This window comes from Inquilinus sp. NPDC058860 (assembly GCF_042743185.1).
In the GTDB taxonomy this organism is placed as follows: domain Bacteria; phylum Pseudomonadota; class Alphaproteobacteria; order DSM-16000; family Inquilinaceae; genus Inquilinus.
Genome location: NZ_JBHYMS010000005.1, coordinates 86153 through 141720, shown reverse-complemented (window position 1 = coordinate 141720; position 55568 = coordinate 86153). Strand labels below are relative to the sequence as shown.

54 protein-coding genes (1 of these 54 cut by a window edge) are annotated in these 55568 nt (G+C 69.1%); 18 read left to right on the top strand and 36 right to left on the bottom strand.

The genetic code is table 11. The annotated features are described in order from the left end of the window. From ACFW16_RS05510 to ACFW16_RS05500, 3 genes are all read left to right on the top strand, one after another. Positions 1–24: the 3' end of a YcbK family protein gene (locus ACFW16_RS05510; RefSeq protein WP_380302655.1), read on the top strand. 537 nt of this gene lie to the left of the window's left edge; only the last 24 of its 561 coding nucleotides appear in the window; the start codon falls outside the window, past its left edge; it ends in the stop codon at positions 22–24. Between the two features lie 116 nt (positions 25–140). Beyond that, the gene (locus tag ACFW16_RS05505) at positions 141–755 is read left to right on the top strand and encodes an NAD(P)-dependent oxidoreductase (protein ID WP_380302653.1); all 615 of its coding nucleotides are present in this window, start codon (positions 141–143) and stop codon (positions 753–755) included. Positions 756–936: 181 nt separating this feature from the next. Next, on the top strand, positions 937–1356 hold the full coding sequence (locus ACFW16_RS05500; protein ID WP_380302651.1) for a DoxX family protein: 420 nt from the start codon (positions 937–939) through the stop codon (positions 1354–1356). A gap of 89 nt (positions 1357–1445) precedes the next feature. On the opposite strand, the gene aguA is transcribed toward ACFW16_RS05500, so the two are convergent. The 8 genes from aguA to ACFW16_RS05460 all read right to left on the bottom strand — a co-directional run bounded on the left by aguA (position 1446) and on the right by ACFW16_RS05460 (position 10893). Beyond that, positions 1446–2465, bottom strand: coding sequence for an agmatine deiminase (gene aguA / locus ACFW16_RS05495; protein ID WP_380302649.1), 1020 nt, complete (start codon positions 2463–2465; stop codon positions 1446–1448). 422 nt (positions 2466–2887) lie between these two features. Then, positions 2888–3724, bottom strand: coding sequence for an ABC transporter permease subunit (locus ACFW16_RS05490; RefSeq protein ID WP_380302647.1), 837 nt, complete (start codon positions 3722–3724; stop codon positions 2888–2890). Next, positions 3721–4689 carry an ABC transporter permease subunit gene (locus ACFW16_RS05485; RefSeq protein WP_380302645.1) on the bottom strand — a complete coding sequence of 323 codons (969 nt, stop codon included), beginning with the start codon at positions 4687–4689 and terminating at the stop codon, positions 3721–3723. The genes ACFW16_RS05490 and ACFW16_RS05485 overlap by 4 nt, the downstream gene beginning before the upstream one ends. Further along, complete coding sequence (locus ACFW16_RS05480) at positions 4686–5831, bottom strand: ABC transporter ATP-binding protein (protein WP_380302643.1); 1146 nt, start codon at positions 5829–5831, stop codon at positions 4686–4688. Before ACFW16_RS05480 ends, ACFW16_RS05485 begins: the two co-directional genes overlap by 4 nt. Before the next feature lie 73 nt (positions 5832–5904). After that, positions 5905–7002: a polyamine ABC transporter substrate-binding protein gene (locus tag ACFW16_RS05475; protein ID WP_380302641.1), complete on the bottom strand. Its 1098-nt coding sequence runs from the start codon at positions 7000–7002 to the stop codon at positions 5905–5907. 225 nt (positions 7003–7227) lie between these two features. After that, a complete protein-coding gene (locus ACFW16_RS05470; RefSeq protein ID WP_380302639.1) occupies positions 7228–8613 on the bottom strand; it encodes an aspartate aminotransferase family protein in 1386 nt (461 codons plus the stop codon). Between the two features lie 234 nt (positions 8614–8847). Beyond that, positions 8848–9963, bottom strand: coding sequence for a sel1 repeat family protein (locus tag ACFW16_RS05465; RefSeq protein ID WP_380302637.1), 1116 nt, complete (start codon positions 9961–9963; stop codon positions 8848–8850). A gap of 99 nt (positions 9964–10062) precedes the next feature. Beyond that, the gene (locus ACFW16_RS05460; protein ID WP_380302635.1) at positions 10063–10893 is read right to left on the bottom strand and encodes a phosphodiester glycosidase family protein; all 831 of its coding nucleotides are present in this window, start codon (positions 10891–10893) and stop codon (positions 10063–10065) included. Positions 10894–11007: 114 nt separating this feature from the next. On the opposite strand from ACFW16_RS05460, the gene ACFW16_RS05455 reads away from it, so the two are divergent. From ACFW16_RS05455 to ACFW16_RS05440, 4 genes are all read left to right on the top strand, one after another. After that, entirely contained in the window at positions 11008–11865 is an 858-nt protein-coding gene (locus ACFW16_RS05455; RefSeq protein WP_380302633.1) for a hypothetical protein, read from the top strand. A 175-nt stretch (positions 11866–12040) separates the two neighbouring features. After that, a complete protein-coding gene (locus ACFW16_RS05450) occupies positions 12041–13219 on the top strand; it encodes an efflux RND transporter periplasmic adaptor subunit (protein ID WP_380302631.1) in 1179 nt (392 codons plus the stop codon). Positions 13220–13227: 8 nt separating this feature from the next. After that, positions 13228–16404 (top strand): efflux RND transporter permease subunit, encoded by a 3177-nt coding sequence (locus ACFW16_RS05445; protein WP_380302630.1) that lies wholly within the window; start codon positions 13228–13230, stop codon positions 16402–16404. Beyond that, positions 16401–16973 (top strand): cytochrome b, encoded by a 573-nt coding sequence (locus ACFW16_RS05440; RefSeq protein WP_380302628.1) that lies wholly within the window; start codon positions 16401–16403, stop codon positions 16971–16973. The genes ACFW16_RS05445 and ACFW16_RS05440 overlap by 4 nt, the downstream gene beginning before the upstream one ends. 9 nt (positions 16974–16982) lie before the next feature. Here the strand turns inward: ACFW16_RS05440 and ACFW16_RS05435 are convergent, their stop codons facing one another. Continuing rightward, positions 16983–18236 (bottom strand): Hsp70 family protein, encoded by a 1254-nt coding sequence (locus ACFW16_RS05435; protein ID WP_380302626.1) that lies wholly within the window; start codon positions 18234–18236, stop codon positions 16983–16985. Between the two features lie 208 nt (positions 18237–18444). Between ACFW16_RS05435 and ACFW16_RS05430 the strand changes: the two genes are divergently transcribed. Continuing rightward, entirely contained in the window at positions 18445–19599 is a 1155-nt protein-coding gene (locus ACFW16_RS05430; RefSeq protein WP_380302624.1) for a helix-turn-helix transcriptional regulator, read from the top strand. A gap of 14 nt (positions 19600–19613) precedes the next feature. Here the strand turns inward: ACFW16_RS05430 and ACFW16_RS05425 are convergent, their stop codons facing one another. The 4 genes from ACFW16_RS05425 to ACFW16_RS05410 form a co-directional block, all read right to left on the bottom strand. Beyond that, positions 19614–20627, bottom strand: a complete 1014-nt coding sequence (locus ACFW16_RS05425) for an LLM class flavin-dependent oxidoreductase (protein WP_380302622.1) — start codon at positions 20625–20627, stop codon at positions 19614–19616. Between the two features lie 92 nt (positions 20628–20719). Then, the gene (gene cutA, locus ACFW16_RS05420) at positions 20720–21052 is read right to left on the bottom strand and encodes a divalent-cation tolerance protein CutA (protein WP_380302621.1); all 333 of its coding nucleotides are present in this window, start codon (positions 21050–21052) and stop codon (positions 20720–20722) included. 33 nt (positions 21053–21085) lie between these two features. Continuing rightward, entirely contained in the window at positions 21086–22051 is a 966-nt protein-coding gene (gene speB, locus ACFW16_RS05415; protein WP_380302619.1) for an agmatinase, read from the bottom strand. 27 nt (positions 22052–22078) lie between these two features. After that, on the bottom strand, positions 22079–23419 hold the full coding sequence (locus tag ACFW16_RS05410) for a glutamine synthetase family protein (RefSeq protein WP_380302617.1): 1341 nt from the start codon (positions 23417–23419) through the stop codon (positions 22079–22081). 185 nt (positions 23420–23604) lie between these two features. Here ACFW16_RS05410 and ACFW16_RS05405 point away from each other — a divergent pair, with 185 nt between their 5' ends. Further along, entirely contained in the window at positions 23605–24975 is a 1371-nt protein-coding gene (locus tag ACFW16_RS05405) for a glutamine synthetase family protein (RefSeq protein ID WP_380302615.1), read from the top strand. Between the two features lie 6 nt (positions 24976–24981). Here ACFW16_RS05405 and ACFW16_RS05400 read toward each other — a convergent pair whose 3' ends face one another. Further along, positions 24982–25521, bottom strand: coding sequence for an AP2/ERF family transcription factor (locus tag ACFW16_RS05400; RefSeq protein ID WP_380302614.1), 540 nt, complete (start codon positions 25519–25521; stop codon positions 24982–24984). A gap of 189 nt (positions 25522–25710) precedes the next feature. On the opposite strand from ACFW16_RS05400, the gene ACFW16_RS05395 reads away from it, so the two are divergent. The 3 genes from ACFW16_RS05395 to zigA all read left to right on the top strand — a co-directional run bounded on the left by ACFW16_RS05395 (position 25711) and on the right by zigA (position 27566). Beyond that, complete coding sequence (locus ACFW16_RS05395; protein ID WP_380302612.1) at positions 25711–25965, top strand: DUF1272 domain-containing protein; 255 nt, start codon at positions 25711–25713, stop codon at positions 25963–25965. 99 nt (positions 25966–26064) lie between these two features. Beyond that, positions 26065–26349 (top strand): hypothetical protein, encoded by a 285-nt coding sequence (locus ACFW16_RS05390; protein WP_380302610.1) that lies wholly within the window; start codon positions 26065–26067, stop codon positions 26347–26349. A gap of 2 nt (positions 26350–26351) precedes the next feature. Continuing rightward, complete coding sequence (zigA, locus tag ACFW16_RS05385) at positions 26352–27566, top strand: zinc metallochaperone GTPase ZigA (RefSeq protein WP_380302751.1); 1215 nt, start codon at positions 26352–26354, stop codon at positions 27564–27566. A 23-nt stretch (positions 27567–27589) separates the two neighbouring features. On the opposite strand, the gene ACFW16_RS05380 is transcribed toward zigA, so the two are convergent. Then, entirely contained in the window at positions 27590–29404 is a 1815-nt protein-coding gene (locus ACFW16_RS05380; protein ID WP_380302608.1) for a diguanylate cyclase domain-containing protein, read from the bottom strand. A gap of 176 nt (positions 29405–29580) precedes the next feature. Between ACFW16_RS05380 and ACFW16_RS05375 the strand changes: the two genes are divergently transcribed. After that, complete coding sequence (locus ACFW16_RS05375) at positions 29581–30879, top strand: NAD(P)/FAD-dependent oxidoreductase (RefSeq protein ID WP_380302606.1); 1299 nt, start codon at positions 29581–29583, stop codon at positions 30877–30879. Positions 30880–30882: 3 nt separating this feature from the next. On the opposite strand, the gene dacB is transcribed toward ACFW16_RS05375, so the two are convergent. The 5 genes from dacB to ACFW16_RS05350 form a co-directional block, all read right to left on the bottom strand. Then, positions 30883–32319: a D-alanyl-D-alanine carboxypeptidase/D-alanyl-D-alanine-endopeptidase gene (dacB, locus tag ACFW16_RS05370; RefSeq protein ID WP_380302604.1), complete on the bottom strand. Its 1437-nt coding sequence runs from the start codon at positions 32317–32319 to the stop codon at positions 30883–30885. Between the two features lie 152 nt (positions 32320–32471). Continuing rightward, positions 32472–33152 (bottom strand): sugar transferase, encoded by a 681-nt coding sequence (locus tag ACFW16_RS05365; protein ID WP_380302602.1) that lies wholly within the window; start codon positions 33150–33152, stop codon positions 32472–32474. A 318-nt stretch (positions 33153–33470) separates the two neighbouring features. Beyond that, positions 33471–34655: a choline ABC transporter ATP-binding protein gene (choV, locus tag ACFW16_RS05360; RefSeq protein ID WP_380302600.1), complete on the bottom strand. Its 1185-nt coding sequence runs from the start codon at positions 34653–34655 to the stop codon at positions 33471–33473. Further along, positions 34655–35512, bottom strand: coding sequence for a choline ABC transporter permease subunit (gene choW / locus ACFW16_RS05355; RefSeq protein ID WP_380302598.1), 858 nt, complete (start codon positions 35510–35512; stop codon positions 34655–34657). Before choW ends, choV begins: the two co-directional genes overlap by 1 nt. A gap of 70 nt (positions 35513–35582) precedes the next feature. Continuing rightward, on the bottom strand, positions 35583–36524 hold the full coding sequence (locus ACFW16_RS05350) for a choline ABC transporter substrate-binding protein (protein WP_380302596.1): 942 nt from the start codon (positions 36522–36524) through the stop codon (positions 35583–35585). 213 nt (positions 36525–36737) lie between these two features. Here ACFW16_RS05350 and betA point away from each other — a divergent pair, with 213 nt between their 5' ends. From betA to rodA, 3 genes are all read left to right on the top strand, one after another. Further along, positions 36738–38390 carry a choline dehydrogenase gene (betA, locus tag ACFW16_RS05345; protein ID WP_380302594.1) on the top strand — a complete coding sequence of 551 codons (1653 nt, stop codon included), beginning with the start codon at positions 36738–36740 and terminating at the stop codon, positions 38388–38390. A 14-nt stretch (positions 38391–38404) separates the two neighbouring features. Continuing rightward, positions 38405–39856 (top strand): betaine-aldehyde dehydrogenase, encoded by a 1452-nt coding sequence (gene betB / locus ACFW16_RS05340; RefSeq protein WP_380302592.1) that lies wholly within the window; start codon positions 38405–38407, stop codon positions 39854–39856. 196 nt (positions 39857–40052) lie between these two features. After that, positions 40053–41204: a rod shape-determining protein RodA gene (rodA, locus tag ACFW16_RS05335; protein WP_380302590.1), complete on the top strand. Its 1152-nt coding sequence runs from the start codon at positions 40053–40055 to the stop codon at positions 41202–41204. Between the two features lie 24 nt (positions 41205–41228). On the opposite strand, the gene ACFW16_RS05330 is transcribed toward rodA, so the two are convergent. The 7 genes from ACFW16_RS05330 to ACFW16_RS05300 all read right to left on the bottom strand — a co-directional run bounded on the left by ACFW16_RS05330 (position 41229) and on the right by ACFW16_RS05300 (position 45670). Continuing rightward, positions 41229–41750, bottom strand: a complete 522-nt coding sequence (locus ACFW16_RS05330; RefSeq protein WP_380302588.1) for a MerR family transcriptional regulator — start codon at positions 41748–41750, stop codon at positions 41229–41231. Between the two features lie 3 nt (positions 41751–41753). Continuing rightward, a complete protein-coding gene (locus tag ACFW16_RS05325) occupies positions 41754–42068 on the bottom strand; it encodes an integration host factor subunit alpha (RefSeq protein WP_342235057.1) in 315 nt (104 codons plus the stop codon). A 142-nt stretch (positions 42069–42210) separates the two neighbouring features. After that, positions 42211–43188, bottom strand: a complete 978-nt coding sequence (locus ACFW16_RS05320) for a beta-ketoacyl-ACP synthase III (protein ID WP_380302585.1) — start codon at positions 43186–43188, stop codon at positions 42211–42213. Next, positions 43185–44285 (bottom strand): phosphate acyltransferase PlsX, encoded by a 1101-nt coding sequence (gene plsX / locus ACFW16_RS05315; protein ID WP_380302583.1) that lies wholly within the window; start codon positions 44283–44285, stop codon positions 43185–43187. Before plsX ends, ACFW16_RS05320 begins: the two co-directional genes overlap by 4 nt. A 21-nt stretch (positions 44286–44306) precedes the next feature. Continuing rightward, on the bottom strand, positions 44307–44495 hold the full coding sequence (gene rpmF, locus ACFW16_RS05310) for a 50S ribosomal protein L32 (protein ID WP_034833247.1): 189 nt from the start codon (positions 44493–44495) through the stop codon (positions 44307–44309). A 96-nt stretch (positions 44496–44591) separates the two neighbouring features. Then, positions 44592–45119 (bottom strand): YceD family protein, encoded by a 528-nt coding sequence (locus ACFW16_RS05305; protein WP_380302581.1) that lies wholly within the window; start codon positions 45117–45119, stop codon positions 44592–44594. After that, positions 45119–45670 carry a ubiquinol-cytochrome C chaperone family protein gene (locus ACFW16_RS05300; protein ID WP_380302579.1) on the bottom strand — a complete coding sequence of 184 codons (552 nt, stop codon included), beginning with the start codon at positions 45668–45670 and terminating at the stop codon, positions 45119–45121. The genes ACFW16_RS05305 and ACFW16_RS05300 overlap by 1 nt, the downstream gene beginning before the upstream one ends. 110 nt (positions 45671–45780) lie before the next feature. On the opposite strand from ACFW16_RS05300, the gene ACFW16_RS05295 reads away from it, so the two are divergent. Beyond that, a complete protein-coding gene (locus tag ACFW16_RS05295; protein WP_380302577.1) occupies positions 45781–46305 on the top strand; it encodes an outer membrane protein assembly factor BamE in 525 nt (174 codons plus the stop codon). A gap of 67 nt (positions 46306–46372) precedes the next feature. On the opposite strand, the gene ACFW16_RS05290 is transcribed toward ACFW16_RS05295, so the two are convergent. From ACFW16_RS05290 to rpiB, 9 genes are all read right to left on the bottom strand, one after another. After that, positions 46373–48481, bottom strand: a complete 2109-nt coding sequence (locus ACFW16_RS05290; RefSeq protein WP_380302576.1) for a sodium-translocating pyrophosphatase — start codon at positions 48479–48481, stop codon at positions 46373–46375. Between the two features lie 195 nt (positions 48482–48676). Next, on the bottom strand, positions 48677–49651 hold the full coding sequence (gene thiL, locus ACFW16_RS05285) for a thiamine-phosphate kinase (protein WP_380302574.1): 975 nt from the start codon (positions 49649–49651) through the stop codon (positions 48677–48679). Between the two features lie 8 nt (positions 49652–49659). Further along, a complete protein-coding gene (gene nusB, locus ACFW16_RS05280) occupies positions 49660–50136 on the bottom strand; it encodes a transcription antitermination factor NusB (protein ID WP_380302572.1) in 477 nt (158 codons plus the stop codon). A gap of 3 nt (positions 50137–50139) precedes the next feature. Further along, a complete protein-coding gene (locus ACFW16_RS05275; RefSeq protein ID WP_380302570.1) occupies positions 50140–50622 on the bottom strand; it encodes a 6,7-dimethyl-8-ribityllumazine synthase in 483 nt (160 codons plus the stop codon). A gap of 3 nt (positions 50623–50625) precedes the next feature. Beyond that, the gene (gene ribB, locus ACFW16_RS05270) at positions 50626–51759 is read right to left on the bottom strand and encodes a 3,4-dihydroxy-2-butanone-4-phosphate synthase (RefSeq protein ID WP_380302749.1); all 1134 of its coding nucleotides are present in this window, start codon (positions 51757–51759) and stop codon (positions 50626–50628) included. Further along, positions 51756–52370: a riboflavin synthase gene (locus ACFW16_RS05265; protein WP_380302568.1), complete on the bottom strand. Its 615-nt coding sequence runs from the start codon at positions 52368–52370 to the stop codon at positions 51756–51758. The genes ribB and ACFW16_RS05265 overlap by 4 nt, the downstream gene beginning before the upstream one ends. Positions 52371–52442: 72 nt before the next feature. Beyond that, a complete protein-coding gene (gene nrdR / locus ACFW16_RS05260; protein ID WP_309796245.1) occupies positions 52443–52901 on the bottom strand; it encodes a transcriptional regulator NrdR in 459 nt (152 codons plus the stop codon). Positions 52902–53009: 108 nt separating this feature from the next. Beyond that, entirely contained in the window at positions 53010–54293 is a 1284-nt protein-coding gene (gene glyA, locus ACFW16_RS05255; RefSeq protein WP_380302748.1) for a serine hydroxymethyltransferase, read from the bottom strand. 43 nt (positions 54294–54336) lie between these two features. Continuing rightward, entirely contained in the window at positions 54337–54795 is a 459-nt protein-coding gene (gene rpiB / locus ACFW16_RS05250; protein WP_380302566.1) for a ribose 5-phosphate isomerase B, read from the bottom strand. Between the two features lie 216 nt (positions 54796–55011). Between rpiB and ACFW16_RS05245 the strand changes: the two genes are divergently transcribed. Then, a complete protein-coding gene (locus ACFW16_RS05245) occupies positions 55012–55461 on the top strand; it encodes a MucR family transcriptional regulator (RefSeq protein WP_380302564.1) in 450 nt (149 codons plus the stop codon). The last annotated feature ends 107 nt before the right edge of the window (positions 55462–55568 follow it).

Sequence of the window (55568 nt, the reverse complement as noted above, 5' to 3'; positions counted from 1 at the left end):
CGCGTCTGGTACAAGCGGTTCTAGCGCGCCGCCGGTCATTCCGCAGTCCCTCGGTTACTTTCAACACCCTTCTTGCGCGGTCGGGCGGGAATGCCGAACTTGCCGTCGGTACCTATTCGTAACCAAGTTCGGAGAATTCCATGGCGAAGCTCGCCCTGATCGGCGCCAGCGGCAATGTCGGCTCGAAGATCCTGGCCGAGGCCCTGAGCCGCGGCCACGAGGTCACCGGCATCGTCCGCACCCCGGAGAAGCTGCCGCAGCACCCGAATCTGACCGCGAAGCGTGGCGACGTGTTCGACGCCGATGGCTTGGCGAAGCTGCTGGCCGGGCACGACGCGGTGATCAGCTCTGTGCACTACACCGCCTCCGACCCCGCCCTGCTGCTGCAGGCGGTCAAGGCCTCGGGCGTCAAGCGCTACCTGGTGGTCGGCGGCGCCGGCAGCCTGGAGGTGGCGCCGGGCGTACAGCTGGTCGACACGCCGGAATTCCCGGCGCTGTACAAGGAGGAAGCGTCCAAGGGCCGCGACTACCTCGACCTGCTGCGCGGCGAGGCGGAGCTGGACTGGACCTTCCTGTCGCCTTCCGCGGTGATCGCGCCAGGCGAGCGAACCGGCACATTCCGCCTGGGCGGCGACCAGCTTCTGATCGGCGCGGACGGGCAGAGCCGGATCAGCCAGGAAGACTATGCCGTCGCCCTGATCGACGAGCTGGAGAAGCCGGCGCACAGCCGCAAGCGCTTCACCGTCGGGTACTGAGGCCGCCGGTTCATTGTTGTCCGCGGCGTGACGAATTGTTGTGCGATCGGCGGCTTGACCGCGCACCGCAAAAGCAACTCAATCGCAACGCCACCACCGGGCCCGGGACGGCGCCCCACCGGGCCCGGCGGAGCGGGCGCAAGCCCCGCGGCATCCCTTCCCCTTTGATCCGGAGACGATCATGGCCGACCTGAACGACCAGCTCGACCGCACTTGGGCGCCGCGCGTGCTCAGCATCCTGCGCATCGCCACCGCCCTGTTCTTCCTGCAGCACGGCCTCGCCAAGCTGTTCGGCTTCCCGCACGTCGCCTATTTCGACGGGCTTCAGCTGTTCTCGCTGGTCGGCCTGGCCGGCGTGCTGGAGATCGTCGGCAGCGTGCTGCTGCTGATCGGGCTGTTCACCCGCCCGGTCGCCTTCATCCTGTCGGGCCAGATGGCGGTGGCCTATTTCATGGCCCACGCGCCGCAGGGCTTCTTCCCGATCCTGAACCAGGGCGAGCTCGCGGCGCTGTACAGCTTCGTCTTCCTGTATTTCGCCGCCGCCGGCGGCGGAGCCTGGAGCCTGGACGCGGTGCGCAATCCGCGGCTGGCGACGGCCTGACCGTCACCGAGGTGATTGGGTTCGCGGTCGCGAACCCAACATCGCGCCGGTCGTTCGTCGGGTTCGCCAAGGCGAACCCGACCTACTCGCTACGGAGCGGGTTGCTGCTGGGTGATGCAGTGGATGCCGCCGCCGCCCAGGAAGATGTCGCGGGCGTGGACCTGGACCACGCGGCGGTTCGGGAAGGCGTCGCGGATGATGCGGAAGGCGCGCTCGTCCTCGGCCACGTCGAAGGCCGGCATCACCACGCCGCCATTGGCGATGTAGAAATTGACATAGGACAGGCTCAGCCGCTTGCCGCGATGCTCCTGCCGGGCCGGCTGCGGCACCTCGATCACCTGCAGCGGCCGGCCTTTGGCGTCCTTGGCCGAGCGCAGGATGTCGAGATTGGTCTGCAGCGTGTCGAAATTGCCGTCGCTCTTGTCGTCGGTCGACAGTGCCAGCACCACGCCCGGCCGCACGAAGCAGGCGATCTCGTCGACATGACCGTCGGTCTCGTCGTCCTCGATCCCCTCCGGCAGCCAGATCACGGTGGAGATTCCGAGCCATTCGCGCAGGTTCTGCTCGACCTGGGCCTTGGTCACGTCCGGGTTGCGGTTCGGATTCAAGAGGCACTGCTCGGTGGCCAGCACCGTGCCCTCGCCGTCGACATGGACGGCCCCGCCCTCGAGCACGAAGGGGGCGCGGAAGCGCCGGGCGCCGACATGCTTCAGGATGCGCTTCGCCACCACCGCGTCGCGGCTGTAGGGCTGGTATTTCTGGCCCCAGGCGTTGAAGCGCCAATGCGCGCCGGCGAGATGGCCGCTGCGGTCGAGCAGGAAGGTCGGTCCCGAATCGCGCAGCCAGCTGTCGTCGATCTCCATGGACACCACGTCGATCGGCGTGCCGTTGCCGAGGATCAGCGACGCCTCGGCCACATCCGCCGGGTTGCAGACCATGGTGACCGGCTCGAACTCGGCGATGGCCTGGGCCACATCGGCATAGGCGGTGCGGGCGGCGTCCATCTGCTCGCCCCAGACCTCGTCACGGCAGGGCCAGGCCATCCAGCAGCGGCTGTGGGGCTCCCATTCCGCGGGCATGACGTAGCCGAGGGATGCAGGGACGGTCACAATGGGGTTCCGCAGTGGTTCGGGCTCAAGCGCCAGAGGCTAGCGTCCGCCGCGTCCGGATGAAAGAGCCGGTTTTCGGGCCCCGGATATGGAACGGGCCCAACCGACCGGCCGGGCCCGAGAAACCGATCGTCCCGAAGGACTATGATGACGGCGCGGCAATCAAATGCGGCGCCGGGAGATCGACTTTTCCCCGTTCGCAAAACGGCGGCCGAACGGCGCCAGACGAATGGTTCCAAAGATCGACAGAAACGACATGAGGTACTCATGAATTGTTCTCGACACCACAGATATAGTCGATCGGCCGAGTATTTTGCTCAAGGGGCGACGCCGGGGGTCACCTGCGCGCCGCGCATGACTCAGAGTCCTGCGCGATCGTCAGTCGATCCCGCAAGAAAGCGCCGTTCCGGCCCGCTTCGACCTCATGTTCCTGCGGCAAAGGCCAGTTGCTCGTCCCGCCGGCGCTTCTTCTCGTGCCGTACCAGCAGCCCGCCGGCGATGATCACGCCGGTGGTGACGATGACGACGATGATGGTGGCGAGCGCATTGATCTCCGGCGTCACCCCGAGCTTCACCTTGGAGAAGATGTAGACCGGCAGCGTGGTCGAGCCGGGGCCGGAGACGAAGCTGGTGATCACCAGCGTGTCCAGCGACAGGGTGAAGGACAGGAGCCAGCCGGCGATCACCGCGGGCGAGATGATCGGCAGGGTGATCCAGAAGAACACGGTCAGCGGCCGGGCGCCGAGGTCCATCGCCGCCTCCTCGATCGATTCGTCGAGGCTGACCAGCCGCGACTGCACGATCACCGCGACATAGGCCAGGCAGAAGGTGATGTGGGCGATGGTGATCGTCACCATGCCGCGACCCTGCGGGAAGCCGAACAGCCCCTCCATGGCCACGAACAGCAACAGCATCGACAGGCCGGTGATCACCTCGGGCATCACCAGCGGCGCCGTGACCATGCCGGAGAACAGGGTGCGGCCGCGGAACCGGCCGAAACGGGCCAGCACCATCCCGGCCACGGTGCCGAGCACGCAGGCGACCGTGGCGGCGATCGCGGCGATCTCCAGCGATCGCCGTGCCGCGTCCAGCATCTGCTGGTTCTGCAGCAGCGTGCCGTACCACCTGGTCGAGAAACCGCCCCAGATCGTGACCAGGCGGCTCTCGTTGAAGGAGTAGATCATCAGGAGGATGATCGGCACGTAGAGGAAGGCGTAACCGAACACCAGGCAGGTGAACAGGAACCAGGGCCGCCTCATCGCTCCGCCTCCTGCTGCTTCGCCTGGACGTACTGGAACACCATGATCGGGATCACCAGCACCAGCAGCAGCACGATCGCGACCGCGGAGGCGACCGGCCAGTCGGTGTTCTGGAAGAACTCGTTCGACAGCACCTTGCCGATCATCAGCGTGTCGATGCCGCCCAGCAGCTCCGGGATCACGTATTCGCCGACCGCCGGGATGAACACCAGCAGCGAGCCGGCGACGATGCCGGGCAGCGACAGCGGCAGGGTGATCAGCAGGAACGCCTTCCACGGCCGGCAGCCCAGGTCCTCCGCCGCCTCGAGCAGCGAGACGTCGAGCTTCTCCAGGGTCGCGTAGAGCGGCAGGATCATGAACGGCAGGTAGGAGTAGACGATGCCGATATAGACCGCGATATCGGTGTGCAGGATCTCCAGCGGCTGGTCGATGACGCCGAGCCAGATCAGCAGGTTGTTGAGCAGCCCCTGCTGCTGGAGGATGCCGATCCAGGCGTAGACCCGGATCAGGAACGAGGTCCAGAACGGCAGGATCACCAGCATCAGGAGCGGCACCCGCCACTGCTGGCTCGACCGGGCGATGGCATAGGCCATCGGATAGCCGACCAGGAGGCTGAGCACAGTCGAGATCGCGGCGATCTTCACCGAGCTCAGATAGGCGCTGACGTAGAGCGGGTCGTCGAGCAGGAACTGGAAGTTGCCGATGCTGAGCGAGATCCCGACATGCGCCTCGTCGATCCAGTCCCATAGCGGCGTGTAGGGCGGCTGGCCGATCACCTTGTCGGCGAAGGCGATCTTCAGGACGATGACGAAGGGGATCAGGAAGAACAGGAACAGCCAGACATAGGGCAGCGCGATCACGAGGCTGCGGCCGAGCCGCCCGCCCAGCCGCCGCAGGATCGACGGTCCCGCCGCGACCCTCGGGGCTGTACCGTCCGCCGTGTCGGTCGCCGTCACCGCGGTCATTGCGTCAGCACCACGCCGGCAAAGGGCTGCCAGGACAGCCAGACCTCGTCTTCCCAGGTGATCGGCATCTCGGTCAGGCGCGAGACGTTCGGCGCCGTAACCCGCACCGTCTTCCCGTTCGGCAGCGCGATCAGATAGATCGACAGGTTGCCGAGATAGGCGATCTCCTTGACCACCCCCCGGGTGCTGTTGGTGTCGCCCTCGCCGGGCTGCTTCGAGATCGCGATCTTCTCCGGCCGCACCGCGACCCAGACCTGGGTCCCGACCGGCACCGGCAGGCCATGGCTGATATGGAGCAGGCAGCCGGCCTCCGGGCTGTCGATGATGACATGTTCCGGATGGTCTTCGGCCACCCGGCCCTCGAACAGGTTCACCGAGCCGATGAAGTCGGCGACGAATTTCGACTGCGGATACTCGTAGATCTCGGCCGGGGTGCCGAGCTGCGAGATGTAGCCGGAATTCATCACCGCGATGCGGCTGGACATCGTCATCGCCTCCTCCTGGTCGTGGGTCACGACCACGAAGGTGATGCCGACCTTCTCCTGGATGTTCACCAGCTCGAACTGGGTCTGCTCGCGCAGCTTCTTGTCCAGTGCGCCGAGCGGCTCGTCCAGCAGCAGCAGCTTCGGCCGCTTGACCAGGCTGCGCGACAGGGCGACGCGCTGGCGCTGGCCGCCCGAGAGCTGGTGCGGCTTGCGCTTGGCGAAGCGGCCGAGCTGGACCAGGTCCAGCACCTCGGCGACGCGGGTCTTGATCTCGGCCGCCGGCACCCGGTCCTGGCGCAGGCCGAAGGCCACGTTCTGCTCCACCGTCATATGCGGGAACAGCGCATAGGACTGGAACATCATGTTGACCGGCCGCTCATAGGGCGGCACAGCGGTCATGTCGACGCCGTCGATGAAGATCCTGCCTTCGGTCGGCCGTTCGAACCCCGCCATCATGCGCAGGAGCGTGGTCTTGCCGCAGCCCGACCCGCCCAGGAGGGCGAAGAACTCGCCGCGATAGATCGACAGGCTGACATCGTCGACGGCGGTGAAGTCGCCGAACTTCTTGGTCACCTTCTCGATCCGGACGTAAGGCTTCTCGTCCGGATTGCGCCACGGCTGCGGCACCGTCTGCTGTTTCGGCTTGGCTTGGCCCATCCCCGTCTCCGGACCCTGTCCCCCAATGCGAAGCGGCCGCCGCATCCGGTCTGGGATGCGGCGGCCGTGCTGTCTACTGGCCGGTGCGGAACCGTGTCCAGGTCCGCGTCCGCAGGCGTTCGTAGCTGGACGACGCCTCGGTGATCGCGAACAGCCGCTTCATCACATCCTCGGGCGGGAAGATGCGCGGGTCGTTGGCGATGTCGGGGTTCATCAGCTCCTTCGCGCCGATCACCGCGTTGCCGTAGCCGACAAAGTCGTCGATCCCGGCCATCACCTTCGGCTCGAGCAGGAAGTTGATGTAGGCGTAGGCCTCATCCGGATGCGGCGCATCCTTCGGGATCGCCGCCATGTCGAACCAGATCTGCGCCCCCTCCTTGGGGATGAAATAGTCGATGGTGACGTTGTTCTTCGCCTCGTCGGCCCGGGTCTTGGCGATGTTGACGTCGCCGGACCAGCCGAGCGAGACGCAGACATTGCCGCCCGCCAGGTCGTTGATGTACTGCGACGAGTGCAGGTACTTCAGATAGGGACGGACCTTCATCAGGGCGTCCTCGGCCTTCTTCAGATCCTCCGGCTTCTGGCTGTTGGGATCGAGGCCGAGATAGTTCAGCACCGAGGGCAGCACGTCGGTCGGGCTGTCCAGCATGGTGATGCCGCAATCGGCCAGCTTCTTGGCGTTCTCCGGGTCCAGCACCATGGCGATGCTGTCCGGCGGCGTGTCGCCCAGGCGCTTCTTCACCTGGTCGACATTGTAGCCGATGCCGACCGTGCCCCACTGGTAGATGATCGCGTGCTTGTTGCCCGGATCGGCGGTCTCGACCAGCTTCATCAGCGCCGGGTCGAGGTTCTTCCAGTTCGGGATCTTGGACTTGTCGAGCTCGAGATAGACATTCGCCTTGATCTGGCGCGACAGGAAAGGCTGCGCCGTCGGGACGACGACGTCGTAGCCCGAGTTGCCGGTCAGCAGCTTGGCTTCCAGCGCCTCGTTGCCGTCATAGGTGTCGTAGACGGTCTTGATGCCGGTGGCCTTGGTGAAGTCGGCCAGCGTGGTCTCGCCGATATAGTCCGACCAGTTGTAGATGTTGACGACCTTCTCCTGGGCCACGGCCGGCACTGCCACGGCGCACAGCGCGGCGGTCGCGAGAAGGCTTTGCACGAGACGCTTCATGTAACCGTTCCCTGTCTGTGATCTGTTCGAGACCCGTCGAGCCGGCTCCCCTTCTGATCAATGCAACGCGCCGCGGTGAAGGCTGTCAATCGCGGCGACGGCGCAGTGCACAAAACGGGCTCGAACCGTCCTCCCTGTGCCCTGCGTTCGTGACATTTGCAACCCCGTCCTCGAACGAGAAAGGAGGCCGCCCCGCAAGCAGAAAACCGGGCGGCCGCCCTGCCCTCACATCCTGCCGAGATCCCGCGCCGTGGCGTCGATCGCGATCCTGGCCCGGCGGACCAGCTCGTCGACCTCGTCGCGCGAGATCACCAGCGGCGGCGCCAGCACCATGGCGTCGCGCACCCCGCGCATCACCAGGTCGTTGGCGAAGCAGTGGTTGCGGCACTGGGTGCCGACCGCCCCGTAGTTCGGGAAGCGGCGGCGGGTGGCCTTGTCCGCGACCAGCTCGATCGCCGCGATCAGGCCGACGCCGCGCACCTCGCCGACGATCGGATGGTCGGCGAAGGCCTCGCGCAGCCGGTCCTGGAAATACGGGCCGATATCGGTCCGGGTGCGGTCGACCAGCCCCTCCCGCTCCAGGATCCGGATGTTGGCCAGCGCCACGGCGCAGGCCACCGGGTGACCGGAATAGGTGAAGCCGTGATAGAACTCGCCACCCTGCTCGATCAGCGTCTCGGCCACCCTGTCGCCGACCATGACGGCGGACAGCGGCAGGTAGCCCGAGGTGATGCCCTTGGCCAGGGTCATCAGGTCCGGCTGGATGCCGAACAGGTCCGAGCCGAACCACTCGCCGGTGCGGCCGAAGCCGCAGATCACCTCGTCGGCGATCAGCAGCACGTCGTGCTGGCGGCAGATGCGCTGCAGCTCCGGGAAGTAGCTCTCCGGCGGGATGATGACGCCGCCGGCGCCCTGGATCGGCTCGGCGATCACCGCGGCGACGCTGTCGGGGCCCAGCTCCCAGATCCGGTCCTCTATCGCCTTGGCGGCGAGCTTGCCGAAGGCCTCGGGCTCCAAGTCGCCGCCATTGTCGTACCAGTAGGGCGCCATGACGTGGTGGAAGCCCGGGAACGGCAGGTCCGCCTGGCGGTGCATCGCCCCCATGCCGCACAGCGACACCGCGGCCATGGTCGAGCCGTGATAGCCGTATTGCCGGCCGATGATCGCCTTCTTGCGGTGCTTGCCTTTCAGGTCCCAGTAATGCCGGACCATGCGGACGATGGTGTCGTTCGCCTCCGACCCGCTGTTGGCATAGAAGACGTGGTTCAGGCCGGCGGGCGTGATCTCCGCCAGCTTGGCCGACAGCTCGGCCGCGGCCGGCGTCGTGGTCTTGAAGAAGGTGTTGTAGAAGGGCAGCTCGAGCATCTGCTCATGGGCGACGTCGGCCAGCTCCTTGCGGCCGTAGCCGACATTGACGCACCACAGCCCGGCCATGCCGTCGATCATCTGGCGGCCTTCGGAATCCCACAGCCAGACGCCTTCGGCGCGGGTGATGATGCGGCTGCCCCCTTCGCTGGCGAGCGACTTGTAGTCGGTGAAGGGGTGCAGGTGATGGGCGGTATCGAGCGCCTTCCACTCGGCGGTGGAGCGGCTGGCGGCAAAGCTGTTCATGACGCGACCTCGCGTGAATCCGGACAAAGAATGCGGAAACCGGACCGCCCCTGCGGCGGCCCTATGGCTGGGTCAGGCGCGCGGCGGGTTGTAGCCGATGCGGGCGCACAGCAGCATCAGCTCCTGCTTGCGCGATCGGCGACTGCGATGGGGCCTCGGCCGTGTCATGGTGACGCGAAGCATATCGCCGCCGGCGCACGGCGTCACTAGCCGAGCGACTCGGCACGTCCTGTCTCAGCGCTTCATCCCGGCCAGGTTGGTCCCGGCATCGGCGTTCCCCAGCGCCGCCGCCTTCTCGAACCAGCGGATGGCCTCGGCATCACTCTGCGGCACGCCGCGCCCGTCCTTGTACATCAGGCCGAGATTGTTCTCGGCTGCGGCATTGCCCTGGTCGGCGGCCAGCCGGAACCACTTGACGGCTTCCGTGTCGCTCTGCGCCACGCCGCGGCCGTTCTTGACCATGACGCCGAGATTGCGCTCGGCCACGTCGTAGCCCTGGTCGGCGGCGCGCCGGAACAGCGCCGCGGCCTCGGCGTCGTCCTGCGTGGTGCCGCGCCCGGCGGCGACCAGGGCGCCGAGATGGTTCTGACCATGCGGGTCGCCTTGCGCCGCCGCCAGCCGGTACCACCGCACCGCCTCGGCGTCGTTCTGCGGCAGGCCGCGGCCCATCTCGTACATGTAGCCGAGATTGGTCTGCGCATCCGGGTTCCCCTGCCGGGCGGCCAGCCGGTACCACCGCACGGCCTCGCTGTCGCTCTGCGGCACGCCCTGGCCGTTCTGGTAGCGCACGCCCAGCGCGTTCTGCGCCACGGCGGTGACGGGACCGGCGGATTGCTCCGGCTGCTGCGCCGACCCGGATTTGCCACCCTGGGCCGAGGCCCGTTGGAACCATTTCTCCGCTTCGGCTTCGCTGCGGTCGACACCGGCGCCGAGCTGATAGGCCATGCCGAGGTCGATCTCGGCGGCCACATAGCCCTGGTCCGCGGCAAGGCGATAGAAGTTCGCGGCCGCGACGAGGTCACGGTCGACGCCCCGCCCCTCGGCATAGAGGGTGCCGAGGGCGGTCTGGGCCACGGGATCACCCTGTGCCGCCGCCAGGCGGAACCATCGACAGGCCACGGTGTCGCTTCGCGGCATGCCGTGCCCGGCCTCGGCCATCAGGCCGAGCCTGGTCTGGGCCGAGGCGTTGCCCCGCTTTGCCGCCTGCAGCAGCGCCGCGATCGCGGCCTGGTCATCGTGCCGTTCGGCGGGAGGCCCATCCTGATGGAGATCGGCCGCGGCGGGGCCAGCCGGCAAGGCGACCAGGATCAGGGTCAGCGCCGCCGCAACACGATCACGGAAGTCCTTCATCGCATCTCCGATCCGGCGGGCCGCGCCGCTGGAAGGCCGAATCCGTCGCTCATGATACGACCCCGATGCTAGCACGGCCTCGGCCACGGGATTGTCGCCCTAGCTGACCGGCGCGGCGCGGTCGAAGGCGGCAAGGATCGGGCCGACCCGGATGCCCCAGCCGACCGACAGCCCGTCCGGCGCCGACAGGGCCGAGACCGAGCCGTCGAGATAGAGCGCGTCGCGGCAGCCCAGCGCGTCGCGGAACAGCCGGGCGAAGCTGCCGAAGCTGACGCCGTCCCGCGAGATGGCGAAGACCACGGTGTGGCCGTCGCGCACGCCGACGCCGTTGCGGATCTTGCGCGACGGGCCGTCGTCGCTGAACAGCGGGTGCAGGGCGCCGTCGATGACCAGCAGCGGGCCGGACTGGGTGGCGATCCCCGCGGCCGGGGCCTGCCGCAGATAGGCCCCGGTCTCCAGGATCCCGGCGCTTTCGCCATCGACATAGAAAACGCCGTTCGGCTTCATGAAGAAGTTGCCGTCGCCGTCCCCCTCATTGGCCGGGTTGAGCTGCCGGCCGCCGGAGACGAAGAGGCCGACCGGCGACAGGTCCTCGTGGTACATGCCGGCGTTCATCGACACCACCGGCGGGTCGCCCGCCGCGGCCATCGCCCGCTTGAAGGCGTAGAGCGAGCCGTAGGGCCGGCCGTCGCGGTCCTGCCAGAACAGCCCGACGCGGTAGCGGCGCAGGTCGATCTCGCAGACGGTGTAGTCGGCCGCCTCGAAGGACACCGCCCGGCACGGCTGGGCGGCGGCCCGGCTGTCCGGCGCCGTGAAGCTGGAGGATCCCGGGGCCGCGGCGGGCGGCGGCGAGGCCGGCTGGGCGACCTCGGCGGGCCTGGGCGTGCTGACGGCCGAGCCGCAGGCGGCGGTCAGCAGCAGCGCGAACATGGAGAAAAGCCTCGCCAAGTGACGTCCGTCATGGGGCCGGTGACATATCAGCTTCATACAGACCGCCTAGCCTGCCGCGCGTTCGCATCATTCATGCCGGGGGATTCGCACCAAATGATGACATGGCTTCGCCTCGGGCTGATCGGCCTGCTGGTGTCCGCTGCCGGGACCGCGCAGGCCGCCGACCCGCTGACGGGCAAGGAATACAAGGTCCTGCTCGATCCGGCAAAGTTCCAGGCGCAGCCGGTCGCCACCGCCAACACCTTCCTGTCCGAGCTGCGGACCAGGCTGACCGCCGCCGGCTTCGACCGCACGGTCGACGGCAGCTTCGCCGTCGATAAGGTCCGCACCGTCCGCTACTACGATTCGCCGGGCAGCTGCCGGCTGAACAACCTGGGCTACAGCTTCCGCGAGCGGGTCGAGGGGACCGAGCGCGAGATCAACCTCAAGTTCCGCTCCGACAGCCAGTCGACCGCGGCCAACACGGACGTCAGCGGCAGCCACGGCGACGCCGAGACCAAGCTGGAGGCGGACATCACCCCGCCCTTCAAATGGGTCTACTCCCATTCGACCACCGAGCCGCTGTCGGCCACCAAGAACCTGAACATCCTCGACGACGTGGTCGATCTGTTCCCACCGACCGAGGATCTGAACCTGCCGAGCCAGGAGGCGCTGAGCATCGTCGGCGCCCTGTCGATCACCGAGCGCACCTATGACGGGCCGCAGAGCGACCTGGGCCAGCAGGACGCCGAGTTCGACCTGACGCTGTGGTATGCCAACGGATCTTCGACCGTCGCCAACGCCGAGGTCTCGTTCAAGGTCGAGGACAAGGACGGCGACTTCACCGCCAAGGTCGACCAGCGCTCGAAGCTGATCTTCGACACCATCCGCGGCATGACCGGCTGGGTGTCGACCAGCCCGACGACCAAGACCCAGTGGGTCTACCAGTACCAGCCGAACTTCTGCAACTGAGCCTCTGGGAACGGGCCGGATGACCCCTCGTCCGGCCCGTTTCGTATCGAATTGTGCAATGCAGCAACGCTGAGACATTTCGCGACAATCCCCGCTCCGCCCGGACACAGTTCTGAGACAAGCGCCCCGCACTCTTCGCCCCAGGCCATAGGGAGCGGCAGGCATGGGACGCCCGATGATTCGGACGTTGGCGGGAGTTGTGGCGCTGGCCCTGGTCGGCGGGCTGGCGGGGCTGGGATGGCAGGCGTCGCGGAGCACCGCGGCGACGACGACCCAGGTGACCGCGCGGCCGGCCCCCAGCGTCGTCGTGTCGCCGCCGCTGGTGCGGCGGGTGGTCGACCAGCGGGAATATGCCGGGCGGTTCGAGCCGACCGCGAGCGTGGAGATCCGGGCCCGGGTCTCCGGCTACCTGCAGTCGATCGGCTTCGAGGACGGCCAGATCGTGCAGGCCGGCCAGACCCTGTTCACCATCGACCCCCGCCCCTACCAGGCGGCGGTGTCCGAGGCGCAGGCGCAGCTGTCCAGCGCCCGGGCCCAGCGCGACCTGGCCGATCTGGAGCTGCGCCGGGCCGAACAGCTGGTCGGCACCTCCGCCGTCTCCCGCTCCACGCTCGACCAGCGCCGGCAGCAGAAGCAGGCGGCCGACGCCGCCTTCGAACTGGCCCAGGCCGGGCTGACGCGGGCGCAGCTGGACCTCGACTTCACCGAGATCAAGGCGCCGATCAGCGGCCGCGTGTCGAACCGGCGGATCGATGCCGGCAGCCTGGTGTCCGACCCCGGCACCCTGCTGACCACCGTCGTCGCGCTGGACCCGATCTACTTCGTCTTCGACATGAGCGAGCGCGACTTCGTCGCCTATGGCCGGGCGGTGAAGTCGGGCGATCTGCGCTCGATCCGCGACCGGGACGTACCGATCGAGGCGCGGCTGCAGGACGATGACGGCTGGCCCTATTCGGGCACGATGAGCTTCGTCGACAACCGGCTGGAAAGCGGCGCCGGCACCATCCGCGCCCGGGCCGTGCTGGCCAATGCGGATCTGTTCATCACCCCCGGCCAGTTCGGCCGGCTGCGCCTCGCCTCCTCCGGCGAGCACGACGCCCTGCTGGTGCCCGAGGCGGCGCTGCTGACCGACCAGGCCAGCCGCATCGTCCTGACCGTGGCCGACGACGACACGCTGCGGGCCACGCCGGTCCGGCTCGGCGCCCGTCTGCCCGGGGGCCTGCGCGTGGTCGAGAGCGGGCTCAAGGCCGAGGACCGGGTGGTGATCAACGGCCTGCTGCGCGCCCGCGCCGGCCAGAAGGTGGTGCCGCAGCCCGGCGAGATCGCGCCGGCCGCCACCGCGATGGTCGACTGAGCCCGATCATGCGCCTGCCCCATCTCTGCATCGAGCGGCCGATCCTGGCGACGGTGCTGTCGGTCCTGATCGTCCTGATCGGCATCGCCGGCTACGTCACCCTGCCGCTGGCGCAGTACCCGGAGATCACGCCGCCCACCGTCGTCGTCCGCGCCCAGTATCCCGGCGCCTCGGCGGAGGTGGTCAGCAGCACCGTGGCCGTGCCGATCGAGCAGGAGATCAACGGCGTCGAGAACATGCTCTACATGTCCTCGCAGGCCACCGGCGACGGCCAGCTCAGCATCACCGTCACCTTCGCGCTGGGCACCGACCTCGACGAGGCGCAGGTGCTGGTGCAGAACCGGGTGGCGGTGGCCGAGCCGCGGCTGCCGGAGGAGGTCCGCCGGCTCGGGGTGACGGTCCGGAAATCGTCGCCGGACATCCTGATGGTGGTGCAGCTGTTCTCGCCGGACGGCTCACGCTCGCCGCTGTACCTCTCCAACTACGCCACCCTGCGGATCCGCGACGCGCTGCTGCGGGTCGAGGGCGTCGGCGACGTCCGCCTGCCGACGGCCCGCGACTACGCCATCCAGGTCTGGCTGGACCCGGACGCGGTCGCCGCCCGCAACCTGACGGCCGGCGAGGTCGTGGCGGCGCTGCGGGCCCAGAACGTGCAGGTCGCCGCCGGCGTGGTGAACCAGCCGCCGGTGCCGTCCGACGGCGCCTTCGAGCTGAATGTCGAGACGCTGGGGCGCCTGTCCGACCCCGCCGAGTTCGAGGACATCATCATCCGGACCGACGCGGACGGCCGCGTCACCCGGATCCGCGACGTGGCCCGGGTCGAGCTGACGGCGCAGAGCTTCCGCGGCGGCGCCCTGTTCGACGGGCGCACCTCGCAGCCGATCCAGGTCTTCCAGCAGCCCGGCTCGAACGCGCTGGAGACGGCCGACCGCGTCGTCGCCGCGATGGCGCAGCTGGGCCGCAGCCTGCCGGCGGGGATCGAATACGCCATCCCGTTCAACCCGACCCGGTTCATCGCCGAATCCGTCGACGAGGTCTACAAGGCGATCTTCGAGGCGATCGCGCTGGTCGTGCTGGTGGTGATCCTGTTCCTGCACAGCTGGCGGGCGGCGATCATCCCGATCCTGGCGATCCCGATCTCGCTGATCGGCACCTTCGCCGTGATGGCCGGGCTGGGCTATTCGCTGAACAACCTGTCGCTGCTCGGCCTGGTGCTGGCCATCGGCATCGTCGTCGACGACGCCATCGTGGTGGTCGAGAACGTCGAGCGGCACCTGCGCGCCGGGCTGTCGCCGAAGGAGGCGGCGCACAAATCGATGGAGGAGATCAGCGGCGCGCTGATCGCCATCGCCCTGGTGCTGTGCGCGGTGTTCGTGCCGGCGGCGATGATGTCCGGCATCTCCGGCCGGTTCTTCCGCCAGTTCGCGGTGACCATCGCCGCGGCCACCGCGATCTCCGCCTTCGTGTCGCTGACGCTGAGCCCTGCCCTATGCGCCCTGCTGCTGCGGCCGCACGGCGACCGCGCGGCCGAACCCCGCAATCCGCTGCTGCGCGGCCTGGCCGCCGGCGCCCGCGGCTTCAACGCCGGCTTCGACCGGCTGTCGCTCGGCTATGGCGGGCTGACCCGCCGGCTGCTGCGCGTCGGCCTGCTGGTGCTGGTCGCCTATGCCGGGCTGCTGGGCCTGACCGGCTGGCAGTTCAGCCGGGCGCCGACCGGCTTCATCCCGGTGATGGACCAGGGCTATTTCCTGACCGCGGTGCAGCTGCCGCCCGGCGCCGCCCTGGCCCGCACCGACGCGGCGATGAAGGCGGTCTCCGACCGGCTGGACGCGACCCCGGGCGTGGCCCACACGGTCGCCATCGCCGGGCTGGACGGCGCCACCTTCACCAACGCGTCGAACAGCGGCGTCGTCTTCGCCATCCTCGATCCCTACGAGGCGCGGGCGACGCAGGGCCAGACGGTCGACCGGATCATCGCCGACCTGACCGCGCGCCTGGCCGACGTGCCGGAGGCGCGGGTGGTGCCGATCAAGCCGCCCTCGGTCCGCGGCATGGGCAACACCGGCGGCTTCAAGCTGATGATCGAGGACCTGGCCGGCGGCACGCCGGAGGAGCTGGAGGCGGCGGTGCGCCAGGTCGTGGCCGCGGCCGGCCAGTCGCCCGAATTCACCAACGTCTTCAGCCCCTTCAACACGGCGACGCCGAAGCTGTACGCCGATATCGACCGGGTGAAGGCGGAGATGCTGGGCGTGCCCGCATCCCGAGTGTTCGAGACGCTCGAGATCTATCTCGGCTCGGCCTATGTGAACGACTTCAACCTGCTGGGCCGCACCTTCCAGGTCCGGGCCCAGGCCGACGCCCGGTTCCGCCGGGACCCGGCGGCGCTGGAGGGGCTGAAGACCCGCAGCGACTCCGGCGCCATGGTGCCGCTGGGCTCGGTCGCGACCTTCGAGGAGCGGGCCGGCGCCTACCGCATGCCGCGCTACAACCTGTACCCCGCGGCCGAGGTGCAGGGCGCCGCCGCGGCCGGCGTGTCGACCGGCACCGCGCTGGATCGGATGGAGCGGATCGCGGCCGAGACCCTGCCCGAGGGCTACGGCTTCGAATGGACCGAGGTGGCGCTGCAGGAGCGGCTGGCCGGCACCAGCGTCCTGCTGATCTTCGCGGCCTCGGCGGTGTTCGTTTTCCTGCTGCTGGCGGCGCTGTACGAGAGCTGGACCCTGCCGCTGTCGGTGATCCTGATCGTGCCGATGTGCCTGCTGGCGGCACTGACCGGCCTCCTGGCCGCCGCCATGGACGTCAACATCCTGGCGCAGATCGGGTTCGTGGTGCTGATCGGCCTGGCTGCCAAGAACGCGATCCTGATCGTCGAGTTCGCGCGCCAGGCCGAGGCCGCGGGCGCCGACCGCGCCACAGCCGCGATCGAGGCGGCCCGGGTGCGGCTGCGCCCGATCGTGATGACCTCGCTGGCCTTCATCCTGGGCGTGGTGCCGCTGGTGCTGGCCACCGGCGCCGGAGCGGAGATGCGCCAGTCGCTGGGCGTGGTGGTGTTCTTCGGGATGATCGGCGTCACCGCCTTCGGCCTGATCTTCACCCCCGCCTTCTACGTCGCCTGCCGCGGGCTGGAGCAGGCGGCCCGGCGCCTCGCCGCGCCGTCCCCATCGCTGCAGAAGGGCCATGAATGACCACGGATGTGATGACCGCCGCCGTCCGGCAGACCACCGGGCGCTACACCGCCACCGCGCAGGGACTGCACTGGGTCTCGGCCACCCTGATTCTCGCCGTCCTGGTCCTGGCCTGGGTGATGGAGAGCCTGCCGAACGGCGACGCCTCGCGCGGCACCGTTGTCATGCTGCACAAATCGGTCGGGCTGACGATCCTGGCCCTGACCGCCGCACGGCTGGTCTGGCGGGCGATCCATCCGCCGCCGCCGGCCCGTTGGGCGGCCTGGGAATCGGCGGCGGCCACGGCGAGCCACTGGCTGCTGTACCTCGTCCTGCTGGCGATGCCGCTCAGCGGCTACCTGATGTCCGCCGGCCGCGGCCGCGCCATCCCGTATTTCGGCCTCTTCGACGTGCCGCTGCTGACCCCGGCGACCGACGCGATCTGGCGGATCGGCAGCACCGTGCACGCGGTGGGGCAATGGGCGCTCTATGTCCTCGTCGCGCTGCACATCGCCGCGGCGGTCTGGCATGTCGCCGTCCGGCGCGACGGCACCCTGGACCGGATGCTGCCGGAGCAGACCGGGACTTGAGCCCGGATATCAGGGACCGTAGCGGCGCTGCGCCTCGATCGCCAGGCCGACCCCGACCGCACCGAAGCTGTCCCCCTCCACCACCCGGGCGGCCGGCGCCTCGGCCAGCGCCGCTGCGCGGAAGGCCGGCAGCAAGGCCGAGCCGCCGGTCAGGAACACGGCGTCCAGCCGATCCGGGGTGAGGCCCGCCGCCTGGATGCAGCGCCGGATCAGCGCCGAGAGCCGGCTGACCGCGTCGCGGATCGCCGCGTCCAGCACCGCCCGGCCGGCGCGCAGCCCCAGCTTGGGCTCGACCAGGCGCAGGTCGATCACGGTCGGGTCCTTGGCCCCGAGCGCGATCTTCGCCGCCTCGACCCGCAGCGCCAGGCCGTGGCCGAGATTGCCCTCCAGCACCCGCAGCAGCCGGTCGAATTTCTGCGGGTCGCGCGATTCCCGGCGCACGTCGCGCACCTCCGCCACCACCTTGGGGGCGTAGAGCGCGTTGATCCGGCTCCAGGTCGCCAGCATGTGGAAATAGCGGCTGGGCGCCACCGCGCCCGGCCGCTTCATCTTCGTCCCCATGCCCAGCGCCGGCATCACCGTGGCCAGGCTGAACAGCCGGTCGACATCGGTGCCGCCCAGCCGGATGCCGTCATTGGCCAGGATGTCGGCGGCGCGGTCCGGCAGCGCCTTGCGCTGCGGCCCAAGCCGGACGATGGAGATGTCGGAGGTGCCGCCGCCGATGTCGACGATCAGCGCCACCTCCTCCCGGTCCAACCCGGCCTCGTAGGTGCGGGCGGCGGCGATCGGCTCGTATTCGAAGGACACCTCGGCGAAGCCGGCCTCGCGCGCGATCGCCTGCAGCGTGTCCTGGGCTTTGCTGTCGCCGGCCGGGTCGTCGTCGACGAAATGCACCGGCCGGCCGTGCACCACCCGCTCCAGCGCGTGGCCGCAGGCGGCCTCGGCCCGCGCCTTCATCTCGGCCAGGAAGATCGCGATGACCTGCTTGAAGCCGATGCGCTCGCGCCCGACCCAGGTGTCCTCCTCGATCAGCGGCGTGCCCAGCACCGACTTGATCGAGCGCATCAGACGGCCGTCCAGGCTGTCGACATAGGAGTCGATGGCCGAGCGGCCGAAGCGCGGCGCGCCGCCGACCAGGTCGAACCAGATGGCGCTGGGCAAGGTCGTCGCCGTCTCCTCCAGCGGCAGCAGCCGGGCGCCCCCGGCGTCGACGACGCCGAGGGTCGAATTCGAGGTGCCGAAATCCAGGCCGCAGACCGCCATCTCCGCCTCCGCTGCAACGCCGAAAAGCCCCGGATCCGGTCGGACGGGGCTGAAAGGGGGCGGGTTTTAGCGCGGATGCCGCGCCGGGGGAAGAGGCCATGCGGATGCGCCAGATACGACGCGAAGCCGGAGACCAGCGATAAAATGTCCGTCAAAATCGGCGCGTTTCCCATGTATCATCATCGGCCATGCGCAGCCCATCGGGGGGATGGATCATGCTACGCCGTCGATCCAGGGGGTCGATCGCCATGCGGCCGGGGCCCAGGTGATCGGAGCGGTCCGTCCGGAGCAGTTCCGAAACGTCGAAGCGCTGTTCCTGGATGCCGCGCTCGACCCCGACCTGTGGCCGGTTGCCCTCGGGGCCTTCGCCCGGGCGGGCGGCAGCGAGGCGTCGCTGTTCATGACGGCGCAATCCGCCACCGGGCTGGGGGCGCCGTCCGCCGGATTCGAGGAGATCATCGAGGCCGCCACCGCCGATGGCTGGCCGCAAAGGAATCCGCGATTTCCGCGCATCAACGCCCGGACCTGGACGAACTTCGTCTGCGACACCGAGCTGCTGACCGCCGACGAGATCGCCCGCGACCCGTTCTACAATGAGCTGCTGCGGCCCTTCGGCCTGAAATGGGCGGCGGGGTCCGTCCTGCTTTCGAGCCCCACCCTCGGCCCCGTGGTGCTGACGCTGGAGCGGGCGCTGGAGGCCGAGCCGTTCACGCCCGCCGAGCTCGCGGCCATCGACCTGCTCAGGCCGTCCTTCGCCCGCGCGGTGCGGCTGGCCGAAAGCCTCGGTTTCCGCAAGCTGGACGGCATGATCGAGGGGTGGGAGGCCGCGGACATCGCCGGGGCGATCCTCGGCCCGCAGGGTGCCGTCCTCCGGACCACCGGCGCGCTGACGGCGCTGCTCGGAGACGGGCTGATGATCCTCGGGAATCGGCTGACCGCGATGGCGACGGACGACAACCGGCGCCTGCAGGCCGGCCTCGACGGCAGCGCCCGGCCGCCGGGCGCTGCCGCCGGCCCGATCCTGGTGCGGCGGCCGAGCGGACGGCCGCCCCTCGTGGTCGACATCTCGCCGCTGGCCCGGGACCGGTTGCTGGTCTTCAACGGCGCCCGGGCCATCGCCGTGGTCCGCGACCCGGCCCGACTCTCGGCGTCATCCGAGCGGCGGCTGGCCACGCTGTTCGGCCTCTCCCGTGCGGAAGCCCGGCTCGCCGCCCTGCTCGGCAGCGGCGTGACGCTGGCGGAGGCAGCGGAGCGCCTGACCATCCGCTACGAGACGGCCCGGACCCAGCTGAAGTCGGTGTTCGTCAAGACCGATACCCACCGGCAGGCCGACCTCGTCGCGCTGTTCGCCCGGCTGGGCTGACGGCCGGCGGCGGCTCAGCCCGCCGGCAACCCGAACGCCCCTGCCACCAGCTCGTAGGAGCGCAGCCGGGCCGCGTGGTCGTGGATCATGCTGGTGATCATCACCTCGCTGGCCACGGTCTCGCCGGCCAGCCGCTCGATCTCGGCCTTCACCGTCTCCGGCGTGCCGACGATCTGGTTGCGGCGGGCGTTCTCGGCCACGCGCTTCTCTTCCAGCGTGTAGGGGTAGGACAACGCCTCCTCCGGGCTCGGCAGCACGCCCGGCCGGTTGGTGCGCAACCGTACCCAGGACAGCTGGTGCGGCGCCGCCAGCCGCTCCGCCTCCGCCGCGTCCTCGGCGCAGTAGACCGAGACGGTCAGGATCGAATGCGGCTCCCGCATCGCCGCGGAGGGGCGGAAGCTGGTCCGGTACAGATGCATCGCCGGCATCGTGTATTGCGGGCTGAAATGATGGGCGAAGGCGAAGCCGACGCCGATATGGGCGGCGAAGCGGGCGCCGAAGTCGCTGGAGCCGAGCATCCAGACCGGCGGCAGCGGCACGTCCTCCGGCACCGCGCGGACCGCCCGGAAGCCATGGTCGGCCGGGAAGGTGCCGTCGGCGAAGGCGCGCAGCTCGGCATATTGCTCGGTGAAATCATCGGACACGACGGCGTCGCGCGACCGGCGCATCGCCAGCGCCGTCAGCTGGTCCGACCCCGGGGCGCGGCCGAGGCCGAGGTCGATCCGGCCCGGATGCAGCGCCTCCAGCATCTTGAAGGCCTCGACCACCCTGAGCGGCGCGTGGTTCGGCAGCATCACCCCGCCGGACCCGACGCGGATCCGCTGCGTCACCTGGGCGACATGGCCGATCAGGATCTCCGGCGCGGTCGAGGCCACGCCGGGGATCGAGTGGTGCTCGGCCACCCAGTAGCGGGTGAAGCCCAGACTGTCGGTCAGCCGGGCGAGATCGAGCGAGTTGCGGACGGCCTGGCCGGACGGGGAGCCGGAGGCGATCGGCGCGAGGTCGAGGACCGAAAGCGGCAGTGTCATGATCTGAACTTTGGCGGTCGCGGCCCCGGTTCAAGGCGCGAGGCGATCCGGCACGGCTGCGGCGCGGGCATGGCCGTCATCCGCCGCGAACGTCATCCGGGGCTGGACAGGGGCAGAGACTCGTGCCGGATCCAGTCGAGATAGGCGGCGTCGCCGGCCTCGACCCGCAGCGCCGTGATGCAGGGCAGCTCATAGGGATGCAGCTCGCGCACCCGGGCGGACAGGGCGGTGAAGCGGTCGGCCCGGGTCTTGGCGATCAGCACCGCCTCGGCCGCCTGCTCCACCCTGCCCTGCCAGCGGTAGATCGACCGCATGCCAGGCAGGATGTTGACGCAGGCGGCCAGTCGCTCCTCGACCAGCGCCCGGCCGATGCGGTCGGCCTCGGCCTCCGAGGGGGTGGTGATATAGGCGAAGACGACGGCCATGGTCTCCTCCATGGACATTCCGCAGGGATGGTGTCAGGCGCCCGCCAGAGAGCCGCGGCGGGCCGCCACGCCCGGGGCGGCCGCGCAGAGCAGCTCGAACATCAGGGTCGCCCCGGTCAGGGCGGTGAGGCCGGACGGATCGAAGGGCGGCGCGACCTCGACCAGATCGGCCCCGATCAGGTCCAGCCCGGCCAGGCGGCGCACCATGCGCTGGGCCTCGCGGGTGGTGATGCCGCCGATCTCCGGCGTGCCGGTGCCCGGCGCCATCGACGGGTCGATGGCATCGATGTCGAAGGTCGCGTAGGCGGGCCCGGATCCCAGGATCTCCAGCGCTTCGTCCATCACGTCGTCGGGGCCGCGGCGGTCGAACTCCTCGATGAAGACCATGCGGATACCGCAGGCCTTGGCGAAGTCGTAATTGCCGGCGTCGGAGATCGAGCCGCGCAGCCCGATCTGGACCATCCGCTTCGGGTCGACCAGCCCCTCCTCGATCGCCCGGCGGAACGGCGTGCCGTGGTTGTAGGGATTGCCGAAGAAGCTGTCATACGTGTCGGAATGGGCATCGAACTGGATCAGCCCGACCGGATGGCCCGTGGCCAGGCCGCGCAGGATCGGCAGCGATACCAGATGGTCGCCGCCGGCCGACACCGGCACCGCGCCGGCCCGGCGCAGATCGGCGTAGAAGGCGGAGATCGACTCCAGCGACTTCGCCAGGTTGACCGGGTCGACCGGGGCATCGCCGCAATCGCCGACCCGCACCAGGTCGTAGGGCGAGACGCCGGTGACGTGGTGCACGCGGCGCATCAGGCTGGACTGGTTGCGCAGCTCGCGCGGGCCGTGCCGCGCCCCGGCGCGGTTGGTCACGCCGCCGTCGAAGGGCACGCCGACCAGGGCGACGTCGACCTCGGCCGGTGTCGCCACCGGCAGGCGCATGAAGGTCGGGATGCCGGCGAAGCGCGGCACCTGGCCGGAATCCAGCGGCTCGAACTTGCCCACCATGGTCACCTCCCGATCTTATCGGCCGGCTCAGACGTTCAGCAGCAGGTTCTCGCGCTCCCAGGAGCTGATGACGCGGTGATAGGCGTCGTACTCCTTGTTCTTCACCCACCACACCGCGTCGACCAGCTTCTCGCCCAGCACCTCGCGCAGCGGGCGCGAGGCGGAGAACTTGTTGAGGCTGTCGTAGAGATGGCGCGGCAGGGTGAAGGCCAGGCGCTTGGCCGAGCCCTCGACCGGGTTCGACGGCTGCATCTCGTTGACGATGCCGAGATAGCCGCAGGCCAGCGAGGCCGCGAACATCAGGTAGGGGTTGCAGTCGGCGCCGGCCACGCGGTTCTCGACCCGCTTGGCCTGCGGCTCGTCGATCGGCACGCGGAAGCCGACCGTGCGGTTGTCCATGCCCCAATGGACGTTGATCGGCGCGTCGCTCTCGGGGTCGAGGCGGCGGTAGGAGTTCACGTTCGGCGCGAACAGCGGCATCGCCGCCGGCACGAATTTCTGCAGGCCGGCGATATAGGACAGGAACAGGTCGCTGTTCCCGCCGTCCTTGGTGGCGAACAGGTTCCGGCCGGTCTTGGCGTCATTCACGCTCTGGTGCAGATGCATGGCGCTGCCGGGCTCGTTCTGCAGCGGCTTGGCCATGAAGGTGGCGTAGACGTCGTGGCGCATCGCCGTCTCGCGCACCGTGCGCTTGAAGATCAGCACCTGGTCGGCGAGCTCGAGCGGGTCGCCGTGGTTGAAGTTGATCTCGATCTGGGCGGCACCCGCCTCATGCGCCAGGGTATCGACGTCGAGGCCCATCGCCTCGCAATGATCGTAGATCTCCTCGAAGATCGGATCGAATTCGTTGACCGCGTCGATGCCGTAGGACTGGCGCCCGGTCTCCGGCCGGCCGGACCGGCCGATCGGCGGCTCCAGCGGGTAGTCCGGGTCGATGTTCTTCTTCACCAGGTAGAATTCGAGCTCGGGCGCCACCAGCGGCTTCCAGCCCTTCGCCTCGTACAGCTTCAGCACCCGCCGCAGCACATGGCGGCAGGACAGCTCGCAGGGGCTGCCGTCGACATATTCCGCGTCGCAGATCACCTGCGCCGTCGGCTCCTCATACCACGGCACCATCCGGATCGTCTCCGGGTCGGGCACCATGTAGATGTCGATATCGGCCGCGTTGGTGACGTCGTCGTCGGGGTAGTCCCCGGTCACCGTCTGCATGAAGATCGATTCCGGGATCCGCATCCCGCGGGTCTTCAGGCCCTTGATGAACTTGTCGTCGGGCAGGATCTTGCCCCGGGCGATCCCGTTGATGTCCGGGACCAGGCACTCGACTTCGGTCACGCCATGGTCGTGAATGAAGTCTTCCAGTTTTTGCATAAAATCATGGCCAGCCCCTTTAGGCGGACCCCGCTTCTCGTTTCAGCCGGGTCACCATAGCCGAGCCCCCCGGGGGGGTGGGAAGGACAAACCGGTGTCCGCATGGCCGCTCCGACTCGGCCCGGCTTGACACGTAACGGCCGGCTGCGAGGATGAGAGCTTCGTGGCAACAATTGCGTGACCAAATGCATGAACGCACATCGAACGACATCGTAAGGAATTTCCGCGCGCAATTTCCTGACATCACGCACATCGACGCCCTGGTCTGCGACATGTGCGGCGTCCTGCGCGGCAAGAAGGTCCCGATCGGCACGCTGGACAAGATCTTCCGCGACGGCCTGACCTTCCCCGGCTCCCTCTTCGCCACCGACATCACCGGCGAAACGGTCGAAGAGACCGGCCTCGGCTTTGCCGACGGCGACGCGGACCGCGACTGCCTCCCCGTCCCCCACACCCTCGACCCGGTGCCGTGGCTGTCGCGCCCGACCGGCCAGGTGCTGCTGGCGATGCGGGACCTCGACGGCTCGCCCTTCTTCGCCGATCCGCGCACCGTCCTGGCCAACATCGTCCGCCGGCTGCGGGACGACGGGCTGCACCCGGTGGTGGCGGTGGAGCTCGAATTCTACCTGGTCGACCGCAAGCGCGGCGAGGACGGGCGGCCGCGGCCGCCGGTGTCGCCGATCAGCGGCAAGCGCCAGGACACCACCCAGGTCTACGGCATCGACGAGCTGTATGATTTCAACGACCTGCTGCACGAGATCTACGACACCTGCGTGGCGCAGGGCATCCCGGTCGACAGCCTGGTCTCGGAATACGCCCCGGGGCAGTACGAGATCAATCTGCGCCATGTCGACGACCCGCTCGAGGCCTGCGACGACGCCGTGCTGTTCAAGCGCGTGGTCCGGTCGGTCGCGGCCAAGCACGGGGTCGAGGCCACCTTCATGGCCAAGCCTTATCCGGACCAGGCGGGCAGCGGCTTCCACATCCATATGAGCCTCTTGGACGCCGCCGGCGCGAGCCTGTTCGCCGCGGAGGACCCGCACGGCACCCCGATGCTGCGCCACGCCATCGGCGGCCTCGGCGCCACCATGGCCGAGGGCATGGCGGTGTTCGCCCAGAACCAGAACGCCTTCCGCCGGTTCCAGCCGAACTCCTACGTGCCGCACGCGCCGACCTGGGCCGCCAACAACCGCAGCGTGTCGCTGCGCATTCCGCCGGGCAAGCCGGAGGACCGCCGGGTCGAGCACCGCGTCGCCGGCGCCGACAGCAACCCCTATCTGGTGGTCGCGGCGGTGCTGGCCGGGGCGCATTACGGCATCAGGCGGCAGATCGATCCGGGCCCGCCGATCCAGGGCAGCGCCTATGACAAGATCGAGCCGACCCTGACCTCGTCCTGGATCGTGGCGCTGGAGCAGCTCGACGGCTCGGCCTTCTTCAACGAGTATTTCGGCCGCCGGTTCCTCGACGTCTACCTGGCCCTGAAATGGGCCGAGCGGGACAAGTTCTTCTCCCAGATCAGCCAGCTCGAATACGACTGGTACCTGAGCAAGGTCTGACGTGGGCTAGGCCCGTTTCCGGCGCTCCTCCGGGCCGGCCGCGACGGTCGCCGGCCTGGGGGAATGCCGGGCCGGCACCTCCAGCGGCCGGACCGCGGCCGCGGGTTCCGGGTGGTTCGGCCGCTGGGCCGCGGCCTTGCGGTCGGGTGCATGGACCTCGAGCAGCTCGGTCAGCCGCTCCTGATTGCCTGCGGTCATCTCGGCGCGGGTCGCGAAGGCCAGCTCCCGCGCCTCGCGCTCGCCGAGCAGGGCGATGGAATACTTCTTCTGCCGGCGCACGCCGTCCTGCGTCCAGTAGGCCGTCCAGAAGGCGGAGGTCCCGCCGGGACGGACATAGCGCGAGACGCCCGGCACGCCGTGCGGCGTGTTCCTGCGCGGCAGCAGCCGCGTCCGCAGCGACCGGATCTCGTGATGCTCGTCGAGATGCTCCAGCGCGAATGCCTCGGCGGCGGCCTTCGCCTTGGCCGACGACCCGTGGACCAGGTCGGAGAAGAACTTGCGCGTGTGCCGCCCCGCGACCGAATACCGCACGAGCCAACCGAGCATTCGCTTTTCGGGGTTGTCAATTCGGCTGACGCGCATCGAGATCTCCAGTCTGGTCGATGGATACTGACATAGCAGGCGCCCCTTTTGCAGCGATTGTCGGCACATTAAGGATTTGTATGATTCTGGCGGTGAGCCAACCGCCCGCGCCCTGCCGCCCCAGGCGGGGCAATCCGCGTCGAGGAGGATCGAATGCTTGGGCTGCGCCCGAACTGCGAATGCTGCGACAAGGATTTGCCGCCCGAGTCGCAAGACGCGCTAATCTGCAGCTTCGAATGCACCTTCTGCGCGAGCTGCGCCGAGACGGTGCTGGGCGGCCGCTGCCCGAACTGCGGCGGCAGCTTCGCCCCCCGGCCGGTCAGGCCGGCGGCGGCGCTGGCCCGGCATCCTGCTTCCACCATCCGGGTGCTCAAGCCCGAGGGCTGCCGGCCGCGCGCCGCCGGCTGACCGGAGCCGGCCCCTCCGACACGTGCGACCGCAGGCCTCGCGACAGGGGCTTGCGTCCGGATTGTTATGATATAACATTAAAATAATCGGACGGAAGCCATGCCAGACCAGCCGCACCAGACCCTCGAACAGATCGCCCCCGGCATCCACACCCCGGCCGGATTCACCCGCGCGACCGGCGAGATCCGCCGCCTGATGGCCGAGCTGGAAGCCGTCGGGCTGTCCGCGGCCGCCCTGTCCTCGGCGCTGCTGACCGAGGCCATGCCGCGGCTGGTCGCTGTCCACGGCACGTCACGCTGCGCCGAGCTGCTGGGATCGCTGGCGCTGGGGCTGCGCCTGGACGAGGCCGCGGCCGGCCCCGCCCCGCGCCGGTGGGTGTCGTGACCATGCGGCCGGACGCCCGCCTCCCCGTCACCGTCCTGTCCGGCTTCCTCGGCGCCGGCAAGACGACGCTGCTCAACCACATCCTGCGCAACCGCGAGGGCCTTCGGGTCGCGGTCATCGTCAACGACATGAGCGAGGTGAACATCGACGCCGAATTGGTCCGCAGCGGCGATGCCGATTTCAGCCGGACCAGCGAGACCCTGGTGGAGATGACCAACGGCTGCATCTGCTGCACCCTGCGCGACGACCTGCTGCGCGAGGTCCGGCGCCTGGCCGAGCAGGGCCGCTTCGACTGCCTGGTGATCGAATCGACCGGCATCTCCGAGCCGCTGCCCGTGGCCGCGACCTTCGACTTCCGGGACGAGGACGGCGCCTCGCTGGGCGACGTCGCCCGCATCGACACCATGGTGACGGTGGTCGACGCCGCCAACCTGCTGGCCGATTTCGGCTCGACCGACTTCCTGCGCGACCGGGGCGAGACCGCCGGCGACCAGGATGGCCGCACCCTGGTCGACCTGCTGGTCGACCAGATCGAGTTCGCCGACGTGGTGGTGGTCAACAAGATCGACACGGCGACGCCGGAGCAGCGGCAGATGGTCCGCCGCATCATCGCCGGGCTGAACCCGGAGGCGGCGATCGTCGAGGCGAATTTCGGCGCCGTCGCCCTGGAGTCGATCCTCGGCACCGGCCGCTTCGACTTCGACCGGGCCCGCGAGCACCCGCTCTGGTTCAAGGAGCTGTACCAGTTCGCCGAGCACAGGCCGGAGACGCTGGAATACGGCGTCGAGAGCTTCGTCTACCGGGCCCGCCGCCCCTTCCATCCGGCCCGGCTGCATGCCGCCTTCCAGCAGACCTGGCCCGGCGTGATCCGCTCCAAGGGCCATTTCTGGCTGGCGACGCGGCCCGGCTGGGTCGGCGAGATGAGCCAGGCCGGCGCCTTCCTGCGGCACGAGGCGATCGGCTTCTGGTGGGCGGCCGTCCCGCGGGACCGCTGGCCACAGGATCCGGAGATGCGCCGGATGATCGAAGCCCGCTGGGACCCGGTGTTCGGCGATCGGCGGCAGGAGCTGGTGTTCATCGGCATCGGCATGGACCAGGCGGCGATCCGGCGCGACCTGGACGCCTGCCTGGTCGCCCCCCGCACTGCCGCGGACTTCGACCCGGCGGGCTGGGCCGACCTGCCCGACCCCTTCCCGGCCTGGCGCCGTGCCGCCTAGCCCATCAGGCTGAGCCGAGGGGGCTAAGCCGAGGCGCGCGACGGCGGCTCCGTCGCCGCACCGCGCCGGAGCCGCTGCTTCGCCGCATAGAGCCGGCTGTCGGCCACGGCCGACAGCCCGTGCTCGTCCTCGGCATCGGCGGGCAGGAAGGCCCAGCCGATGCTGGCGCCGACCGAGACCGCCCCGGCCCCGACGGGAATCGGGGCGGCCAGGGCCGATTCGATCCGGCCGGCGAGGGCTTCGACCTCTCGGTCGCCCAGCTCGCCGCCGATCAGGGCGAACTCGTCGCCGCCGATCCGCGCCGCCACAATCTCCTCCGGCAGGATCTCCTGCAGGCGCTGCGCCAGTGCGCGCAGCACGGCGTCGCCGGCCAGATGGCCGTGTCCGTCATTGACCGCCTTGAAGCCGTCGAGATCGATCACCATCAGCACGGCGCCGGCCGATCGGCCGCGATAGGCCGCGATCCGGTCGCGCAGCGCCGCGTCCAGCGCATGCCGGTTCGCCAGCCCGGTCAACGCGTCGTGGTTGGCCATGTATTCGATCTTCTGCTCCAGCGCCTTGCGGGCGGAGACGTCCATGAAGGAACCGACGACGCGCAGCGGCCGGCCTGCGGCGTCGTGCTCGACCGCCCGCCCCCGTGCCAGCAGCCAGATCCAGCGGCCATCCGGCGCCGGCCAGCGATATTCGACGACGCAGCCCGGGGATCGGCCGGCCAGATGCTCCTCCAGCGCCACCGTCGCACGCTCGCGGTCCTCCGGATGGACCCGACGCAGCCAGTCGTCGAGCGGCCGGCTCCGCGCCTCCCCGCTGCGGGCGGTGAGCGAGATGGCGTCGAGGATGGAGAGCTGGCGGGACGGCACCTCCAGATCCCAGATGCCGTCATGGGTGCCCTCGAAGGCCAGGGCCAGGCGATTCTCGCTCTCGGCCAGCCGCAGCTCGATCCGCCGGCGCGTCGCCATGATGCTGGCGACCAGGACGGCGGCCAGGGAGATCAGCGCGACGGACAGGCGGACGGACAGCAGGATCCGCAGCGGATCCTCGGCCAGGGTCTGCGACGGCAGCCGGTCGAGGCCGAGGCCGAGGGCCGCGAAGATCCACAGCCCGGCCAGCGCGGCCAGCACCGTGGTGGCGAAGATGCCGGCCCGCATCGCCGACCAGATCAGGGGCAGCAGCAGGTATCCGGTGGTCCCGATCCCGCCGGTGGCCACGCCCAGAGCCGCCATCAGGACCAGCAGCGCCAGAGGCCCCGCCAGCTCCGGCAGATCCAGGCGGACGGCACGGGAGAGCCAGCCGGACGGCCATGGCCGCGACGGCAGGGTCAGCGCCAGCGGAAGCACCGCCGCCAGGGCCGCGATCTCCGACATCCACCAGGTTCCGGTGTTCAGCAGGATTGCCATGTCGCCGAGCAGGGCGAAGCCGAGCGCCGAGACGATGCCGCCGGCCAGGGCCGAGATGATGCATGCGCCGCCCACGCGCAGCACCGCGGAGGGATGGTCGAGCTCCCGGTCCTCCGGCCCCAGCGGCGCCAGCAGGAGCAGCCCGGCGGCGATCTCGGCGAGGTTGGACAACAGCAGGACCGCGGCCAGCGAGAGGCTGCGCCCGTAGCACAGATCGGCAGCGATGAAGGCGACGGCCACACCGGCCCAGCAGAGCGGATGCCGGCGGGTGGGGCGGCGCACGAACCAGGCGATCAGGGCGCCGTTCGCCGGCCAGAACAGGGCGAGCGGTTCCAGCCCCCGCGTGGCGATGCCGAGCACCGCCAGCACGAAGGTCAGGACCGTCGCCTCCACCACCTCGCGTATCTGCATGCGCACCGGCAAGGGCCACTCCGGGGTCACGGCTTATGGTCCTATTTTCACCCTTCGGTCCGGCTGGGACAAGCGAACAGCCATCCGGGCAGCCCTGGGCTGCGGTCATGCGGGGAGGACATGACGGACCGGGCGTCTGGCCGGCTGGCCGCCCCGGCCCGGCGCAGGCTATTGAAGGCGCCATCCGAGGCCAGCAAAACCGTGTCATGCAACGAGCCCACCCGGGGGGCCATGTCCGCTCCTGGTACGCCGCCACCGCCAACCGCGATCTCCGCTTCCCGTCTTTGGATGGGGACCTCCGCTGCCATGTGCTGGTGGTCGGCGGCGGCTACACCGGCCTCAGCACCGCGATCGAGCTGAGGGAACGCGGCCTCGACGTCGTGCTGGTCGAAGCCCGGCGGGTCGGCTGGGGCGCTTCCGGCCGCAACGGCGGCCAGGCGGTCACCGGCTTCAACAAGGAGATCGGCACCATCGCCCGCTGGGTCGGCCGCGACGATGCCCGCAAGCTGTGGGACATGTCGGAGGAGGCCAAGGCGATCCTGCGGCAGCGCGTCGAGCGCCACGGCATCGACTGCGACCTGCGCTGGGGTTATGTGCTGGGCGCGCTGAAGCGGCGGCACATGGAAGAGCTGGAGGCCCATCTGGCCGAGTGGGAGGGGCTCGGCTACCACCAGGGCCGGATGCTGACGCGGGCCGAGGTCCGGACGCTGGTCGATGCCCCCGGCTATGTCGGCGGGCTGCTCGACAGCGGCAGCGGCCAGCTGCACCCGCTGAACTATGCGCTCGGCCTGGCCGAGGCCGCGCGGTCGCTCGGCGTGCGCATCTTCGAGGACACGCCGGTCACACGGCTGGACCAGGGAACGCCGGCGGTGGCGGAGACGCCGAAGGGGCGGATCACCGCCGATTTCGTGGCGCTCTGCGGCAATGCCTATCTGCCGGCGCTGTCGGCCGATGTCGACCGCACGATCCGGTCGCGGGTGATGCCGGTCGGCACCTACATCATCGCCACCGAGCCCTTGGGCGAGGCGCTGGCGCAGCAGGCCATCCCGTCGGGCTTCGCCGTCGCCGACATCAACTTCGTGCTGAACTACTACCGGCTGGGGCACGACACCCGGATGCTGTTCGGCGGCGGCGTCAGCTATTCCGGCTACGAGCCGCGGCGCCTGGCCGAGACCATGCGGCGGACCATGGTCCGCACCCTGCCCCGCCTGGCCGGGAAGAAGGTCGAGTTCTGCTGGGGCGGCCATGTCGGCATCACCCTGAACCGCACGCCGCATTTCGGCCGGGTGGCGCCGCACATCTTCTTCGCCCAGGGCTTCTCCGGCCACGGCGTGCTGCTGACCGGCATGGCCGGCCGGGTGATGGCCGAAGCGATCCGCGGCCAGGCCGACCGCTTCGACGTCTTCGCCCGGATCCCGCACCAGCCCTTCCCGGGCGGCCGGCTGCTGCGCATGCCGGCCCTGGTCCTGGCGATGGCCTGGTACCGGCTGCGCGACCTGCTGTAGCCGTCAGTAGGCGGCCGCCCACTGCCGCAGCAGATCGCGCTCGGCCGCCCGCGCCCGGCCGAGCCAGCGCCGGGCCGGCTGCGACACGGTGAGGACATAAGGGTCGGTCGCCGCGTCGGCCGCGGCGCGCTGCGCCTCGTCGACGATGAAGATGGCGAAGCCGAGCTGCCGGCCGCTGTTGGCCGACAGATAGCCGGCCAGGCCACGGACATAGCCCATGGTACCGGTCTTCGCCCGCAACCGGCCGGCCGGGAGCGGCGGCGGCTCGCCGTTGCCGGCCTCGGCCCCTCCGTCCGGCCGCTCCGGCATCAGCGCCGGCAGGCCGACGCGGTTGCCCTCGATCAGCACGGCCGCCATCTGCACCGGCGAGATCCGGGCGGCGGTGCTGAGGCCGGATGCCCCAGGAATCGACAGCCCGCTCCAGTCGACCTGCGGCAGCTTCTGCGCCCACCAGGCGGCCAGCGTGCGGCCCGCCTCCCCCTGGGCGATGCTGCTGCGGCCCAGGGCCTGCCGCGCCGCCATCATGCCGATCATCTCGGCCGACAGGTTGTTGCTGTATTTCAGGACGCGGGTGACGATCGCCGGCAGCGTCTCGCTGTCATGCCGGGCGATGATCGTCCCCTCCGCCGTGCGCGACCCGATCGCCGGGGCCGGCAGGGCGATGCCGGCATCGCGCGCGAAGGACCGGAAGATCTCGGCCGCGGCGGCCGCCGGATAGCGGATCGGCAGCAGGTCGGAGCCCTTGTCCGGCAGGCGCGCCGACAGGATCCAGCCTTCATGGCCCTCGACCGGACGATAGGGCGTGGCCGCACCCTCGCTGACATCGACCCAGGGCAGCGTGACGTTGCGCCCGTCCGCCACCGCGTCGGCCCGGGCGTCCATGCGCCCCTGCCGCGTCTGCCAGCTCACACGCAGGGCGTTGAAGTTGACGGCCAGGCCCGAGAGCCCGGGGTTGTAGGAGGCGGCCAGGGGCTGCAGCGGGTCGAGGAACGGCAGGGTCTGCAGCACCGTGTCGTCGACGACGAAGCGGCCGGTCACCCTGGTGATGCCGGCCTGCCGGACCTGACCGACCAGGTCGGCGAGGTCATTGATGTCGAGGGTGGGATCGCCGCCGCCGATCAGGGCCAGGTCGCCGTTCAGCACGCCGCCCGCAACGGAGCCGTCGGCAGCGACGACGGTGGTGAAGCGGTGATCGGCGCCGAGGATCTCGATCGCCGCCAGCATGCTCGCCACCTTCATGGTCGAGGCCGGTATCATCGGCCGCGTCGGCTGGGCGCTGTCGATCAGCTGGCCGCTCTGCGCGTCGAACACGATGTAGGCGATGTCGCCGGCCGGCAGGCCGCTGCGGGTCGCCGCAGCCCCGGCCTGGGCCCGGGCCGCATGCCCGGGCAGGGTGGCCACCAGGACCAGCAGCAGGAACAGACGAAACACTTTGGGCACGGGCCGGCATCCTCCGCATCGGTTCGCGCCCTCCTATAGCTCCGGGCGCGGCGAGTCGGAAGCGGCCGCGAGCCGGAACGGGCACGGCCCCCTTCCGGGGGCCGTATCGGTCGTTCGCCGGGCGGGGCTGCCGCCGGCCGGGCTCGGATCGGCTAGTAGGCGCCGGCGCGGGGCAGGAAGACCTTCGGGGTCTTGAGCAGGATCACGATGTCCCGCCGGAGGGTCCAGTTCCGCACATATTCGACATTGAGGCGGATCCTGGTCTCGTAGCCGATGTCGCTGCGGCCGGAGATCTGCCAGACGCCGGTCATGCCGGGCCGGGTGCTGTAATAGTAATGGATCGCCGCCCCCCAGCGCTCCTGCTCCTCCTCGAACATCGGCCGCGGTCCGACCAGGCTCATATCGCCCTTGAGCACGTTGAACAGCTGCGGCAGCTCGTCGAGGCTGGTCTTGCGCAGGAAGCGGCCGATCGCGGTCACGCGCGGGTCCCGCTTCAGCTTGAAGCCGGATTCCCATTCCCGTCGCAGTTCAGGGTCTTTCTGAAGAAGATCCGCCAACAGCTTGTTTGCGTTGGGAACCATCGTCCTGAATTTGTGGCAGTAGAAAATCTTGCCGTCGCGCCCCACCCGGCGGTCACTATAGAAAATTCCCCGGCCGGAACGCCGGATCATGGCCGCGCAGACCAGAAACAACGGCGAAAACAAAACCAGGAAGACGACCGATAATACGATATCCATCAACCGCTTAGCCGCCATGCCGACCCGTGCCGTCCGGATCGGCGTCTCTGCGGAAATATCTACAGCGGCAGTATCGACGAAGCTGTCGGACTGCATATTCCTGTACCCCCAGAAAACCGAAACAAAGGAGCAGAACATGTCCCGCCGCCGCAACCGGCGAAACACCCCACATTGAATTTTTGTCTGACTCCCCGCCCCCTAGTCCCTAGGGTCGCGCACGTCGCAATTGCCTGAGACATGGCAATTTTTAGTGTGACCTGGCGGCCATTGGATGCGCTCTTTATGTATATCGAAAGCCGCCGGGGGAGACAATCCATTTATTGCCGTGTTTTGCCGCCATGAGCCTGGATAGATCAACGCCAGAGACAGGAAAATTAAACTAATACGACAATTTCGTTACTTAATTCATTGTTTCTAAGCCTCTTTTCCTCGCAACAGCCGAGCCACAAGCTCGCTTTCCCCGACCTTGCCGATCAGCCGGCCGTCATCGTCGAGCACGAGGATCGGCTGCCGCGTCGCTTCATGCGCGGCGATGAAACGGCGCATCGAGGCATGAACCGGCATGGTCGCGATCTGCCCCGGCACAACGCCGTTGATGATGCCGTCGGCGATCTCCAGCGGCCGGTCGTCCTGCAGCACCTCGATCGGCCGGCCGAGATCGTCGATCCGGCAGCGGCAGGTCTTCGCCTTGTCGACCAGGATCGAATTGCCGTCGCGCGGCAGCAGGTCGAGCGGCGTCATCAGCGCCTCGGCCCGCAGCACGTTGAGCGGGTTCACATGGGCGACGAAATTGGCGACGTAGTCGTCGGCCGGCCTGGTGACGATCTCCTCCGGCGTGCCGACCTGGACGATGCGGCCGGATTCCATGATCACGATCCGGTTGCCGATCTTCAGCGCCTCGTCGAGGTCGTGGCTGACGAAGATGATGGTCTTCTTCAGCCGGCGCTGCAGCTCCAAGAGCTCGTCCTGCAGATGGGTGCGGATCAAGGGGTCGAGCGCCGAGAACGGCTCGTCCATCAAGAGGATGTCGGCATCGGTGGCGAAGGCGCGGGCCAGGCCGACACGCTGCTGCATGCCGCCCGACAGCTCGCGCGGGTACTTGCCGGCCCATTTGTCGAGATGGACCAGCGCCAGCTTCTCGTTCACCACCCGGTCGCGCTCGGCCTTCGGCATGCCGCGCAGCTCGAGCCCGAGGCCGACATTGTCCCGGATGGTGCGCCAGGGCATCAGCGCGAATTGCTGGAACACCATCGACACCCAGTCGGCCCGCAGCCTGCGCAGGGTGGTCTCGTCACAGCTGGCGACGTCGACCTCCTGCCCGTCACAGCGCACGATCATGCGGCCACGCGTGACCTTGTTGAGGCCGTTGACGCAGCGCAGCAGCGACGACTTGCCGGAGCCGGACAGGCCCATCAGCACGCACAGCTCGCCCGGCGGGACGGAGAGCTCGGCGCCCGCGACCGCCAGGGTGTCACCGGTCTCGGCCTGGATCTCGGCCCGTGTACGGCCTTGATCGAGCAGGGCCAGCGCCCGCTTCGGCGTCGGCCCGAAGATCACGTCGACGGCGTTGAAATGGACGGCGGGACGCGTATCGGACATCAGTGCGCCCCTCCGACGGGCCGTTCGCTTTTCACCAGACGGTCGAGGATCACGGCCAGGATGACGATGCACAGGCCGGCTTCGAAGCCCATCGGGACGTTCACCGAGTTGAGGGCGCGCACCACCGGCTTGCCCAGGCCGTCGGCCCCGACCAGCGCGGCGATCACCACCATCGACAGCGACAGCATGATGCATTGGGTCAGCCCGGCCATGATCGTCGGCAGGGCGTGCGGCAGCTCGACCTTGAACAGCAGCTGCCGCCTGGTGGCGCCGAAGGCCTCGCCGGCCTCGAGCAGCGGGCTGGGCACGCCGTGGATGCCGAGATAGGTCAGGCGGATCGGCGCGGCCACGGCGAAGACCACGGTCGAGATCAGGCCCGGCGCCACGCCGAGGCCGAACAGGATCAGGGTCGGGATCAGGTAGACGAAGGTCGGCAGCGTCTGCATCAGGTCGAGGATCGGCCGGATCACGGCATAGACCAGCGGCCGGTGGGCGCAGAGGATGCCGATCGGGATGCCGATCATCAGCGACAGGAAAGTGGCGCTGATCACGAGCGCCAGGGTCTGCATGGTCTCGGTCCAGTAGCCGAGATTGAGGATCAGCAGCAGGCCGATCACGACCATCACGACCAGTTGCCAGCGCCGGTGCAGCACATAGGCGAGGACGGCGACGAGGGCGATGAAGACCAGCGGCGGCGGCCACAGGAACACGTCGATCAGCCATTCGATCGCGGTGCCCAGGCCGATCGAGATGGCGTCGAAGACGCTGGCGAAATTGTCGGTCAGGAAATCCGTCAGGTGCTTGATCCACAGCCCGAGCGGGATCTTCTGGGACAGCAGCGCGCTCAGCTCGTCCATGCGGCGTCCTTCTTGTTCCGGACGTTTGGACGACGCGCCGCCGGGGCGGCGGCGCGTCCGTCAGGTGAACTTAGAGACCGAGCGACGCCTTGACCGCAGCGAGGCCGTCCTTGCCGTCGAAGGTGGTCACACCGGCCAGCCAGGGGGTCAGCACATCCGGGTTGGCCTTGAGATAGGCGGCGGCCGCCTGGTCGCCGGTCTTGCCCTCGTCGAGGATGCCGGCCATCACGGCGTTCTCGATCTCGAGCGAGAAGACCAGGTTGTCCAGCAGCTTGCCGACATTCGGGCAGTCCGTCCGATAGCCGGCGCGGACGTTGGTCAGCACCGTGGCGCCGCCGTAGTTCGGTCCGAAGAAGTCGTCGCCGCCCGACAGGTACTGCAGCGTAAAGTTCTTGTTCATGGGGTGCGGCGCCCAGCCGAGGAACACGATCCATTCCTTGCGCCGGATTGCCCGGTCCACCTGGGACAGCATGCCCTGCTCGCTCGATTCGACCAGCTGCCAGTCCTTCAGACCGAAGGCATCCTTGTCGATCATCGACTGGATCTGCCGGTTGCCGTCGTTGCCGGGTTCGATGCCGTAGATCTTCTTGTCGAACTTGTCGCCGCTCTTCGCCAGATCGGCAAAATCCTTCACCCCACCCTCGAAGACGTAGTCCGGCACGGCCAGGGTGTATTTCGCTCCCTCGAGGTTGACGCGCACGTTCTCGACCGACTTGTCGTCGAGATAAGGCTGGATATCCGCCGCCTGGGTCGGCATCCAGTTGCCGAGGAAGATGTCGATGTTCTTGTTCTTCAGCGAGACGTAGGTGACCGGGACCGACAGCACCTCGGCCGAGGGCTCGTAGCCCAGCCCCTTCAGGACGGTCGAGGCCACCCCGGTGGTCGCGGTGATGTCGGTCCAGCCGACATCGGAGAACCGCACCTTCCGGCAGCTCGCCGGATCGGCCGCCTGGGCCGTCCCGGCGGCCAGGGCCAGGCCCAGCACCAGCCCGCTCAAACGCCACGACATCATGATGCAACTCTCCTGTTTGCCCGCCTGTCTTACAATTTTCATTCGTTACGGGGTCGGCCAAGCCGCAGGACCAGCGGCAAAGCGCCTCCGCGCGAGTCTAACGACGGCTTCGGCGTCGCCGCTGGCCGATTTCCGGCATGGCGTGACGCAAACCGGCCTCATCGCCCGGCCCCGCCCCGCTAGCATGCGGCCGCAGCCGCAGGAGTGGAAGCCATGACGACAGAATTCGACTACGTGATCGTCGGCGCCGGCTCGGCCGGCTGCGTCCTCGCCAACCGGCTGTCGGCCGAGCCCGGCCGCCGCGTGCTGGTGCTGGAGGCCGGGCCCGAGGACCGGACCTGGAAGATCCACATGCCGGCGGCGCTGACCTACAATCTCGGCGACGACAAGTACAACTGGTACTACGAGACCGAGCCGCAGCCGGCAATGGACAACCGCCGCATGTACTGGCCGCGCGGCCGGGTGCTCGGCGGCTCCTCCTCGCTCAATGCCATGGTCTATGTCCGCGGCCATGCCTATGACTACGACCGCTGGGCGGAGGAAGGCGCCGCCGGCTGGTCCTATGCCGAGGTGCTGCCCTATTTCCGCCGGGCCGAGACCCGGGCCAAGGGCGGCGACGACTATCGCGGCTCCGACGGGCCGCTCAGGGTCTCGACCGGCAGCCAGCCGAACCCGCTGTTCGACGCCTTCGTCCAGGCCGGGCAGCAGGCCGGGTATCCGTTCACCGCGGACATGAACGGCTACCAGCAGGAAGGCTTCGGCAAGATGGACATGACGATCCATCAGGGCGAACGCTGGTCGGCCGCCAAGGCCTATCTGAAGCCGATCCGGTCGCGGCCCGACCTGACCATCGAGACCGGGGCGCTGAGCACCCGGATCCTGTTCGAGGGCCGCCGCGCCGTCGGCGTCGAATACGCCCAGGCCGGGCAGGTGCGCACCGCCCGTGCCGCGCGCGAGGTGATCCTGTGCGGCGGCGCCATCAACTCGCCGCAGCTGCTGATGCTGTCCGGCGTCGGCCCGGCCGACCAGCTGCGCCGGCACGGCATCGCCGTGGTGCACGACCTGCCCGGTGTCGGCCGCAATCTCCAGGACCATCTGGAGCTGTACATCCAGTACGAGTGCAAGAAGCCGATCACCCTCTACAGCGTCGAGAATCCGCTGTTCAAGGCGAAGGTCGGGGTGGAGTGGTTCATGTTCCGCAGCGGCCTCTGCACCTCGGCCCATCTCGAGGCCGGCGGCTTCATCCGCTCGCGCGCCGGCGTCCGGCACCCGGACATCCAGTATCATTTCCTGCCGTCGGTGGTGAACGACCACGGCCGCCAGCCGGGCGACCGGCACGCCTTCCAGGCCCATGCCGGCACCATGCGCGCCACCTCGCGGGGCTGGGTCGAGCTGCGCTCGGCCGACCCGCGGGCCAAGCCGATCCTGCAGCCGAACTACCTGACCACCGAGGAGGACCGCGCCGACATGCGCGCCTGCGTCAGGCTGACCCGCGAGATCTTCGCCCAGAGCGCCTTCGATCCGTATCGCGGGCCGGAGATCGCGCCCGGCGCCTCGGTGCGCACCGATGACGAGATCGACGCCTTCATCCGGGCCAAGGCGGACAGTGCCTATCACCCCTCCTGCACCTGCAAGATGGGCGTCGACGAGATGGCGGTGGTCGACCCCGAGACCCGGGTGCGCGGTCTGGAGGGGCTGCGCGTGGTCGACGCCTCGATCATGCCCTCGGTCGTCAGCGGCAACCTGAATGCGCCGACCATCATGATCGGCGAGAAGGCGGCCGACATCATCCTGGGCCGCGAACCATTGCCGCCCTCCAACGCCCCGGTCTACGAAGCGCCCGACTGGCAGACGGCGCAGCGCTGAAACAGGAGAACGCCATGGTCGAGATCGGGCTGCATATCGGCGGACAGGCGGTCGCGGGCGGCGGCACGCCGTTCGACACCATCAACCCGGCGACCGGGCAGGCGATCGGCCGGGTCGCCGCCGCCTCCCCCGCCGATGTCGACCGCGCCGTGGCTGCCGCAAAGGCCGCCTTCGACGGCTGGGCCGGTATGACCGGCACCCAGCGCGGCCGCATCCTGCGCGAGGCGGTGCGCCTCTTGCGCGCCAACCGCGACCGGCTGGCGCGGATGGAGGTCGAGGACACCGGCAAGCCGATCGCCGAGGCGCTGGCGGTGGACATCGATTCCGGCGCCGACGCGATCGAGTACTTCGCCGGGCTGGCGCCGTCGCTGCACGGCACGCATCACGATTTCGGCCGCGCCTTCGCCTATACGCGGCGCGAGCCGCTCGGCGTCGTCGCCGGCATCGGGGCCTGGAACTACCCGCTGCAGATCGCCTGCTGGAAGTCCGGCCCGGCGCTGGCCTGCGGCAACACCATGGTGTTCAAGCCGTCCGAGCTGACGCCGATGACCGCGGTGGCGCTGGCCGGAATCTTCGCCGAGGCCGGCCTGCCGCCCGGCGTCTTCAACGTGGTCCAGGGCAAGGGCGATGTCGGCCAGGCCCTGGTCACGCACCCCGACGTCGCCAAGGTGTCGCTGACCGGGTCGGTGCCGACCGGCCGCAAGGTCGCGGCGGCCGCCGCCGGCGCGATGAAGCACGTGACCATGGAGCTGGGCGGCAAGTCGCCGCTGATCATCTTCGCCGACGCCGATGTCGAGAACGCGGTGAAGGCGGCGATGATGGCGAACTTCTACACCCAGGGCGAGATCTGCTCGAACGGCACAAGGGTGTTCGTCGAGACGTCGCTGCACAATCGCTTCATGGACGCGTTGGCGGCCCGCACCGAGCGGATGCGGATCGGCGATCCGATGAATCCGGCGACCCAGGTCGGCGCCCTGATCTCGGCCGAGCATCGGGCCAAGGTGCTGGGCTATGTCGAAGCCGGGGTGAAGGCCGGCGCCCGCCTGGTCTGCGGCGGCCGCGCCCCCTCCGACCCGTCGCTGGCCGGCGGCTATTTCATCGAGCCGGCGATCTTCGACGCCTGCCACGACGACATGTCGATCGTGCGGGAGGAGATCTTCGGCCCGGTGATGACGGTGCTGACCTTCGCCGACGAGGACGAGGCGGTGCGCCGCGCCAACGCCACGGAATACGGGCTGGCGGCCGGCGTGTTCACCCGTGATCTGGCCCGCGCCCATCGCGTCGTCGCCCGGCTGCAGGCCGGCACCTGCTGGATCAACAATTACAACATCACCCCGGTCGAGATCCCGTTCGGCGGATACAAGCAGTCCGGACTCGGCCGCGAGAACGGCCTCGCCGCGCTCGAGCACTACACTCAGCTGAAGAGCGTCTATGTCGAGACCGGTGACGTCGACTGCCCGTATTGAGCCGCAGTCCTGTAGGTTGGGTTCGCGTCCGCGAACCCAACATGTCGACGGCCCGCTCGTTGGGTTCGCCATCGGCGAACCCAACCTACGGCTGCGGCATTCGGTGTGCTGCAGGCTCGGCCTGCAATCTTGCCCCTCCAGGCTCTCCGGCGCATAGTCCGGCCGCCGTCACGGCGACGGCGGATTGTCCTGGTTCATGAGCAGCTTCCGGATTCGCGACGACGCCCCGCACTACACCATCCTGACCAAGCTGCAGCTGATGAGCTGGGGCCTGGTGATCCTGGTCTGCGCCATCGCCGCGGTCGGGGTGATGCTGCTCTATTCCGCCGGCGGCGGCTCCTGGGAGCCCTGGGCCAGCCGCCAGCTCACCCGCTTCGCCACCGGCTTCGTCGTCATGCTGCTGCTGGCGCTGGTCGACATCCGGGTGTGGATGAAGCTCGCCTACCCGATCTACGCCATCGTCTTCGCGCTGCTGATCGTGGTCGAGTTCATGGGCCACACCGGCATGGGCGCCGAGCGCTGGATCAACCTCGGCCCGCTGGTGATCCAGCCCTCGGAGCTGATGAAGATCGCGCTGGTCCTCGCCCTCGCCCGCCATTTCCACGGCTTCTCGCTGGTCGAGGTGCGCAACCCGCTGGTGCTGATCGCACCGCTGCTGCTGATCCTGGCGCCGGTCGGGCTGGTGCTGATGCAGCCCAACCTCGGCACCGCCATGCTGCTGATCCTGACCGGCGGCGCGGTGCTGTTCGCCACCGGCGTGCGGCTGTGGAAGTTCGCGGTGGCCATCGCGCTCGGCCTGTCGGCGATCCCGATCGGCTGGGAGTTCCTGCACGACTACCAGAAGAACCGCGTCTACACCTTCCTGGAGCCTGAGCGCGACCCGCTCGGCGCCGGCTACAACATCATGCAGTCGAAGATCGCGCTCGGCTCCGGCGCCCTGTTCGGCAAGGGCTTCACCGCCGGCACGCAGAGCCAGCTGATGTTCCTGCCGGAGAAGCACACCGACTTCATCTTCGTGGTGCTGGCCGAGGAGTTCGGCATGGTGGGCGCGCTGATCCTGCTGTTCCTCTACACCATGCTGTTCGTCTACGGGCTGATGATCGCACTCAGCGCCCGCAGCCATTTCGCCCGGCTGGTCGGGGTCGGCCTGACCACGACCTTCTTCCTCTACGTCTTCGTCAATGTCGCGATGGTCACCGGGCTGATCCCGGTGGTGGGCATCCCGCTGCCCCTGGTGTCCTATGGCGGCACCGCGATGCTGACCCTGCTGATGGGCTGCGGCATCCTGCTCAGCGTCTGGATCCACCGCGAGGTGCGGATCCCGCGCAGCGGCATCACGGATTACTGAGGGACGCCCGGCAGCAGGCGGCCCTCAGGCGTCGCCGCGCAGGGCGGTCTGCAGGCGCTTCAGCTCCGCCAGCAGCACGGTCAGCTCGTCGCGCAGCTCGGCCGAGATGCCCTGGGCGCGGCCTTCGCGTCCGGCGCCGGCCAGGAGCGAGAGCTGCATCTCGTCGCGCGGCTTGCCCGGCTTGGTCCGGGTGACCGGGAGGGGGTGAGCCGGTCCGGAAGGGGCCGCCTCACCCGATGCCGCGGCCGGCGCGTCGGCCTCGGCCGGCTTGCCCTCCTTCAGCAGGCGCTGCACGCCCTTGATGGTGTAGCCCTCCTCATAGAGGAGGCGCTGGATCCGGCGCAGCAGCTGGACATCCTCGGGGCGATAGTACCGGCGACCGCCGCCGCGCTTGAGCGGGCGGACCTGGGAAAACTTGGTCTCCCAGAACCGCAGCACATGCTGCGGCACGGCGAGGTCGTCGGACACTTCGCTGATCGTGCGATAGGCCGTCGCCGACTTGCGCAGCGGCGCGGGCTTCGCTTCCGATCCTCCCATTCCTGCCATGGCTTACTCGTCGTCGTCCAGGGGAGGATTGGTGCCGTTGATGCGCCCCTTCAGCACATGCGAGGCGCGGAACACCAGCACCCGGCGCGGCAGGATCGGCACCTCCTGCCCGGTCTTCGGGTTGCGCCCGATTCGCTGCCCCTTCTGGCGTACCCCGAAGGTGCCGAAGGACGAGATTTTCACCGTCTCGCCGCGCTCGAGCGCTTCGGAGATTTCTTCAAGTACCGTCTCAACAAGATCGGCGGACTCGTTACGAGACAAACCGATTTCCTGATAGAGCGATTCGCTGAGCTGGGCTCGTGTCACCGTTTCCGCCATGCCGCCTCCCCCTGACGGGCAATTGCGAAGGAAGACCGTCCATGGACGGTACCCTCCGCAAAATAATCCGTCAATTCCAAAGCGTTGGGCGAATTTCCTAACGGCCCCCTCAGGCGAGGCCCGCTAACTGCTTATCAGCGGATTACCACCGCACCAGGGCGGCACCCCAGGTCAGTCCGCCACCCATGGCCTCGAGCAGGACGAGGTCGCCGGGCTTGATGCGGCCGTCGGACACGGCCTCCGCCAGCGCGAGCGGGATCGATGCGGCGGAGGTGTTCGCATGCTTCTGCACCGTCAGCACCACCTTCTCCGGCGGCAGGTCGAGCTTGCGGGCGGTGGCGTCGATGATGCGCTTGTTCGCCTGGTGCGGCACCAGCCAGTCGATGTCGGCCGGGGTCAGGCCGTTGGCGGCCAGCGCCTCCTCGACCACCTCGGCCAGGTTGATGACCGCGTGCTTGAACACCTCGCGGCCTTCCATCCGGACATGGCCGACGGTGCCGGTCGAGGACGGCCCGCCATCGACGTAGAGCTTGTCCTCGTGACGGCCGTCGGAATGCAGATGGGTCGACAGGATGCCGGGATCGTCGGTGGTGCCGCCACCCTCGACCGCGCGCAGCACCACGGCGCCGGCGCCGTCGCCGAACAGCACGCAGGTGGAGCGGTCGTTCCAGTCGAGCAGTCGCGAGAAGGTCTCGGCCCCGATCACCAGCGCCGTGCGCGCCTGGCCGAGCCGGATCATGTTGTCGACGATCGAGAGGGCGTAGACGAAGCCCGAACAGACGGCCTGGATGTCGAAGGCGGCGCCGCGGGTCATGCCGAGCGCGGCCTGGACCCGCACCGCGGTCGCCGGGAAGGTCTGGTCCGGCGTCGTCGTGGCCAGCACGATCAGGTCGAGGTCGCTGCCCTCGACCTTGGCCATGGCCAGCGCCTTGCGGGCCGCAGCCAGCGCCAGGTCCGAGGTCTTCTCGTCCGGCCCCGCGATGTGGCGGACATTGATGCCGGTGCGCTGGACGATCCACTCGTCGGAGGTGTCCACCGTCCGGGCCAGGTCGGCGTTGGTGACGACGCGGTCAGGCAGGGCAGAACCGCATCCGATGATGCGCGCGCGGCGGACTGTCATTGCGGTTGTTCGATCCCGATCGGAGCAGTCGGTGAAGCCGTCGAAGCAGCGTCGTCGCCGTTCCGATTGCCTTCGAAACGGCTGAACTCCTGCTTAACCTTATCATTGAAACCGTGAATGACCAGATCGACCCCGACATCGATGGCATGGGCGAAGCCCTCGCCGTCGGTGCCGCCGTGGCTCTTCACGCAGATGCCGTTGAGGCCGAGAAACAGCGCGCCGTTGTACTGGCGCGGGTCGGTCCGGTGCCGCAGCCGGCGGAAGGCGCCGCGCGCCAGCAGGTAGCCGAGCGAGGCGAGCCAGGAGGATCGGAAGGCGTGACGCAGCCAAGTGGCGTAGAGCTTGGCGGTGCCCTCGGCGGTCTTGAGCGCGATGTTGCCGGAGAAGCCGTCGGTGACGACCACGTCGACCTTCCCGGCCGGGATATCATCGCCCTCGACGAAGCCCTCGAACCGGCCGGGGAATTCCAACTCGCGCAGCCGCGCGGCGGCATCCCGCACCGCATCCGGCCCCTTCAGCGCCTCGGATCCGACATTGAGCAGGCCGACCGTGGGGTCGACCAAGCCCAGCACCGCCTTGGCGAAGACCGAGCCCATGATGGCGAACTGGACCAGGTTCTCGGCGTCGCATTCGATGTTGGCGCCGAGGTCGAGCATGACGCTCTCGCCGCGCAGCGTCGGGAAAAACGACGCGATCGCCGGCCGGTCGATGCCCGGCAGCGTCTTGAACACGATCTTCGCGGTCGCCATCAGCGCGCCGGTGTTGCCGGCGGAGACGACGCACTGCGCCTCGCCCGCGGCCACCGCATCGATGGCCAGACGCATGCTGGAGTTGCGCCCGCTGCGCAGCGCGGTGGACGGCTTGTCCTCGTTGGTGATGACGTCGGCGGTGTGCCGAATCGTCGACACCGCGGCCAGCGCCGGCCGTTTCGCCAGAAGCGGCGCGATCAGCGCCTCGTCACCGACGATCAGGAAGTGCACATCCGGATGATGCGTGCGGGCAATCTCCGCCCCTTCGAGCACCATCGCTGGCGCCCGATCGCCCCCCATGGCGTCGAGCGCGATCGTCACTGGGCCAGAGGCCGCCGGGTCGGACATTCCCTATGCGGGCGCAGTCGATCAGGCGGTCGCCGTCGTCTCGCTGACCACCTCACGGCCGTGATAGTGGCCGCAGGAGTCGCAGACATGGTGCGGACGGGCCAGCTCGCCGCAATTCGCGCACTCGACATAGGTCGAGCCGGCCAGAGCGTGGTGCGAACGCCGCATGTCGCGCCGCGACTTCGACGTCTTCTTCTTCGGAACAGCCATTTGCTTGAACTCTCGATACGAAAAGGCGGCACCAGGGGGGCCGCCTCGGACGGGCGTTACTTAATGGAAAAGGCCCGACGGGGCAAGGAAAAGCGATCAGTCCTCTGCCTTGTCATCACCGCCGCCCTTGAGCACGGCGAAGGGCCGGCGCGTCTCCGGCTCGCCCTCCGGCGGCTCGGCCGCGGGCTCCGGCGCGTCGGGCGACCGCGGATAGGGGTCGAGGGTCAGCGACAGGTGCTGCGCCGCGAGCTCGCCCAGATCGATGCGGCCGTCGACCAGCGGCTCGACCTCCGCCGTCAGCGGATCGACCTCGACCTCCGCCTCGTCCCGCCCCGCCGCGTCGGCGAAGACGGCCTCGATCTCATCCTCGACCGCGGCCGGCACGGGATCCAGCGTCACCACGCAGCGCTGCACCACCGCGGCGGCCAGCGCGCCGGCCACCACAACCGTGTCGCCGCGCCCCGGCGTCAGGGTGAATCGCGCCCGGAACTCGTCCAGCGCCAGCAGATCGAAGCGTCGAGCCAGCGCCGCGCGCTCGGCCTCGTCGGCCTCGATGGCGATGGTCCGGCCGCCGCGCGGCAGGGTGTTGACGCCGACCACGCGGCTGAATTCGGGGATCGTCATCAGGCTGCCTCCACCATCCCGGGCGCCGCGCCGAACCGCACCTCGCCGGCCAGCAGCGCCGCCGCCGGCTGCGCCGCCAGGCCGGCGACCTCGCGGCGCAGATAGGCGGCGACCGCCCTCACCTGCCCCGGCGCCGGTTCGACCGTGCCGTAGAGGTTACGACGCAGTGCGGCTTCCAGTTCCTCCGGATCGGCGGCGGCCAGGCCGCGGTCATAGGCGACGATGCGGCCGTAGAAGCCGCGCCCCATCGCCTTCACCTTCTTGCCGATGCTGAAATCGGTGACGCCGATCTCGCGCAGGCTCAGATCCATGTCGCCGAACATGTGGTCGAACAGGGCCTGGGAGAACTCCGGGGCCGGCGCGGCTTCGCCTTTCAGCCGGTGGAACACCAGGAAGGCGTGCAGGGCCAGCGCCTCGAACCGACCGTCCAGCGTATCCGGCACGCCGCAGGCGGTGTAGAAGGCCGGGCTGCGCGCCTGCTCGACCAGCTTGACGTAGAGCTCGGCGGCGACGCGTTCGCGGCGGTGGCGGGTGAACAGCTTGGACAGCACGGGACCGATCGGTTTTGCGCAAAGGATGCGCGATATTGGTCGAGCTTGACGTGGTGTGCTAGAGGGTAGCCTTCAATTGGGAGCCCCCAGGGGCGCGGAGACATGAGGCGATGACGGAAAGAGCAAGGGTCGTCCGGACCATGGCGGCCGGCCTGCTCGCGGTGGCGGCGCTGACGGCCTGCACGCCGCGGGTGGCGACACGCGGCAACCTCGTCGAGGATTACCGGCTCGAACAGGTCCACACCGGAACCAGCACCAAGTCGGATGTCGCGACGATCCTGGGGACCCCGACCACGGTGTCCACCTTCGACGACAACACCTGGTACTACATCGGGCAGCGGGTCGAGACGGTGGCCTTCTTCGCGCCCGAGGTGACGAAGCGCCGGGTCCTGCGCATGCAGTTCGATCCGACCAGCAGCACGCTGACCGACATGAAGGAACTGAACCTGGAGGACGGCGAGCAGGTGGCGCTGGTGTCGCGCGAGACCCCGACGCTGGGCCGCCGCATCGGCATCCTGGAGCAGTTCCTGGGCAATATCGGCCGCTTCAACAACGAGGGCACCACCCCCTCCGCGCCGAATCGCTCGGTCGGCGCCGGCGGCGTCGCCAGCTCGGTCGCCGGCGGCAACTACTAGCCGCGACCGCAGGGCATGGGAAACCCCGGCGCCGTCGGCGCCGGGGTTCTTGTCGTGAGCTCGGCGATCAGTGGGCGAGGATCGCCAGCAGCAGCAGCGCCACGATGTTGGTGATCTTGATCATCGGGTTGACCGCCGGGCCGGCGGTGTCCTTGTAAGGGTCGCCGACGGTGTCGCCGGTGACGGCCGCCTTGTGCGCGTCGGACCCCTTGCCGCCGTGGTTGCCCTCCTCGATGTACTTCTTGGCGTTGTCCCACGCGCCGCCGCCCGAGGTCATCGAGATGGCGACGAACAGGCCGGTGACGATGACGCCGAGCAGCATCGCCCCGAGCGATGAGAAGGCGGCGGATCGGCCGGCGATCGCCTCGATCACGAAGTACAGAACGATCGGCGCCAGCACCGGCAGCAGCGACGGCACGATCATCTCGCGGATCGCCGCCTTGGTCAGCATGTCGACCGCGCGCTTGTAGTCCGGCCGGCTGGTCCCCGCCATGATGCCGGCATCCTCGCGGAACTGGCGGCGCACCTCCTCCACCACCGATCCGGCGGCGCGGCCGACCGCGGTCATGCCGAGCGCGCCGAACAGGTAGGGCAGCAGGCCGCCGAGCAGCAGGCCGACCACGACATAGGGGTTGGCCAGGGAGAAATCGAGCGTCAGGCCCTGGAAATAGGGATGCTCGCCCGGATTGCCGATGAAGAAGTTCAGGTCCGAGGTGTAGGCCGAGAACAGCACCAGCGCGCCGAGGCCGGCCGAGCCGATGGCGTAGCCCTTGGTCACCGCCTTGGTGGTGTTGCCGACCGCGTCCAGCGCGTCGGTGGTGACCCGGACCTCCGCCGGCAGGTCGGCCATCTCGGCGATGCCGCCGGCATTGTCGGTGACCGGGCCATAGGCGTCGAGCGCCACGACCATGCCGGCCAGGGCCAGCATGCTGGTGACCGCGATAGCGATGCCGAACAGGCCGGCCAGCAGATAGGTGACGATGATGGCGACGCAGATGATCAGCGCCGGGACCGCGGTCGATTCCATCGAGATGGCGAGGCCCTGGATCACATTGGTGCCGTGGCCGGTGGTCGAGGCCTGGGCGACCGACTGCACCGGCCGGAAGTTCGTGCCGGTGTAGTATTCCGTGGTCCAGATCAGCAGGCCGGTGACGACCAGGCCGCTGACCCCACACAGGAACAGGGAGAAGCCGCTGAAGCTGCCGCCGCCAACGGCGTAGCTGCCGCCGAAGCCGACCACGACCCAGGTGACCAGCAGGATGCCGACCAGCGACAGCCCCGCCGAGACCACGAAGCCGCGGTACAGCGCGCCCATGATGTTGTTGTTGGCGCCGAGCTTGACGAAGAAGGTGCCGGCGATCGAGGCCAGGATGCAGACCGCGCCGATCGCGAGCGGATAGACCATCATCGACGCCATCGCCGCAGCCCCGGCGAAGAAGATCGACGCCAGCACCATGGTGGCGACGGTGGTGACGGCGTAGGTCTCGAACAGGTCGGCGGCCATGCCGGCGCAGTCGCCGACATTGTCGCCGACATTGTCGGCGATCACGGCCGGGTTGCGCGGATCGTCCTCGGGGATGCCGGCCTCGACCTTGCCGACCAGGTCGGCGCCGACATCGGCGCCCTTGGTGAAGATGCCGCCGCCGAGGCGGGCGAAGATCGAGATCAGCGAGGCGCCGAAGCCGAGCGCCACCAGCGGGTCGATCAGGCCGCGGCCGGTGGCGCCGGAGGCGAGCAGGATGGTGTAGTAGCCGGCGACGGCGATCAGCGCCAGGCCGGCCACCAGCATGCCGGTGACGGCGCCGGAGCGGAAGGCGATGGCGAGGCCGGCGGCCAGGCCCTGGCGGGACGCCTCGGCGGTGCGGACATTGGCCCGGACCGAGATGTTCATGCCGATGTAGCCGGCGGCGCCGGAGAGCACGGCGCCGATGATGAAGCCGATGCCGACGGAGATGCCGAGAAGCAGCGAGACGATGATGGCGATGACCACGCCGACCACGCCGATGGTGAGATACTGCCGGTTCAGATAGGCGCCGGCGCCTTCCTGAATCGCGGCGGCGATTGCCTGCATTCGGGCATCGCCCGGACTGGCCGACAACACGCTCCGTGAAGCCCACACGCCATAGGCTAACGCGCCGAGGCCGCAGGCCAGCACGAAGACAAGGACCGCTGACATCATTCTTGAGTCCCTCGCCCCTGTTGATGACGTACCGGCCCGGTTCAGGCCGGCTCCGCTTCTTTTGCGCGGAAACGATGCCAGAGCAGGAAGGTCAGGGCAATCAGCGTGAAATTTCTTTGCTTTATGGCAGCGAGAGGGGCTTTCGAGGCAGCGATTCGGGCCGTTTCGTGGCAGCCGGAGCCGGTGTCGCGGTCAGAAATGCCGCCAGCCGGTCAGCGACTCGACGGGACGGCCCTGCGGGTCGAACAGCCGCGCCCCCTGCCCCGCCGAAATCCGGCCGATCCGGGTGATCGCGGTCCCCGTGGCCGCGGCGGCCGTCTCGATCGCGGCCCGGGCCGATGCCGGGGCGCTGAACAGCAGCTCGTAATCCTCGCCGCCGCCCCAGGCGATGTCCTGCAGGGCCGGGTCGAGGGCGATGGCGGCGCGGGCGGCGTCGGACAGCGGCAGCCGCGCCAGCTCGACCTCCGCCGCCACGCCGGAGGCGGCGCAGAGATGCGGCAGGTCGCCGGGCAGCCCGTCCGACACATCCATCGCCGCATGGGCCAGGCCGATGAGTGCCTGGCCGAGCGCCATCCGCGGCTCCGGCACGCGGTGGCGCTGCGCCAGCGCCGCGACGGCGTCCGACGCCAGCCCCGGCAACCGCCCGAGGATCGCACGCAGGCCCAGCGCGGCATCGCCGAGCGTGCCGCTGACATAGAGGTCGTCGCCGGGCCGGGCGCCGGAGCGGCGCAGCATCGCGCCCTGCGGCACCGTGCCGAAGGCGGTGACCGACAGCACCGCGGTCCCCGGCGTCCGCACCGAATCACCGCCGAGCAGCCCGATACCGTAGAGGGCCTGGTCGGCCGCAAGCCCCTCGACGAAGCGCTCGATCCAGCTCTCGTCCGGCTGCGCCGGCAGCGCCAGGGTCAAGGTGTAGGCGAGAGGCGCCGCGCCCTTGGCCGCCAGGTCCGACAGGTTGGAGCGCAGGAGCTTCTGCGCCACCCGCGCCGGATCCTCGTCCGGCAGGTAGTGGACGGTCTCGACCAAGGCGTCGGTGGTGACCACCAGGTCGCGGCCCTCGCCGGGGTCGAGCAGCGCCGCATCGTCGGCCAGGCCGAGCGCGCCGGGCGTCGCCCGGGCCAGCGGCCGGAAGTAGCGATCGATGCGCTCGAACTCGCCGAGCCCCATGGCGGTTCCTAGCCGGCGCGCGGTTCGTCGGGCCGCCGCTCGCGGGCGATGCGGTCGAGCACCGCGTTCACCATCGCCGGCTCCTTGCCGCCGAAGAAGGCGCGGGTGACGTTGACGTATTCCGAGATCACGATCGGCGCCGGCACGTGCAGATTGGCCAGCAATTCCCAGGCGCCGGCCCGCATCACGCAGCGCAGCAGCAGGTCGAGCCGGGCCAGCGAGAACTGGCTGTCGAGCGCGCCGGACACCAGGGCGTCGACCTCGTCGCTGCGCACCCGGGTGCCGCGCACGATGTCGCCGAACAGCGGGGCGTCGGGCTCCACCATCGCCTCGCCCTCGACCGGCTCGCCGAAGCGGTGATGGACGAACTCGGCGATCACCTTGTCGAGCGGCGTGCCCGACTGCTCGAGCTGGTACAGCGCCTGGACGGCGGCGAGACGGGCGGCGCTGCGGCGGGCCTTGGCGGAGGGTTTCGGAATCGCCATCGGTCAGGCCGTCAGCTGCTTGAAGTGCCGCTTCAGCTGGATCATCGCCAGCGCGGCCCGGGCGGCGGCGCCGCCCTTGTCCATCTCGGCGACCCTGGCACGGGCCCAGGCCTGGGCCTCGTTCTCGACGGTCAGGATGCCGTTGCCGATGGCGAGGCCGTGCCGCAGGGCGAGATCCTGCAGGCCGCGGGCGCTCTCGTTGCACACCGTGTCGTAATGCGAGGTCTCGCCGCGGATGACGCAGCCGAGCGCGACATAGCCGTCGAAGCGGCGGGCCGAGGTCGAGGCGATCTGCACCGCGGCGGGGATCTCCAGCGCCCCCGGCACGGCGATGCGCTCATAGGTGGCGCCGATCTGCTCCAGCACCGCGACGGCGCCGCGCGCCAGCTCGTCGGTGATGTCCTCGTAGAAGCGGGCCTCGACGATCAGGATGTGGGGCGCCGGGCCGGTGAAGGACACGGGCCGCGTCTCGGTCTTGGCGACCATGTGTCAATCCTCCTGGACGCCGGCGATGGCGCGCTGCTCGACCACGGTCAGGCCGTAGCCGTCGATGCCGACGATGGTGCGGGGATGGTTGGACAGCACGATCAGCTTGCGCACGCCGAGGTCGAGCAGGATCTGGGCGCCGACGCCGTAGTCGCGCAGCTCGTGCCCGCTCTCCTTCGCCGGCATGCCTTCGAGCCGCCGCTGCAGCCGTTCGCTCAGGCTGTCGGGCTGAGGTTCGCGGATCAGCACCACGACGCCCCTGCCCTCGCGGCCGATCGCCTCCATGGCGCCGTGCAGGATGCCGGCATTGCCGCCATGGACGTCGCCGAGCACGTCGTCCAGCACGTTCAGCGCGTGCATGCGCACCGGCACCGGGTCGTCGCCGGAGATGTCGCCCTTCACCAGCACGACATGCTCGGCATAGCGCGCCTTGTTGACATAGACCAGCATCCGCCAGTCGCCGCCCCAGCGGCTCTCGATCGTGGTCTCGAGCTTGCGCTCGACCAGCGATTCCTGGCAGCGGCGATAGGCGATCAGGTCGGCGATGGTGCCGATCTTGAGGTTGTGGAACTGCGCGAACTTCACCAGGTCCGGCAGCCGGGCCATGGTGCCGTCGTCGTTCATGATCTCGCAGATCACCCCGGCCGGGTACAGCCCGGCCAGGCGCGAGATGTCGACCGCCGCCTCGGTGTGGCCGGTGCGCTCCAGCACGCCGCCGTCACGCGCGACCAGCGGAAAGACATGGCCGGGCGTGGCCACATCGGCCGGCCCGCAGGCCGGGTCGATCGCGACCGCGATGGTGCGGGCCCGGTCGGCGGCCGAGATGCCGGTGGTCACGCCCTCGCGCGCCTCGATCGAGACGGTGAAGGCGGTCTGGTGGCGCGAGGCGTTGCTGCGGGTCATGAGCTGCAGGCCGAGCTCTTCGATCCGCTTCTGCTCCATCGCCAGGCAGATCAGGCCACGGCCGTAGCGGGCCATGAAGTTGACCGCCTCGGCGTCCGCCATCTGCGCCGGGATCACCAGGTCGCCCTCGTTCTCCCGGTCCTCGTCGTCGACCAGGATGAACATGCGGCCCTGGCGCGCCTCCTCGATGATCTCGTCGATCGGCGAGAGCAGCGCCTGGTCCTCGGGGCTCAGCCGGCGGTCTTGCGATCCCGCAGCAGGCGCGCCGTGTACCGCGCCAGCATGTCGATCTCCAAGTTCACGCGGTGATCCGTGCTTAAGCTTCGAAAGGTCGTGCATGACTGCGTGTGCGGAATGATGTTGACGCCGAAGCGGCAGGCACCGGACGGGGTATCGGCGACCTCGTTGACGGTCAGCGAGACGCCCTCGATCGCCACCGAGCCCTTGGAGGCGATATAGTCCGCCAGCTCGGCCGGGGCCTCGATGGTGAAGCGGACGCTGTCGCCCTCCGGCCGGCGGTCGACGATGGTGCCGACGCCGTCGACATGGCCGTAGACCAGATGGCCGCCGATCTCGTCGCCGAGCTTGAGCGAGCGTTCGAGATTGACTTCCGTGCCGACCGCCCAGTCGCCCAGTGTGCTGCGCGACAGGGTCTCGGCCGAGGCCTCGACCGCGAAGCGGCCGGGGCTCTTCTCGATCACGGTCAGGCAGACGCCGTTGTGCGCGACCGAGGCGCCGATCTCGATCGTCGCCGTGTCGAAGGCCGTCTCGATGATGTAGCGGGTGTCGCCTCGCCGCTCGATCGCCGCGACGCGCCCCACATCGGTGATGATGCCGCTGAACATGGCGGGCACCCTATGACGGTCGCGCTGTGGTTTCCAGCGAAACCACACGGAACCAGGCGCAGCGGACGCCGGTCAGGGTCGCTCGCCGCGCAACTGGTCGACGAAATCGCTGAAGGCGCCGGGTTCCTGGAAGTCGCGATAGACCGAGGCGTAGCGAATATAGGCGACTTTGTCGACGCCGCTCAGCGCCTTCATCACCATCTCGCCGATCGACTTGGACGGGATCTCGCTCTCGCCCGAGCTTTCGAGCTGGCGGACCAGCGAGTTGACGATCCGCTCCAGCCGCTCGATGTCGATGTCGCGTTTGCGCAGGGCGATGCGCATAGAGCGCAGCAGCTTCTCGCGGTCGAAGGGCTCGCGCTGGCCGCCCGACTTGATCACCGTCAGCTCGCGCAGCTGGATCCGCTCGAAGGTGGTGAAGCGGGCGCCGCAGGCCGGGCAGAAGCGCCGCCGCCGGATCGCCGAATTGTCCTCCGTAGGCCGCGAATCCTTCACCTGGGTGTCGTCGTGGCCGCAGAATGGACAGCGCATCGGTGCCCCCGGAAATGGTTTCGCCCACAGCGAATGGATACCATCCGTTGTGGGCGAACCACAATCTATCGAGTGTCGGGCCGGATGGATTCCCAGTCCTGGGCCGTCTCAGAGGTCCGGGTAGATCGGGAAGCGGGCGCAGAGCGCCTCGACCCGGGCCCGCACCGCCTGCTCGATCTTCGAGTTGTCCTCGGGGTTGGCGGCCAGGCCGTCCAGCACCTCGACCGCCATCTCGCCGATCTGGCGGAACTCGGCCAGGCCGAAGCCGCGCGAGGTCGCGGCCGGGCTGCCCAGGCGGACGCCGGAGGTGATGGTCGGCTTCTCCGGGTCGAACGGCACGCCGTTCTTGTTGCAGGTCATGCCGGCATGCTCGAGGCTGGCCTCGGCCGCCTTGCCGGTCAGCTTCTTCGGCCGCAGATCGACCAGCATCAGATGCGTGTCGGTGCCGCCGGAGACGATGTCGAGCCCGCCGGCGCGCACCGTCTCGGCCAGCAGCTTGGCGTTGTCGACCACCGCCTTGGCATAGAGCTTGAACTCCGGCCGCAGCGCCTCGCCGAAGGCCACCGCCTTGGCGGCGATGACATGCATCAGCGGGCCGCCCTGCAGGCCCGGGAAGACCGAGGAGTTGATCTTCTTGCCGATCTCCGGGTCGTTCGACAGCACCATGCCGCCGCGCGGGCCGCGCAGGGTCTTGTGGGTGGTGGTGGTGACGATGTGGGCGTGCGGCAGCGGGCTGGGGTGCACGCCGCCGGCGACCAGGCCGGCAAAATGCGCCATGTCGACCATCAGATACGCACCGACCGAATCCGCGATCTGGCGGAAGCGGGCGAAGTCGATGATCCGCGGATAGGCCGAGCCGCCGGCGATGATCAGCTTCGGCTTGTGCTCGTCGGCCAGGCGCTGCAGCTCGTCATAGTCGATCCGGGCGTCGTCGCGGCGGACGCCGTACTGCACCGCGTTGAACCACTTGCCCGACTGGTTCGGCGCCGCGCCGTGGGTCAGATGGCCGCCGGCGGCCAGCGACATGCCGAGCACGGTGTCGCCCGGCTGCAGCAGGGCGAAGAACACCGCCTGGTTGGCCTGGGCGCCGGAATGCGGCTGGACGTTGGCGTAGGCGCAGTCGAACAGCTTGCAGGCGCGCTCGATCGCCAGTGACTCCGCCACATCGACGAATTCGCAGCCGCCGTAGTAGCGGCGGTTCGGATAGCCCTCGGCGTATTTGTTGGTCAGGACCGAGCCCTGGGCCTCGAGCACGGCGCGGGAGACGATGTTCTCGCTGGCGATCAGCTCGATCTGCGTCTGCTGGCGCTTCAGCTCGTCCCGGATGCCGCGCAGCACGGCCGGGTCGGTGTCTTCCAGGCGGGCAGTGAACAGGGAGCTGGCGGCGGTCATCTGGGCGGCGGAGTCGGGGGAGCTCATGGGCAGATCATCCTGGTCAGGCTGCAGGCACGTCGAGCTTGGCGATGCGGTCGCCGTGCCGACCGCCTTCGTAGTCGGTGGACAGGAACACGGCAAGGCAATCCCGGGCGGTCTCGAAGCCGATGATTCGGGCGCCGAGCGCCAGCACGTTCGCGTCGTTGTGCTGGCGGCACAGCCGGGCGGTGGTGACGTCGTGGCAAAGCGCCGCACGGACGCCGCGATGGCGGTTGGCCGCGATCGAGATGCCGATGCCGCTGCCGCTGCCGCAGACCACGACGCCGCGCGTCGCCCGGCCGTCCCGGATCGCGCGCGCCACGGCGTGGCCGTAATCCGGATAGTCGACCCGGTCCGGACCGCTGGTGCCGAGGTCCAGCACCGCCAGCCCCTGCTCCTCGATCACGGTCCGGAGCCGGTCCTTCAGGGCGTAGCCGGCATGGTCGGCGGCAATGGCGACAGTCTTGGTGGCGTCGGTCATGATGGTCCGGTCGGATGGGGGTTCGGGCGACCTTCGCACATTTTGCATTGGAGGGTGAGCCGGAACGTGGCTCAATTCCTTGGCGCGAGCCGGCCCGGTCCGGCCGCAGCTTGCGGTTGCAGAATAGTCAGTAGTTTTCCCATTATCGTTGACATGCGCGATATCAAATGCGACCTCGTTGTCGCTGTTGACGACACAAAGAAAAGGAATTGAACAATGGAGGATGAAGCAAGCACCGGCGGACGTAGCAATGACGATCTGGTGCAGATGACCACCGAGATCGTGACGTCCTATATTTCCCGCAACACCGTCGCGACCGATCAGCTCGGGACGGTGATCCAGGCCATTCATGACGCGCTGCGGGGCATCGGCTCCGCGCCGGCGGCCGAGCCGGCCCCGGCGCCGGCCAAGCCGGCGGTGCCGATCCGGCGCTCGGTCCAGCCGGACTACATCGTCTGCCTGGAGGACGGCAAGAAGCTGAAGATGCTGAAACGGCACCTGCGGACGACCTACGGCATGTCGCCCGAAGCGTACCGGGCGAAGTGGGGCCTGCCGGCCGACTATCCGATGGTCGCGCCGAACTATGCGGAACAGCGCTCCGCCTTCGCCAAGAAGATCGGCCTGGGCAAGGCCCGCACCGGCACGGCCAAGGCCCGGCGCGGCTGATCTCTTCATCACGGGGGGGCGGGCCCCCCCCCCCCAAGCGGGGGGGGGTGCCGGCCCCGGGGGGGTTTTGGGCCCCAGTTTTGATAGTTAGGGGGTTGGCCCCGAAA

Coding starts and splice junctions, on each gene's coding strand:
- ACFW16_RS05325 (WP_342235057.1), bottom strand. CDS start 42,068: ATGGCGGAAACGGTGACACGAGCCCAGCTCAGCGAATCGCTCTATCAG.
- choV (WP_380302600.1), bottom strand. CDS start 34,655: ATGTCCGATACGCGTCCCGCCGTCCATTTCAACGCCGTCGACGTGATC.
- nrdR (WP_309796245.1), bottom strand. CDS start 52,901: ATGCGCTGTCCATTCTGCGGCCACGACGACACCCAGGTGAAGGATTCG.
- glyA (WP_380302748.1), bottom strand. CDS start 54,293: ATGACCGCCGCCAGCTCCCTGTTCACTGCCCGCCTGGAAGACACCGAC.
- nusB (WP_380302572.1), bottom strand. CDS start 50,136: ATGGCGATTCCGAAACCCTCCGCCAAGGCCCGCCGCAGCGCCGCCCGT.
- ACFW16_RS05375 (WP_380302606.1), top strand. CDS start 29,581: ATGCAACGAGCCCACCCGGGGGGCCATGTCCGCTCCTGGTACGCCGCC.
- ACFW16_RS05450 (WP_380302631.1), top strand. CDS start 12,041: ATGATTCGGACGTTGGCGGGAGTTGTGGCGCTGGCCCTGGTCGGCGGG.
- choW (WP_380302598.1), bottom strand. CDS start 35,512: ATGGACGAGCTGAGCGCGCTGCTGTCCCAGAAGATCCCGCTCGGGCTG.
- ACFW16_RS05390 (WP_380302610.1), top strand. CDS start 26,065: ATGCCAGACCAGCCGCACCAGACCCTCGAACAGATCGCCCCCGGCATC.
- ACFW16_RS05290 (WP_380302576.1), bottom strand. CDS start 48,481: ATGTCAGCGGTCCTTGTCTTCGTGCTGGCCTGCGGCCTCGGCGCGTTA.
- ACFW16_RS05365 (WP_380302602.1), bottom strand. CDS start 33,152: ATGCAGTCCGACAGCTTCGTCGATACTGCCGCTGTAGATATTTCCGCA.
- rodA (WP_380302590.1), top strand. CDS start 40,053: ATGAGCAGCTTCCGGATTCGCGACGACGCCCCGCACTACACCATCCTG.
- plsX (WP_380302583.1), bottom strand. CDS start 44,285: ATGTCCGACCCGGCGGCCTCTGGCCCAGTGACGATCGCGCTCGACGCC.
- rpmF (WP_034833247.1), bottom strand. CDS start 44,495: ATGGCTGTTCCGAAGAAGAAGACGTCGAAGTCGCGGCGCGACATGCGG.
- ACFW16_RS05505 (WP_380302653.1), top strand. CDS start 141: ATGGCGAAGCTCGCCCTGATCGGCGCCAGCGGCAATGTCGGCTCGAAG.
- ACFW16_RS05445 (WP_380302630.1), top strand. CDS start 13,228: ATGCGCCTGCCCCATCTCTGCATCGAGCGGCCGATCCTGGCGACGGTG.
- rpiB (WP_380302566.1), bottom strand. CDS start 54,795: ATGACCGACGCCACCAAGACTGTCGCCATTGCCGCCGACCATGCCGGC.
- betA (WP_380302594.1), top strand. CDS start 36,738: ATGACGACAGAATTCGACTACGTGATCGTCGGCGCCGGCTCGGCCGGC.
- ACFW16_RS05455 (WP_380302633.1), top strand. CDS start 11,008: ATGATGACATGGCTTCGCCTCGGGCTGATCGGCCTGCTGGTGTCCGCT.
- ACFW16_RS05475 (WP_380302641.1), bottom strand. CDS start 7,002: ATGAAGCGTCTCGTGCAAAGCCTTCTCGCGACCGCCGCGCTGTGCGCC.
- ACFW16_RS05305 (WP_380302581.1), bottom strand. CDS start 45,119: ATGACGATCCCCGAATTCAGCCGCGTGGTCGGCGTCAACACCCTGCCG.
- ACFW16_RS05460 (WP_380302635.1), bottom strand. CDS start 10,893: ATGTTCGCGCTGCTGCTGACCGCCGCCTGCGGCTCGGCCGTCAGCACG.
- ACFW16_RS05490 (WP_380302647.1), bottom strand. CDS start 3,724: ATGAGGCGGCCCTGGTTCCTGTTCACCTGCCTGGTGTTCGGTTACGCC.
- ACFW16_RS05500 (WP_380302651.1), top strand. CDS start 937: ATGGCCGACCTGAACGACCAGCTCGACCGCACTTGGGCGCCGCGCGTG.
- ACFW16_RS05435 (WP_380302626.1), bottom strand. CDS start 18,236: ATGGCGGTCTGCGGCCTGGATTTCGGCACCTCGAATTCGACCCTCGGC.
- ACFW16_RS05405 (WP_380302615.1), top strand. CDS start 23,605: ATGCATGAACGCACATCGAACGACATCGTAAGGAATTTCCGCGCGCAA.
- betB (WP_380302592.1), top strand. CDS start 38,405: ATGGTCGAGATCGGGCTGCATATCGGCGGACAGGCGGTCGCGGGCGGC.
- ACFW16_RS05320 (WP_380302585.1), bottom strand. CDS start 43,188: ATGACAGTCCGCCGCGCGCGCATCATCGGATGCGGTTCTGCCCTGCCT.
- ACFW16_RS05430 (WP_380302624.1), top strand. CDS start 18,445: ATGGATCATGCTACGCCGTCGATCCAGGGGGTCGATCGCCATGCGGCC.
- ACFW16_RS05395 (WP_380302612.1), top strand. CDS start 25,711: ATGCTTGGGCTGCGCCCGAACTGCGAATGCTGCGACAAGGATTTGCCG.
- ACFW16_RS05265 (WP_380302568.1), bottom strand. CDS start 52,370: ATGTTCAGCGGCATCATCACCGATGTGGGGCGCGTCGCGGCGATCGAG.
- ACFW16_RS05425 (WP_380302622.1), bottom strand. CDS start 20,627: ATGACACTGCCGCTTTCGGTCCTCGACCTCGCGCCGATCGCCTCCGGC.
- speB (WP_380302619.1), bottom strand. CDS start 22,051: ATGGTGGGCAAGTTCGAGCCGCTGGATTCCGGCCAGGTGCCGCGCTTC.
- zigA (WP_380302751.1), top strand. CDS start 26,352: ATGCGGCCGGACGCCCGCCTCCCCGTCACCGTCCTGTCCGGCTTCCTC.
- thiL (WP_380302574.1), bottom strand. CDS start 49,651: ATGGGGCTCGGCGAGTTCGAGCGCATCGATCGCTACTTCCGGCCGCTG.
- ACFW16_RS05410 (WP_380302617.1), bottom strand. CDS start 23,419: ATGCAAAAACTGGAAGACTTCATTCACGACCATGGCGTGACCGAAGTC.
- ACFW16_RS05330 (WP_380302588.1), bottom strand. CDS start 41,750: ATGGCAGGAATGGGAGGATCGGAAGCGAAGCCCGCGCCGCTGCGCAAG.
- ACFW16_RS05295 (WP_380302577.1), top strand. CDS start 45,781: ATGACGGAAAGAGCAAGGGTCGTCCGGACCATGGCGGCCGGCCTGCTC.
- ACFW16_RS05350 (WP_380302596.1), bottom strand. CDS start 36,524: ATGATGTCGTGGCGTTTGAGCGGGCTGGTGCTGGGCCTGGCCCTGGCC.
- ACFW16_RS05440 (WP_380302628.1), top strand. CDS start 16,401: ATGACCACGGATGTGATGACCGCCGCCGTCCGGCAGACCACCGGGCGC.
- ACFW16_RS05245 (WP_380302564.1), top strand. CDS start 55,012: ATGGAGGATGAAGCAAGCACCGGCGGACGTAGCAATGACGATCTGGTG.
- ACFW16_RS05470 (WP_380302639.1), bottom strand. CDS start 8,613: ATGAACAGCTTTGCCGCCAGCCGCTCCACCGCCGAGTGGAAGGCGCTC.
- ACFW16_RS05400 (WP_380302614.1), bottom strand. CDS start 25,521: ATGCTCGGTTGGCTCGTGCGGTATTCGGTCGCGGGGCGGCACACGCGC.
- ACFW16_RS05485 (WP_380302645.1), bottom strand. CDS start 4,689: ATGACCGCGGTGACGGCGACCGACACGGCGGACGGTACAGCCCCGAGG.
- cutA (WP_380302621.1), bottom strand. CDS start 21,052: ATGGCCGTCGTCTTCGCCTATATCACCACCCCCTCGGAGGCCGAGGCC.
- ACFW16_RS05480 (WP_380302643.1), bottom strand. CDS start 5,831: ATGGGCCAAGCCAAGCCGAAACAGCAGACGGTGCCGCAGCCGTGGCGC.
- ACFW16_RS05275 (WP_380302570.1), bottom strand. CDS start 50,622: ATGGTCGCCAAGACCGAGACGCGGCCCGTGTCCTTCACCGGCCCGGCG.
- ACFW16_RS05465 (WP_380302637.1), bottom strand. CDS start 9,963: ATGAAGGACTTCCGTGATCGTGTTGCGGCGGCGCTGACCCTGATCCTG.